Raw genomic sequence first — 57671 nt, 5'->3', positions numbered from 1 at the left:
GATGACCGCATCATTACATTTGATATGGCGACAACTGTTCAAGCATGGGGCAAAATCTTAGATGCAAGAAGTAAAAATGCGTCGATCCCAGATACATGGGCTGTCGATGCAACTGGTGCACCTACAACGAATGCAAGAGATGTTCATGCACTACTGCCAATAGCAGGTCCAAAAGGGTACGGCTTGATGATGATGGTAGATATTTTATCAGGTAGTCTTCTAGGAGTCCCACATGGTATACATGTGTCTTCTATGTATCAAGACTTAACTAAAGGACGCGATTTAGGTCAAATTCATATCGTGATTAACCCAGCCTATTTCACAAATCTAGATGCTTTTAAACAACAAATTTCAACGATGCTCAATGAATTAAAAGAGCAACCAGCGGCAGAGGGCTATGGAGAAATTTATTATCCAGGTGAACGCGGTATATTAAGAAGTAAGGAATACGATAAAGAAGGCATTGAAATCGTTGACGACATTTACAACTATCTTGTGTCAGACGACGTTCATTACGATCGTTACCACGGAAAAAATAGATTTGCAGAATAAAAAATTGGAGGATCATCATGTTATACACAATTATAAAAGAAAACACTTATAAAGACTCAATCGTGTTAATGCTTTTATCAAACAAACTATCTGCAATTGACGGTGTAAACAAAGTATCAATCATGATGGGAACACCAGCGAACAAAGATATTTTCAAATCTTCAGGCTTAGGCACGGTTGAATTAGAAAAAGCAAAGCCAAATGATATCGTCATCGTTGTTGATACAGATCAAGAAGAAAAAGTAGACGTAGTGAAAGAAGAAGTAGAGGTCGCTTTAAAAGGTGAGTCTGATTCACAAGACGCATCTAAAGGCCAAGAAGCACATAATTGGAAACGTGCAATGGAACTTGCTAACAATCCGAACTTAGCGTTAATTTCTATTCCTGGTCAATATGCAGCAATGGAAGCGGAAAACGCATTGAACGAAGGTTTACATGTATTCATGTTCAGTGACAATGTTTCGAAAGAAGACGAAGTGAAATTGAAACAAAAAGCGCATGAAAAAGGGTTATTAGTGATGGGTCCAGACTGTGGTACTGCACTTATTCACGGCGTACCTCTTGCCTTTACAAATAACGTCAACGAAGGTGATATCGGTATTGTTGGGGCATCAGGCACAGGGATCCAAGAAGTCACAACAATTATTGATCGTTATGGTAAAGGTGTTACGAATGCTCTTGGAACAGGTGGACGTGATTTATCGACGGAAGTTGGTGCCATCACGATGTTAGATAGCATCAAAGCATTAAATCAAGATCCGAAAGTAAAAGTAATTACAGTGATCTCCAAACCGCCTGCAGAGGAAGTACAACGCAAAGTATTAAACTTATTAAGAAATATTGATAAACCAGTTGTTACGCTATTTTTAGGTGACAAACCTTCCTATCAAGAAGAGAACATCTATCATGCTTATACACTTGAAGAAGCAGCAGTCGTAGCTGTTCAATTATCAAATGGGGACAAACCGAATTTTGAACCGACAACAGCTGAACATGTAAACGTTTTATTACAAGAATCACAAGTTGGTATAAAAGGTTATTATTCAGGCGGTACGTTAGCATCTGAAGCAGCGATGCTAGTGAGAGATGCTTTTAAAGATAAGATATCGGAAGAAAAGAACGATAGCTATGTTTTGAAAACAAAAAATCATGAAATTATCGATTTAGGTGATGATGTTTATACAAAAGGCAAACCACACCCGATGATTGATCCTGAAAAACGAATCGAAATGCTTGAAAAATCTGTTAACGATCCTGAAACAGCGGTCATTATGATTGATAACGTGATCGGTAACGGTGGTCATGAAGATATGGCCAGTGAACTAGCACCAGTAATCAAACGTATTTTAGACATCGCACGTCAAGATGGTCGTCAACTTGCAGTGCTTGCAACTGTTGTAGGTACAGCACAGGACATCCAAGGTTATGAGAAACAAAAGGAGATTTTAAAAGAGAGCGGTGCAATTATTTGTAAGACAAACGACCAAATGGTTCGCACAGCTATCCAACTTGTAGGCGGTAAAGTGGAACAACCAATTGTCGATGTACAAAAATTTGACTATACAAAAGAAAATTTAGCAGTAGATGAAAAAGTAATGTCGTTCATCAATATGAAACCAAGTGTTATCAATATCGGGCTAAAAAGCTTTACGGAAGCTGTTCAAAACAGTGGCTCGGAATGTGTTCAATTTAACTGGCGACCAATTGCTGGTGGCGACGAGAAGTTAATGAAAGTACTTCAATTCTTAAACTATTATGAAGGAGGTACAATCTAATGGGTTACAAAACAATAAATGAAGCGAACGAAGCCGTTATTCAAAAGATTATAGCAGCAGCACCATTTTTAACGGATGTTGTACCTGCTAAGTCTGTCATTCCAGAATTAAAAGAGTATGTGTTATTACATGCTGGACCTCCAATTAAATATGAAAACATGACAGATCCAATGCAAGGTTCCTGTGTTGGCGCAATCCTTTTTGAAGGGTGGGCTAAAGATCAGGAGGGTGCACGTGATTTACTTGAAAACGATAAAATTACGTTCATTCCTTGTCACCACGTGAATGCAGTTGGACCAATGGGCGGTATCACTTCACCTAACATGCCAGTCCTTGTCGTTATTAACAAAGAGACTGGTAACGAAGCGTACTGTCAAATGAACGAAGGGATTGGTGCAGTATTACGCTTCGGCGCTTATAATGAGCAAGTTATCAATCGTTTACACTGGATGAAAGATGTATTAGGTCCAGTATTAAGTAAAGCCTTAAAAACTTTTGATGGAGGCTTGAACGTCAACGTGTTGATTGCTAAAGCTATTGCAATGGGCGATGAGTTCCACCAGCGTAATATTGCAGCTTCACTTGCATTTTTAAAAGAACTATCTCCAGTAATTGCATCATTAGAAGACGTTGAAAAAGAACAACGTACAGAAGTTATCCAATTTTTAGCTGACACAGACCAATTTTTCTTAAATATTGCAATGGCGACTGGAAAAGCGATGATGGATGCAGCTCGTACAATCGAACACGGTACAGTTGTTACCGCAATGTGCCGAAATGGTGAAAACTTTGGTATCCGTATTGCGGGTATGGGAGACGAATGGTTTACTGGTCCTGTTAATACGCCGCAAGGGTTATATTTCACTGGTTATTCAGCAGAAGATGCAAACACTGATATCGGTGATTCAGCGATTACAGAAACAATCGGTGTCGGAGGTATGGCGATGATTGCAGCCCCTGCAGTAACACGCTTTGTTGGTACTGGTGGATTTAATGATGCGCTTGAAACAAGTAATCAAATGACTGAAATCTGTATTAGCGAAAATCCGAACTTTGTTATCCCAACTTGGGACTTTAAAGGCGCATGTTTAGGTATCGATGCACGGAAAGTTGTTGAAACAGGGATCACACCAGTTATCAACACTGGTATTGCCCATAAAATTGCGGGGTACGGACAAATTGGTGCCGGTACAGTACATCCACCAATCGAATGTTTTGAGAAAGCTATCACAGCATATGCTGAAAAGCTAGGTTTTAAAGGATGATTTTACAAGCAAGTGCGATTGGTTCAATCGCACTTCAATTGTTAAATGAAGGAAAAACTTTTACCGTGCATAGTATTTTTGAAAAAGGTTTAAATATTGTTGATCGAAATGGTGAATTGATATTTATTGGTACCAATGAAAATGGGACATTTCCGTTTGGGATCTTGCTGGATCCTCAAACGAAACAAACGTTAAAGAGCAATATTAAGGTAGGTGATACGTTAATATTTCGCAATAATCGTCTTTTTCATAACCGATTCGAAATGGTGTTTAATGTAAAAATACTACCGTTAAATATGGATTTTGAACATGCAAATCTAAATAAATTAAAAGAAAATTTTCAATATATTTCATTTACATCATATGACTCAACAGATTTTGAACGAGCACGTGTTTTGGCCTTGATCAATAGATTACATGATCCAACCCAAAATCTTGAGAAGACATTCCGTTATTTTATTGGACGTGGACAAGGTTTGACACCAACTGGTGACGATATACTGGTCGGCATATTGTACGGTCATTTTCTAAATAATTTTATCGAACATAAACATCTTGATACTTTAAAAGCATTAATCAAGGAACCTATAACGACCATTGTCAGTAAGCGCTTTTTAACATGTGCTCTAGATGGTGTATTTAGTTCGAAGATTACAACATTACATCATGATCCATCTTTAGAAAGCATGGAAAGTCTTATAGAAGTAGGCTCTTCATCTGGGATGGATACACTGTATGGCATTTACATGTCGTTAATTAAGGAGTGAAAGAAATGGGAAAGAGTGTAGTTATTGCTTTGGGCGGTAATGCCATTTTACAGCCAAAACAAGAAGCAACTTATGATAATCAATTTAAAAACGTAGTGTCGGCAACAGGCCATATGGTGGAAATTCGAGAAGCGGGGCATAATATTGTCATTACACACGGCAATGGTCCGCAAGTAGGTAATATAATTGCTCAGAACGAAGCTGCTAAAAATGTTGTTGAACCACTACCAATCCATGTTTGTAACGCAGAATCACAAGGTTTCATTGGTTATATGATGGAAACAGCTTTAAAAAACCATATGAAAGAACGAAATATTGCTACAAACGTGGTGACATTGCTAACGATGGTTGAAGTGGCCAAGGAAGATCAAGCGTTTAAAAATCCGACTAAACCTATTGGTGTATTTTTCTCAGCGGAAGAAGCGAAAGGTCTTGAAGCGCAAGGCTTTACGATGGTGGAAGATGCAGGACGGGGTTACAGACGAGTGGTCCCTTCACCAGAACCACAGGTCATTCATGGTATAGACGAAATTAAACGTTTAATCGATGATACGATCGTTATTTCATCTGGTGGTGGCGGTATACCTGTATATCGTGAAGACAGTGGTCAATTACATGGTATTGAAGCAGTCATTGACAAAGATCGTTCAGGATTAAAGCTTGCACAACAAGTGAATGCGGATGTTTTCATGATGTTAACAGATGTACCGAATGTCTATATTAATTTTGGGAAAGAAAATGAGCAAAAATTAAGCCATATTACAGTAGCAGAAGCTGAACAGTATGTTGCAGAAGGACAATTCCCGGCTGGTAGTATGTTACCAAAAATGCAAGCAGCTATAGAATTTGCGAAATTAGGGAAAGAGTCTATCATTTGTTCACTCGATCAAGCAGTAGCTGCATTAGACGGAAAAGCAGGTACACGCATAACAAAATAAGCTGAATTAGTTGTTTGCAACGTCCTAGAGCGTTCTCTAGACGTTGCAAACTTCTTGTCGTTTAAACTAGTTCGAAATTGTTGAATCTCTCTTAAAGAGGGTTCTACTAGCCTTTAAACTAATGAGTGGAAAGTAAATGTGAAAATTAAAAGTCCAAAACTATTTGTCTATAAATGGAGAAATAGTTTTGGACTTTTATATTTAGTAAAAAAGGAAAATAATGTATAATGAAGATTGATAATTTGTAAAATTGTTTAATAACTTCTAAGATTCACGGCTATTACAAATCATTATTCTGTGTTTTGAAACAATAAAATGTTTATTTAAAGGGGAGCAAACTAAAAGATGAGTGTAACTATCTATAACGAAGAACGTTCTGAAGAAAGTATTCAATTCGAAAAATGGATAATTGCTGAAAGTAATAAAGAGAGTTTTTCTAGTATTGCAAACACCGAACAGTTTGTTAAGGAAAGAGGAACTGAAAATACTAAACCATATGTTATTGGAGAGGATGTTACATTTTTAAGTGAAGTTAAGGAGCATGTATTCGAGGGAATGCAGGTTTTCACATTAAATGACGAAAAGTCTTTGAAGCAAAAAGCTATTTTATATCTACACGGTGGTGCTTGGACGGAGCAACCTTTAAGTTTCCATTGGTTGTTCTTGGATAAAATGGCACAATCTTTAAATGCGAAAATAATTGTTCCGATTTATCCTAAAGTGCCTCATTTTAACTATAAGGATGCTTACCCGAAAATTCTAAACCTGTATAAAGAAATGCTTGCAACTGCTGAAAATTCAAATCAATTTACCATCATGGGAGACTCGGCAGGCGGTAATATAGCACTGGGCCTTGCTCATCTTTTAAAAATGAACAATTTGCCTCAACCGAAAGACATTATTTTATTATCAGCAAGTGTTGATTTGACTTTTGAAAATCCTCTTATAGCTGAATATGAAGAAATCGATCCGATGTTAGCAAGTGAAGGAATGGTAGTCATTACTAAGTTATGGGCAGCTGATAAAGATTTAAAAGACCCATTGATTAGTCCAATAAACCTTGACTTTAAAGGACTTGGAAAGATAACTCATTTTATTGGAACGCACGAATGTTTATATCCAGATGCAATAAGACTTGATGAAGAAATAACAGAACAGGGAATTGAACTCAATACCTTTGTTTATCCGAAAATGAATCATGTGTTTGTTGTTATGCCAATCCCTGAAGCTCTAGATGCTCAACAGAAAATTATTACTATAATTAATAATTAAGTGCTGTTTTTTCATGTATAGAACACGTGTTCTTATGTAAATAAATCAGGTATCAATTGAATTATGCAAAAAAGGGTACGTATTTATAGTTAAACTAGTGAATATGGTGGTTTATCAGAAGTCTGTTTAACTGTAGCTGAAATAGCAGACTTTGTTCATTTCGCGTTTTAAAGGTCTTAGAAGTACGAACGCGTTATATTTAAAGGGGATTTTTGGTGACGTATGGACGTTTGGTTGGTAAAAGTAGTTCAAATATTTAGCCAGTAAATAATTTTGACAAAGTGGATTATGTATTAAGGGGATTAAACTGGAGGGAACAAACAATGGATGCAAAAACACTTTTGTTACAACAATGGGCAAGCTGCTTAGATGAAGAAGATTGGTTTCCAGCACTTGAAAAAGTGCTAGAGGAAATTACTTTTGAACAGGCAATTTGGAAACCAACTGAAGGAGCAATGAATTCCATTTGGGAATTAGTTTGTCATTTACTTTTCTATAAAAAGAGACTTCTGACTCGATTTCTTGGTGATACAGCGAATGAACCACAGGCAGATAATAATGAATCTACATTTCGATTACCAACTATGACGTTTGAAAATTGGAAGGAAACAAAACAAGAATATTATGAAGTTCATCGTGAACTTGAAAAAATACTAACAAAAGCAGAACAAGAAGATTTGTATCGACAGATTCTTGGTGAAAGATCATTAGTGCTTGAAATGAAAAGTTTAACATTACACGACGCATATCATATTGGGCAAATAGTATTCCTAAGTAAAATGCAAGGAGCTTAAACAGGTAAACTCAGATTTCATACTACGGGAACTTCCAAATCGGACGTTCCCGAATTTTATACTGAAATACAACAATGCTAATTAAATACACTTTTTTAGCTGTTTCGTCTCACTATTATTAGTATACTTTTCATTGATACATAACTTCCTATAATTTATATTATGTAAACTAAAATTATTTGGCGTGGACGGGGGCTTGAATACGTCAAATACCCATAATAAGCGTTTGCCGCTGTATATGGACAAGAATCTACATACATTTTGGACAAGAATGTCCGGACATAATATATTTCCCTACTTTTTGGACAAGAATGTCCAGACAACCCGCATTTTCAAAAAAATAAAAAGGACAAGAATGTCCAGACTTTTAATATTATACAAATAAAATACTATAGCCAAGTGATTTAATTAAGTTGATTCAATAAATTATTCACTTATATCTCTTTATGATGAATAAAATATGCATATACCTTATGTTCATATTAAAGAAGTTAAACCTACTCATTATGGTTCATTCTGAGTAGGTTTAAATATTAAAAAGTAAAATTAAATAACTATTGATTTAATTTCTTTTTTAAAAGCTTCATAATTAGATTCTTTTAATTCGAACAAATTAGTATTGTTCCAATCGCTTATATCAGATAAAAATTCGCTTATATTACCTGTAATATTTTTTACCCTTTTTAATTCTTGTAAAGGTTGTATTTTACTTATTTCCTGTGTTATTTTGCTAATCATATTTAAATAATCAGCTTCTTTATTTTCCCAATAAGTAATGTAGTTTATTTGTTCTTCCAAGGAGTAAATATTTGCAGCAAATTGAGCTGGCATATCTGATCCTGTTGGCAAAAATTCAACATCTGAATCTCTCAGTATTACTAATAGCATTTTATCTTTATATTCACGCAAACGCATTACTTCAGATATTTCATACATACAGTTTACTGACTTTAAATAATTGTCGCTGATAATACTAATTACAAAATCATGTTTACCAATCGATTCCATGAAGCTTTTTATACTATCTTTAAATTTAAGTCCACGAATATCTCTAGTTAAAGTGAAGCCCATATCTTTGAAGTCCTCATCGATCAAGTCAGCAAACAACTTGTCTTCCCAACAATATGAAATAAATATCTTAGATTGATCTTCTTCTACAATTTGTAAAGGGACAGATTCAATTCCTGTAATTACATCTTCAAGATATTCTCTAATATGATTAACTAAATGTACTGTAACTTGATGGTTAAAAGCGTCAATATGATCCTGAATTTTATTTCCACTACCATACCCCATACTTACGTGGATATATGCATTCCTAACTTCTATATATTTTAATAATTGGTAAATATATGATACTTCTTCTTTAGAATCTAATGGTAACTCTAATTTATCATTCCAACCTTTACCCCTTAATTTCTCCTCAAAATCAAGGGTATCCTGTATACATTCAGATACATATTCCTTTATCAAAGTATTATTTTCTATAAATAATAAAAACCTTGATAAATCTTGTTGCTCTGATCCAAGTTTTGTTGAAAGTAATCTAGAAGAATTTGCCCTAAAATCCCTGCATAATTTGTTAATTTGCTTTAAGTTCATATTTTATTTCCCTCCACAGTAAATACAATAAGGTATAAGCCATTTGTCTAACTCGGTCACTTTAAAATGTGAATCACAGCATATTTTTTTTACAATCACTAAGTGATTATCAGGTTCGTAAAGTTCAAGTTCATTAGTAGTTGGCTTCTTCCCTGCTTTGATTTTTACATATTTATTTCCTCTATTTTTTCTTTCTAAGTCTTTAAACATTTGATAAATAAGGTCTTCTGCATAATTTTTTGCAATAGAATGTGCTTTACTATTAACTTTATCTGTATAAAACGAATTAAATTCAGCTATTAAACCACAAACTGGACAATAAATATCAACTACTTCTGTTTCTTTAAATTCTTGACCTAGTATTTTGAAATCATTTTTACAATAAGGACAACGTAAATTAAAATAACCATCGAAATCAGTTGGTATATTTATAGAAAGTGAAATATTACTCATCATCGCAGCTCCTTTTTAAAATTTTTGAAATTCTATATTTAAAGAAATTTTCTGATAGGAAAAGCCAAAAATTTTTCTTTTTGTTCTGAATCTAAAGATTCGAAATTAGCTTGTGCTTCTGATTTATTATTCAATATTAGATTCGTACATAGTTCTAATAACGTGTCAGAAGCCTTTATTGCGTCTTTTTTTATTATAATAATTTTATTAAGTTCCTCTTCGCTCAACTTATCGCCTTTTCGTATTTTAGTTTGACACAAATTAATAAGCGCGATTGATCTTTTATCTTCAAATAATAAACTATTACTAAGTAAAGTTGATGCAATTTCGAGTAATCTTTCATCTCCTGTTACATCAAAGAGTTGTAAACAATCTAAAGCGTAGTTATTTATATATTCGAATGTAAAGTGGTTATAGCCCATTGTTGACAATGAACGGATTACTACAGTCTGATTATAGTTAATACAATTTATCAATTCCTGGATAGGAATTGATAAAAATAAACTCATTTTAGTGTCGTTTAATTTATCCTTTAGTCCCATTACAATTTTATTGGATATTTCAGCCGAAAAGATATTTGTAAGCTTTTCTTTTTGCATAGAATTATAGTAAAGATATAATTTGGAATTATCGAATACGGTTAAAGATATCAAACCACTACTTTTAATAATTTCAGGTGGGATTTGTAACAACTCATAACTTTCATTATTTATTACAAAAAGTAAAGTTAAAAATTTATCTACAAAAGCTTCATTCTTAAATTTATAATTAAATGGTATGCCTAATTTAGAAAATAGATTTTCTAATTGAGAAATGGTTTTTAGTTGGTTTTCTACACCCTCTTGTATCCTCTTACTCGGCTTTTCAAATAATTTTTCTCCTATGTAAAACGGTTGTTGCGTATCATTTAAAGACGCCAAAAATTGTCTAGAACGCTTAATTTCGTATAAGGTAGTTAGATCATTAATTTTAAAATCACTTCTTTTTCGATTATCTTTGCAGCTAATATGGATGAGATCCTCAATATTTATAATTGTTTCTGATGAATTTCTAGTGATTGAATACGCATAATTGATGCATTCATTGTCTATGTTTCTCTGCAAAACGCCCTCTTCTATAACACTTGAAACTGTTATAGAATTAATTGGATATACACGTCCCTTTTCTTCACCATATACAAAAGCAGAACTACCAATAATATTTTTGAAATTATTAAATCTTGTTATTTCTTCTACAGTTAAATCAGGAAAAGTTAGTTTGAAATCTTGGAATTCTTCAACAGTATATTTATGTTCAATTAATGCTAAAGATTGCTTTTTTGACTCTTCTAAAAAACTGTGACAAATTTTTGTTAGGTGGGCTAATGTATCTACAGAATTGAATTTGAAAGTTCTAGTTTTGTTGCGTGATTTTCTGTTGACTATTTCTTTTAATTCTAAAGGTAATAACATCTTATAAAATATGCGTCTTTTATCGCTTGGAGTTATCAGAACTACAAAATATAGTACTCCACCTTGAGCGTAATAAATATCTAAATCAACCATATCGATAGGATAACTACATTTGGAAAGTTGTTCTGTTTTTATAGTATCACCTTTAACTTGAACTGGTACTGAACCTTTAAAATTTGCTTTAACAATATTGGATGAATTATAAACATCTATTGCTCCATCAAAAGCTATTCCTTTATCACCTTTATTTATTTTTGGATCTAAATTTGTATACAATGATGTTGCTAATGCTATTACTGTTGTGACTGCGACACTCTCTATGTTTGGAGTAATATAATAATCATTCATTTTTAACCCTCGCTATTGTTGGTGTTGTTTTATATCATCTTAAAGCACATTTAAAGTCTTTCAAGTAGCTTTTGCCACTTCGGTAAGGTATTACATTTCCTTGTACAATTACACGACCATCAGTATAACTTCTTCGAAAACACATCAATATGTGTCTATAAATTTATACATTAAAACCAGCTGCGGTATCAAAATATTCAACTGCTAGTTTTGATTGTTTTCCTTTTCTTTACTTATTTTAAATTTTTATGATAAAAAGTTTGGAACATTATTTGTACCAAAGGGAAATTTTTAGAGATTAACTAATACTCTTTAAGTCTTATCTTATAATCGATAAATAACAAATATGATTTCCTCTTCAAACTCAACTACTTGTATATCCTTTAAGAGTTCAATATCCTCATCTTTTTCTAATGAAACCACCACATAATAATCAATGATTTTGTATGTGTTCCTTTTTTAAATGAGCTTTAAAAAAGTAAAATAACATCCTTAGATAACCATATCTTAGGATGTTATTTTTTACAATATATTCGAAATTTAATAGTGCAAATTCAATGACTTTCTAATGAGGTATTTTCTATGATGAAAATAGATGTTTTATATTACTCCTTCTTTCCATTATTATTGTATCATGCCATTCACCGTATAACTGAGCAATTTTTTCTCTCGTTCCAACAACTCTAAAGCCCATCTTTTTATGTAATTGAATACTTGATGTATTGATGGCGAAAACAGATGATTGAAGTGTCCAAAATCCGGCCTTTCCACTCTCTTCAATTAGTATTTTAAACAACTTAGTGGCAATGCCTTTCCCTTTACTATCACTTGATATATAAACACTAACTTCTCCAACTCCAGAATAAACAGCACGTGTAGAGACGGGTGTAATGGCAATCCACCCAACCACTTTATTGTGTTCTTCTGCTACAAAACGTAAGGTTGCATGATGTCTTTCATCCCATACCTGTGCACTTGGCACAATTGTTTCAAAGGTTGCCATCCCTGTTTCGATTCCCTCTTTTTAAATCTTTAATACCTCTTTTAAATCATTCTTTTCCATTTTACGAATAATTAGTGTGTCCATCCCATTTCCCCCCTTAGTATTTTAAAAGGACTGCTAGCTTTCGCTAACAGTCAAATTTTTAACAGCATGAATTTGATTGATTGGCAAGATTAATACCGCATACACCTGTTTCAGGTAACTCCAATTCCACACGTTTTGAAGCTTCTTCATCATTTGATAAATAAGCTGTTATTGAACGAACTTGTTCGTAGCCTGTTGCCATTAAAAATGTTGGTGCGCGACCATAACTTTTAGCTCCAACTATATAGAAGTCCTTTTCGGGTTGGCATAGTATTTCTTCTCCATGCGCTCTTACTGTGCCACAACTATGCACATTTGGATCAATTAGTGGCGCTAATGCATGCACACTTTCTGTTGCTGAATCAATGGAAAGACGTAGTTCGTTGTTAATCGTAAGGTCTGGTCGATTTCCTGTATTGACAATAAGCTCTTTAAATCCCGTTAATACTTTTTGTTCTCCGTTAATAGTACCAACAATATGGATGCCCTCATCTTTCTTCACCATTGAGATATAGAAAGGTGTTATTACTTCAACCTTACCTGTATCTACTAATTCGCGAATGCGAACACCAAGTGCGCCACGTGCTGCCAATGCATCTTTTTCTTCGCCACCATAGGCTTCTTCTACAGATTTTTTACGCATAATCCACACTAGCTTTGTTGTAGAATGCTCTTCTTGTAATTCCGCAAGTGCCAATAAGGTATTGATAGCTGAATGGCCACCACCAATAACTGCAATCTTTTTATTGGCATATCTCTTAGTATTCGTATTTATGTCTGGGATACCATACTCAATGTGAGCTGCTAATGCTTTTTCATTTTGTAGCCATACACCTGTAGAATTTGCTGGGTTTGGATTTCCCCATGTACCCGTCGCATCAATAACAGCTCTCGCCTCAATGATACGGATGTCATTCTCATGTTCAATAAAAATATTAAAAGACTGTTCTACTCGATTTTTTGTCTTCATCTTATCATTAAATTGTCGTGAAATTCCTACTACTTTTGCGTTCAATTGAATGTTAGGCTTTATTTGTATTAACTCAGACAAAGGTTTTAAATAAAGATCAATTAATTCATGTCCTGTTGGTAACGTATCTAAATTAGGTTCTACCCAACCGGAGCCATTTAATAAAGCTTTAGCAGCTTTATTGATGTTATATCGCCATGGTGAAAATAATGTAACATGCCCCCAGGTACGAATATTATGTGCTATTTCACGCCCAGATTCTAGTAAAATAAATGCTTGCTTTTGTTCCACTAAATGAGCAGCAGCAGCTAATCCAATTGGACCTGCACCAATTATTACAATCGGTAAATTCTTATTGGGATTGTTAACAGTCTCCTGTACTTCAGTATTCCTAGTAGTATTACAACAAGATCCATTTAGGTTGATTACTTTAAGTTTTTTCATCATTAACTTCTCCTCTTTTTTCGTTCTATAATATAAGGGAATGCTTATATAAAATGTATTTTTTACGTCTAGCAGTTAGCTAGACGTTTAAACATTGAATGTATATTTAACACATTTCAATTTCACACATTGTTTTACCAATTTCTTTTATAGCCTTTTCAAATTGCAACCATGTAGAAGTGCCGTAACGATCTATATCTCCTTTAAAGAAGAAATCAAAAGCAAACTCTTTAGCCTGTATCAATGTGTATTCTCTACTATTCATAATTAACTTTAAATAAGCGATAAAATAATCTTTAGTCAATACGCTAGCATGATTTACTGTCATTTTTAATCCTCCATTCAACGGATTGAATAACTACTATGACAGACAGTATATTCAATGTTTAAAATTAGCAAGATTTTGGTGAATATCCTACTAACACTAAACCTAGTTCACCATTCTCTTCTTCTGCATGAATCGTAACATCTGTTAATTGAGGTGCAATATCAGGATGAATGGCAACTTCGATACCTTCAATTGTCTGTACAGCATCATCTTCTGTCGGTGCTTCTATGCCTACACCTAAATTAACTCCGCAGCATCCTGCAATACCGAAGAAACGAAGTGTTTTCACCTCTGAATCAGCTAATACCTGCTCAATATAATTTTTACCTTCTGGACTCATTTTCATTTGATTGTCTCTCCTTTAAGTTCATGTAACCCTTTTGTTCCAACTGGTGGCGTTTTTACCCATGGGATTGCCACGAATTGATTGTTGCTGATTGATTTGATTTCTTCTAGCCATTTTGTTTCGGCTTGTTGTTTTTGTATTAATGTTGGACTTGTTGTTTTGATAGATGAAAATGTCTGATTGACAACCCACCAACCAACAGATAAACCAGCTCGCTGTAAATCTTCCTGTAAACGTGTTGCTTCAAAAACAGGTGTTGCTTCAGGCAGTGTTACGATTGCTACACTTGTATAACTTGCATCACGTAACCGTGGTAACAAGTTTGAAACAGCCGGAGGGATTTCACCTTGCGAACGGCTTATTTCACGATGATAAGCTTCTGTCGCATCTAGTAACAACAACGTATGGCCAGTTGGTGCTGTATCAATAATAATGACTTCATCTTGATGATTTTCTACAACATTGGCAAATGCTCTGAATACGGCAATTTCCTCAGTACAAGGGGAAGCCAAGTCTTCTTTCACAAATGCTAAGCCCTCATCATTCATCGTTTCACTTGCTTTTGCAAGCACTTCTGCTTCATAATTTGCAACTTCTACCTTCGGATCAATACGACTTACCGTTACATTTTTTACTTTGTCATCACCGAATGTCCAATTTAGATGAGCGGCTGGATCTGTCGTTGTTAAATGTACGTGCATATCCTCTTCTGCTAATCTAAGGGCAATATACGAAGCAACCGTTGTTTTACCAACGCCTCCTTTACCCATCGTAAAAATAATCTTTGGTTTCCGTTCTAAATATTCAGCAATTATTTTTTCTATTTTAAGTATCGTTATATCTTTTTCTGATTCGTTTTCATGTGTAATAACCTCATCTGCCATCCATGCTTGCATACGCTCGATATTTGATAATGAGTATGGTACAAACGGTAAGTAGTATTGTTTGAATTGCTTTAATTCTTTAGGAATCAACTTCAATGCTTCTGTTTGGCGTGAAATGAATGCATTCTCCATTTCATCATTAGAATTAAGATCTTGCATATAGCCATTTACTAGTAAGATCTGATTTTGAATACCGATTTCAAACAGTTCATGAGAAGCACGTGCTGCCTCTTTTAAAGGGTTTTCGTCTGGACGTGTCACAAGCATCAATGTAGTCTGTTCGGCGCTTTTTAAACGCTGAACAGCCTCTTTGTAAATCTCTCGTTGTGGCTCTAGTCCTTTTAATGGGCCTAAACAAGATGTACCAGTCGTGTTATCATCTAGAAATGTAGACCACGCAGAAGGTAGTTGTAATAGACGTAATGTGTGCCCTGTTGGTGCTGTATCAAACACGATTGTGTCGAAGTTTTCAATCACTGAACTATCTGTCAATAGTTTTGCAAATTCATTAAATGCAGCAATTTCAACAGTACATGCACCTGAAAGTTGTTCCTCCATGTTTTGAATAACTACATCAGGTAGTTTCCCGCGGTATGGGCCAACCATCTTCTCTTTGTAATGTTGAGCTGCCTGTTCAGGATCTAAATTTAATGCAAATAAATTGTCTATACCTTCAATTTTTGTAGGTGTATTAGGAAGCAATTGACCGAAAATATCTTGTAAGTTGGATGCTGGGTCAGTACTAATTAACAGCACCTTTTTCCCCTCACCTGCAATAGCTATTGATAAGCTACAAGCAACAGATGTTTTTCCAACGCCCCCTTTCCCAGTGAAAAAGAGGAAAGGGGTATCCGGAAACTGACTTCTTGTAAAGCGTTCCATTTTTACGCATCTCCTTTTAGTGATAAGCGTACTTTTGGTTTTTGTAATAGCTCTTCTTCTGAAAGTCCTGACCATTGTGAAAATTGTTCATTTGTAGGGTAATTCCCTTTACAAAGTAATTCTCCATCTACAAACGTTGCAGGCAGGGCATCCATTCCTTCTGACATTAGGAGCTGATTGATTGCTTCATGTTCCACAAAAGCATTGGGCTCGCTTGTAAGATTAAAACGTTCAGCTTTTATATCTGCTTTCTTTAAATTTTTCATTACAAATGACATACGTAATAACTCTGGGTCAATAGATGGTCCACATAAGCCCGTAGAACAGCACATTGCTGGCTCATAAATATGGATTTTTTTCATTTTATTTCAGCTCCTCTACTATAAATTGTTCAATACGTTTCCCAATAGCATCACGTACGGTTTGGAAAACTACCCACTTCTCTTCTTCAGAACCTGATGCCTTTGCTGGATCTTTAAATCCCCAATGCTCACGACGAACGTGAGGTGATGTCATCGGACATTTATCTGATGCATCACCGCAAAGCGTAACAACTAATGTTGCATTGTTTAATGTCTCAAAATCAATTAAATCAGATGTATGGTTTGAAATGTCGATTTCTACCTCTGCCATAGCTTTGATAGCACTCGGATTCACTCCATGTACCTCAATCCCAGCACTTTTAACTGTCCAATCTGTAGGTAATAATTTTCTTGCCCACCCCTCAGCCATTTGACTACGGCAAGAGTTCCCTGTACATAAGAAATAAAGTGTGTTTGTCATAAAAAGTACTCCTATAATTTAATGGTTTTAAAATATTTCTTCTGCCAACGCAAGGCAACCCAAACAAGTCCAATAAGTACCGGTACTTCGACAAGTGGACCAATAACAGCTGCAAAAGCTACGCCACTATGAAGTCCGAAAACGCCTACAGCTACAGCAATTGCCAACTCAAAGTTATTACTAGCCGCTGTAAAAGAAAGGGCTGCTGTGACTGGATAAGATGCACCTACTTTACGTGAAGAAAAGAATGAAACAGCAAACATTATTACAAAGTAAATAAATAATGGAATAGCAATTCGTACTACATCAAGTGGTAATTCTACTAATTTCTCGCCCTTTAATGCAAACATCATCACAATTGTGAACAGTAGTGCAATTAAAGTTAGTGGTGAAATCTTTGGTAAGAACCTTTCCTCATACCACTGTTTCCCTTTTGTTTTGATACCTATCAGTCGAGTTAGGAATCCGGCAGCAAACGGTATCCCTAAGTAAATAAGTACGCTTTTCGTAATTTCCCACATTGAAATGGACACATTAAAATTTTCTAAGCCAAACCAACCAGGTAAAACATTTAAGAAAAAGTAAGCAAAAATCGAATATGTTACGATTTGAAAAATAGAATTAAAGGCAACTAAACCAGCTACATATTCACGGTCTCCACGCGCTAAATCATTCCATACAATCACCATCGCAATACATCGAGCTAAACCAATCATAATGAGCCCAGCCATATACTCTGGATAGTCTCGCAAGAATAAAATGGCTAAGAAGAACATTAGAAACGGACCAAGTAACCAGTTTTGGAAAAGTGATAATAAAAGAACTTTCCAATCCTTGAACACACGCCACATTTCCTCATATTTTACTTTTGCCAAAGGTGGATACATCATGACTATCAATCCTATGGCAATAGGTATAGATGTCGTACCCACAGACATAGACTCTAATGCTTCACCAATATTAGGCATTGTAATACTTAATAAAACGCCAATCCCCATTGCAACAAAAATCCAAAGAGTGAGGTAGCGATCTAAAAACGAAAGCTGTTTTGTTAAAGAATCATTAACCATTAATTTCCCTCCCCTATGTGTGTACAGTCAGAACCGCAATTGCATCCATTTAATGGCTCAATTTGTTCTAAAATACCTTTCATAAGTGGTGTCTGTTCCTCAACTAAGCGATAATGTTTCCATGTACCAACCTTTCGTTCAGTAATAATACCAGCCTCCTTTAATTTTCGAAGATGCTGACTAACTGCTGGTTGTGAAATCTCCAGAACATCCACAAAATCACAAACACAAACCTCTCCATTTTTCATACATGCTAGTAATTTAATACGGTTCAAATCAGCTGCTGCTTTTAATTGTTTTTCTATTAGTGTGTTTTCCATATCTGCTCTCCTTATATAATCATTTGCTTATATATTATTTTGAATAAAATCACCCAACTAATTAAAGGTGATTAAATCGGTATATAACTATACACTTATATTATGCTTTTTAATTTATAATTGCAATAGACATTTACCCATTATGGAAAATTTTTTACTGCTACTTTCATTACATGAATCTTATGTAAGACTTAATTTTTGCAATCTCTTTCACTCTTCTATTTGTATTAGATTTAATGAGTGTTCCAATCTTTCATAACTCGAATCGAAAAAATGCAATTTATTTCAACTCATGAATTTTTCTACGAAAGTAGCACAACAAAAATTAGTTTATGTCATAGCTTTGTCCCTTCTTAATAATCAAAAATTTTACTTCCATTACACCCATCCCATACTTAGCAATAATGCTTCATCGGAAAAGCCCTCGATATTTATTGCTCTATTATAATTCACTAGTTTGGAGTACAATTCACAAATATACAAAAACCCCTTCGTATCAACGAAAGGGATAAAAATTATAATTATGTACATATAAATATTACTTTATTTATAACTGATTGAATTTTATAGTCATTTTACCTTATCGACATATTCAATTTCCCAACCCGCAGTCTTCAATTCTTCTTCGTGTCCATCTATAGTCTCTTCTCTAATTGCGACACAAAGTAAATGAGAAGGGCGTGTTATTCCGACGTATGTCATCTTCAGGTTTTGTAGTTTTCTTTTAGCGGTAGTTTTTGAGTGTTGCCCTTTCAAATACTCTATTATTCGTTTAATATCATAATCAAAGAAGAAGGTTTCTAAATAAAGTGTGGCTGTATGCGTCTCACCTTTGACACCATGAATAGAAGAAATCTCTATGTTGACATCTTTTTCATTCTCCGAATAAGTAAATACGTTCGTCTTTATCTGATGATCTTCCATTATATCTTCTGACTTTGCTTGGAAAAAGGTATTTAATTTAGAAATATCGCTCCAATTAAAAATTTCTTTAATTTCAACAGTGATGAAAGAAGTTACATCGCTCAATATTTCTTCATCGTTTTGGATTTTTAAGCACCATTTTGATAGGTTTAATAATAATTTATCATAAACTTCTTCATTGTTCTCTTGAAGATACCTTAAAATTGATTCTTCTGTGAAATATTTTCCGTCATTTTTTTCATTCATTTCTCTTAGTGCTTTTACAAGACCTCTAAGTATTCTTCTTCTATAGAAATTGCTGCCGTGATTTATACCTTCATCATTATTCCCTTTTAGCAAATAACTTTTTAAATGGTCAAAATCAATTTTCTTTTTATATTCTTTATTATACATATCCCAATAACTGGTTATCCCCAATTCACTTTCATGTTCTGCCACCCATCCTACGGCTTTGAAAACATTACTGTCACGGATATGCAGATTGTTTTCGATGATTAACCTTGAAAAGTGAACGAAAACATTTCTCTGGCTATCTACGTTAAATACCAGAATTCTAGGTTTTATTTCCTCAATTAACGAGTTTCCAACCAATTCTTGTGGGCTGATACATACATTTTGAACAACAGAGGCAATTTTACGGGAAAAACGCTTACTATCTGATATTTGAAGAATTGAGTCTTTGTTTATATCCCAATGTCCCGTAGCGTTGGGATCGTCGTATATTGCTTGATTTGGATCTCCAATTCTCTGAATGATAACAGTGTCATCGAAAATTGAATTAAGTAAAGTAATCTGATGTACCATCGTGTCTTGCATTTCATCAATAAAGACATAACGAAAACGTTTAGAAAATATCTCTTTAAGATTAGGATGTATCCTAAGGTATTTTAAAGATAAGTAATATGCATCATCATAACAAAGGATTCCAGCTTCCATAATACTCTCTTTTAATTTTTTTAGAGCAACATAGCTGTCACTCTCATGATTCTTATAAATGGGGTTCCCATGTAAGCTGTTTACCAAAGTAGCATCGTTTAAATTGAATCTAATTTTTGTAATATCTATGTGTTGTTTCTGTATACCATATCGTAATCTCCGAGGTATATGGTTAAAAAATTCTTTGCTGATAGCTTCATTGTATATTTCGTCATCTATCCTGAGTGGCCTTTTTCCATAGAAATATATATATGCCGGGATTGCTAAAAATTGATTGATAAAAGACTGTATTGTGCTACAGTTATTTGGATATCTAAAAAGATTATCTCCATACACACCTAATCTATTTTTCACTTCATCAATGGCAGTGTTGGTGTGAGTAAGAATACAAATCCCTTCATTATTCTCTAATGGTAGTTTCGCGTTTAATATTGCCAACTTTGCTAATAATGTAGTTGTCTTCCCACTTCCTGGGCTTGCTAATACGTCCACAGTTTCTAAGCTTTTGATTATCTCTCTTCGTTCATCATTAAATGACTCACCGTCTTTTAGTAATAGACCTTCTGCATATAAAATATCGTTATCTGTTATCTTCATAGTTACTCACCTCCGATTGTAGCGTGGTTAATAGCTCTCACAATATATTGTAATTGCGGATCACTTAGAAGTTTGGATTTTAAGACATCAGGATCCTTTTCTTTCAATTCTTCTAAAATTTCAGCAAGGCATTGAGCGATTATTGCTTTTGATATTTTTTTCTCCAGTACTAAATCATAATAAATATAAAAAGCCTTTTCTTCATTTGTAGTGTTTTTTTTGTCCCATTCTTTATACAGTTCATCTATTTCTTTTGAAATTTGTTGGTCCTTTTTAAGTGTTAAACCAATGGCATCACTGTTTCCTATTTTTTCTGCCCTAAGAACTGCTTTTAATAATTCTTTTTGTAATGTACCTAATGCGATATCGTATTCTAATGTCCAATCAGGGGATATAAACAATTTTACATTCTGACCATCTATATTATTGCTCTTATCTGCTCTTCTTTGTTCTATAGTTTTTACTTTTTCTAAATCGCTCTTTGTGTTAACATGTGGATCTTTTTCTTTGTAAAGATCAGGTTTAATGTCATTATCAGTTATTGCTGCTACAGGAATATTTAGCAATCCGTGTTCAGGTTGTTTCCTTTTAAAAATTCTTGAATATCTCAAGAAAGCCGTGTTACCGACATTAACTACAGTTACCCCGTACTTGGAGAAAGGTTTTTCTATTATGTCTGCGATTGTCGGTAATAATAAGTTCTCCGAATCACCTTCCACCATAATGACCCCTTGTGCAAAGAAAAGGTTTGCTTTAGTCGAGTCTAAAAAGCGTTCTAAAAATAAATAATCACCTTTATTTAAATTTGTGTAATTTTGTCCCATAGGAAAAGCTTTGTCATCTTTGCAGATTATTAAATTTTCTAATCGTACTTTTGATGCAAGATCAGTACTATGTGTAGTCATAATTAGTTGAACATCAGAACCCTTTACTTCCTCCTGAAGAAAATCAATTAGCCTAATTTGTGCTTGGACATGTAGATGAGCCTCAATCTCTTCTACCAATGCTAATTTTAAGCCTTGATATGAGTCCCTTTTTAAAAGTAGCAATTCCGTTGCGATGAATAATAAATTTTGAGAACCCAGCCCTGATTTATTCTCAGTCATTTCTAGGTTCAACCTTTCAAGTATATTCTTTAGATTTAATCTTGCTAAAGTAAAATTTGAGTGGAGTTTATTATTAATACCTCCAAACTCCTCCAAGTAGTCATTGATTTCTTCTAATAATTTCTTACCATCTTGGTCAGGTAATGGGGCTCCATCTTGATCTATACCTTTGAAGTACCTTTGAATCTTTTCATTTGCTTCCTTAATAGTTTCAAAAATATAATGTTCTTCTTCCTTTCCTTTGAATGCATCATGACTGGTTAAAATTTGTGCTAATCTAGAATTTCTTCTGGGTGACATTTCTTTTTCAGCATCTCGTAAAGGTTTAAGGTAAGTACTTCTTAATAGGTTTCTTGCTTCTCCACTAAGTTGTTTTCCTTCATGATCTGGCCCAGCTTTAATATCATAATAAATAGTGTTATTATTTCTTTTTGCAGTTAAAAATACTTTAAGATAATATTCGTATTTGTCCTGATCATTTTTCTCCATACCTAGCCATTCTAAAAAGTTTTTTGCTTCATCATCGCTAAATCCTTTGAAAACGCATTCGACACGTAATTCAGTAGCTCTGTTTGTTTCTTCGGTTTCTCCTACAGGTAGATGGAAATCCTCATTCTCAATTCTAATATTTTCATAGCTTTGAGTATGTATAGTGTATTTTATTGCATCTACAATTGCTGTTTTTCCCGAATTATTTTCACCAACTAAAAGGTTTAATCCAGGAGTAAAATTAAGGGCTAAGCCAGGCTCATTTTCATTAGAGGAAAATTTTCTGAAGTTCCATATCTTTAACTCTGCTAAATACATGATTCATTGCTCCTATTCTATTAGGTATTTTTATTCAATTGTATACCATATTTAGAAAATAAGCACATTTCATATGTAATCTTTGTTTATCAGATTTAAGAATAAAAATCAAATAACAGGGGGGAGTGATGTTTTCAAGAGCAACGATAATGGATTTTATTAACTCAAAATCACTGACTTTTTTGAATGATAAAAAATAAACCACTCGGATGAGTGGTAAACTTGATGATTCTTTATGGATTTTTTTATTAAAGGCCTTCATTTTTCAAAAGTATTAAATATTTCATTAGCAATATTTAATATTAAACGAACCTCTACTTCACTTCTATCCTCTATTAGATTTTGCAAGATCATAATCAATTCTTTTTTTTCAAAATACTTATTATCGAAATTGATAGTATCAAATTTAAAGATACTGCTTGGTGTTTCTTCCAAGCCTTCAGTAATCTTTTCTAAAGTTTGGATAGTAATATTCCTATCCCCTCGTTCAACCCCGGCCAAATACGAAGTTTGCAGACCGCATTTTTCAGCCAATTCTTCCTGAGTGAGTTTTTTCATTTTCCGTATTTCTTTGATATTGCTACCAACTAATTTGACTAAACTTTCCACAAAATCACCTCACATTTAGACTATGTGAGGTTTGTACTATCTTACAGTTACATATAGTATAAATTTGATTGAATTATGTACTTATAAGTACTATACTGTTTAAGAATTAAATTTTTGTTAAGGAGTTTTTATTATGAGTAATAACTTACCTTCAAATATAGCAATAGAAAATGTATTACAATCTAAAATGCGTGGTCGTGTTACGTATCAAGGCTTTGTTTCATCTCAAATTGCAGTCAATTTTTCATATTCCAAACTTTATAATGATCCTTCTGGTAAAGGTTATCAACGACCTATAGATAAAAAAAGGTGCAAAGATTTTGCAAGTTATTTATCACAAGGTGAAGATGCTCTTTACACGCCAATTTTATTAAATGCTTCAGGACATTGGGAATTTCACGCATATGATGGTCAAAGAAGAAATTTCGGGAGATTAATATGCACAAAAAAAGCTACATTAATGGATGGGCAGCATAGATTAGGTGGAATAAGTGAGTATATTAATGAAACAGACAGCACACTTAATGTTCCCTTCCTGGCTTTTCATTACTTAGATGAGGATGAAGAAATTAAATTATTTGATGTAATTAATTCAAAAGCCAAGGGTATTGGTACATCACTAAGTCGCTATTTAAATAGGGATAATGATGACATTAGCTGGGTAGCTACAAACTTAATTCTTAAGCCTGAGAGTCCTTTTTTTAGTAAAGGGACCTTAATCGGTAGAAGAACTAAAGAAAAAAACGTAACATTACAAAATCTGTACAACATCATAAAATTATTAACCAAAAAATCTGCTTTAGCAAATCTCTCAAAAGAACGTAAACTAAACCTAGCTTTACTTTACTTCAATTTAATAAAAGATTTGTTTCCAGATCAGTGGGATGATAATCAGTTGTATCGAATGACACATATAACATGTTTAAATGCACTTGCGATAGTAGGAAATAAAATAATTAATGAAAATTATTCAATGAAATCCCAACAACCGGATTCTGTTCAATTAACGAAGCTTTTAAGAAACTTGAAAGAGATTGATTGGTTATCAACTGGGAATTTGAAGTACATTAAGGGAGCTGCAGGCTCTAAAATGTTAGCAGAAGATATATTAAATTGCCTTAAAAATTAAGTGATAAAATGAAATCAAAAGCCTCCATTAAATTGGAGGCTTTTGATGTTAAAATACACAATATAGAAACCATTAAGGGAAGTACTTCTTTGTGGCTTGTATAATCTAACTATTCCTTTGAAAGCGTTTATCTTTTATCCATTTTTAATACTGCAATTTGCGCAGGGGTTAGATAGGATTCATATTTTTTATTCTTTTCAAAACCACAAACATTTTTTTCTTCTTGCATCTCCTGAATTAACTTTTTTAATTTTTTAAATATATTTTGATAGTATATGGTAGTTTTGTGTATATGTTTATCGAATACAATCAAATGCATTGGTATAATACTGGGTAAAACGTAATTGCTCGATTTATAATTCGAAGGATGTAATATCAACTCTAAATATTCACAGAACCTTTCAAGCAATAAATATGGTAGTAGACTACTTACTACCTTTTTTATTTGATTTAAATCGATTAAATCAAGATTTTTAGTGATTTTAAAACAATTATCCAATAAATCTTCAAGATAATAACAATAAACTCCCTTAGGATAAAGTGAAAATCTTTCTAAATAACACTCAAAGTTAAATATTTTTGATTCAACTGGTCCTTGCTTTATTCTTTGAGATAAATTTATATCTTCAAATTCTTCTCTCCAAAAAGTAAACGCCAAAGCGAATCCGCAGTAAGTGCCATTACTATTTAGTACATTATTTAATTGAATACAAGTCTTATGTTTTTTTAGGTAGTGATCCATCAGATATCTTTTTATTGTTTTATAGATTTCTCGGGATTGTATATATATTTCATAAAACACAGCATCTATTTTATCTCTTTGCATGAGTGAACGAATATTATAACGATAATTGAAAGTGTAATTGTAGTTACTTATTGTACTTCTTAAAACACTTTTTGAGGAAAGAAAATTCGGGGTATATACTTTTTTTAGAATTGTATTTTCTTTAAATTGTTCATCCAAATAGTAATTTTTCTGATAATCAATTAATAAACTTAAATTAGATTGGTCGAATTCATTATACTTCCGTAAAATACGTATTGGATGGATCAATAAAGGAATTTCTTTATGATGTTTATATAAGCTAAGAAGGTTTAATAATTCCTCATCTTTGATTGTAAATTTCTTTTTCCAACTATTAAAAATTGAAATTACATTATTATTATCTAAAAAACAAAAACCACATTCACAGTTAAATGGAGAATTTGATAAATTGGACAACAGATATTCACCTAAAACCTTTCCACACTCTTCACAGCTATCTACTAAGTTTTCAGTTGGATGAAAAACGCAAGTTTTAAAAAGGGACATTTGATGAAAAATACTGTGAAAACCAAATTTAATACAACTGGGGCAAAAGGTAATATGCTCTCTGATAGAATAAGCATATGTTAAACCTAGTATAGGTTTTATTTTTTTGTAAATCAGTGAATTTCTACTTTTTAGGTTTACCCCTAATATTTCAATGGATTTATCTTTATCTATACCAGATAAGCTTACAAGATTTCTTAGATAATCACCTACACTTGCGATACGCTTTACGGCTTTAACATTATTGTTTCCAAAAATACCGAGTAGATCATTATTGTTTAAAGCGTTAGAGAATTTAAAACGTTCGAATATACACCAATTGGATATATAACTATGGATCCAGTCCTTATTCCATACAAACTCCTTTTTATCCATATTACCCCCTCCCCTTTAATCAACATCTAATAAAACTAACTCGGATTGAATGTAACCAGAATTGATGATTGCTTTTTTAAAAAGGTTTTTATTTAGTAGTTGAACATTTTCACCAAAAAAACCATAGTTTTTCAAGATATATTCTATAGACAGTGTAACGTATTGCATTGGTATTTCTTTGTTGTTTTGTAAGCCTTTCTCTAATTGCAGTTCTAGATATACGTCATAAAACTCTTCTGCATAGTTAACTAACCTAAACCCTTTTTCAAAAAGGTCCCTGTAATAATACTGAGTAAAAGATACATCTGAATTAACAGGGAATTCAGTTCCTTCATCGTATTGCTCCAGTAATATCTTAAAATCTTCGGCATCTTTTAACCCATTAAACTGATAGCTATCACTCATAAATCTACCCACTATTTGAAAATCCTTATTTATAATAAATCTTTTTCTACGGTCAATTAATTCATCATGTCCTACTAAAATAGTAGTTAACACAATCCCATATTCATCTAATTCATTATAAATATCCATTAACCAGTCATATTGGATGGCAGATAGTTTTTGTGCATCATCAATAAAAATAACAATTTTATTTTGTTTTGATTTTTCAGCTGCATTTATAAAAAAATGCTTTAAACGAACTCTCTTTTCACTTGGTCTTCCTAAATCAGGTGCAGCATGTCCAACTCCATCTAATAAATCCTCAAAAAAATTACTTTCTCTAGCACTTTTATAGGTTCTACATCTAATATGGAACATAGGAATATTTTGATTTAATTCTTCAGGAAGTACTTTGATTAGGTATGAAATAGCACGTGTCTTACCTAAGCGAGGGCGACCATGAATAATAGCACCTGGAAATCTGTTATCAATCCAGTTACCAACTATATAACATAATTTATCAATTTCATTTGTGGCAATTAGATATTTTCCAGTATCTACAGGGTGTTTTCCAAAAGGAACATTAATATTAGATAAATTCACCAAAATATACACCACCTACAGATTGATTGATTTTCTTTTATTTTTATTTTTGTTTTTTTCTAGGTTTATTAAATGCTCAAAGTAGTTTGTTTCTGTGATTTCAGGATTGATGTTATTTAATCTAATATCATCTTTATCTGAATTAGTGTTAGCCACCGTAGAATTTTTTCCTTTTTGAATTGATTTTTGTTCTATGATTAGATCGTGAGTTGATTTGAATGCTTCATTTTGTTTATTGCTAGTGTTATCTCTAGAAATCTCTTCAACCTTAGCGACCTTTCTGACATCAATAACTTCTTGGTGTAGTATTTGTTGTTCTTTTTTTAACTTAACCTGTACTTTTTTCTTCTCTTTATTTTTTGAATCAATTTTATATCTTTTTTTATAGGATTTGAATTCAGCTAATAGATTCCTAAGTTTTCTATCGTTAATTGCATTTTCTTCTAAAAAAGCTTGAAAAGCATCCATAGGATCTTCATCTTCGGTATAGTGGAAATATCGTTCGCGCTTAAATTTATTTATTGCATCTCTTAATTTTAAGGAGTGCTGTACAGTTCCCCAATAACCACTACAAGTTAATACCCCATATTTTGATCCATCTTGTCTATAAACTACAACTGAACGAAGATCCTCAGTATTAATTAAGATAGTTACTTTTTCATTTACCATTGAAAAATCTCTACTGAGTTCAGGGCTAGAATAACGTTCATGTTTATAATGTATATATGGCCTCCTACCTTGATCTAAGTTACCTTTTACGATTCGCACACTAGTTATTGGAAATAAATTAACTAAGTCTCTGTTTTCCACAGGAATAGTAGCAATATGCATTCCTTGATTAATCCTACTTTCAAAGATCTCTAAGGGAGTAAAGCCATCATTACCATCATGAGGTGTTGCATTGTAATTTGCTATAATTACATCACATAATTCCTCAATCGCATCAGAGGTAATGGAAAATTTAATTGCATTCTTCTCAGCATCTTTTCTTCGGGGATCCATTACGTTACTACCTGTAGTTGAGGGAAGTCGATGAAAACTGTTCTCTTCAATACTTCTGAAAAGACGTTCAATAATTGGTCTGTTAACAGGAACTGCTACAGGTCCCATATTAATAGAACAACCTATTTGTTTTGTTAAAATTTCTTTTATTTCTTTAGAAAGGTGTGATTTTGCGTTGTCATAGCTAATTTCATCCCATACGCCGTACTCAGCTTCAAGAAATTTAGATGAGGGAAACCCAGCATTTTTAGAATAGCTTAATCCTGGTATAGTAAGGTCTTTAGGTTTCCAAGGTAAAATTGCCGATTGAAAACACTTTTTAACATCTTCTTGGTTATATTCTTTATTGAAAGATAAGTGGTAACCTATAACAGCTCTAGTTGCTACGTCAACAACAGTTAATAACCAAATACGATTAAGTATATCTATTATTTCTTCTCCCTTTGGCGTTTGATATACAATTGCGGTTATTACATCAAGTTTATGACCATCAAACTCTACTCTTTCTAATGGTCTAGTAATTGTTGAATTCGAGTTAATAGAATTGTTTACATTATCTAAGATCATGGAGGATTGCCCTCCGTTAAAATCAGCTACTTCACGGATATAATTATTTGAAATATCTTTAATAAATCTTTCAACGGACTTTCGGGCTAAACTTATCGTGTTAAAAGGATATTCATTAGGTTTAATACCTATCTTCCTACATTCATTAATGAATTTCCTATGCAGATTTTTATAACTAATTTTACGTTCTCTAGCGCTATTTTTTACTTTAGATTTATTAAAATACTCCTCTATTAAAAAGACTTTTAATTCAGGGTAATTTTTTAAAAGTAATTGGAATGCACCTGAATAATTAGTTGGATTAATATTACAAATCAATTTACGATTATATGGAACAACAGTTTGATAATGTATCAATCCTCTATAACCCAAAATTTTGTTAGAGTCATCATACATAATACAGCGGGAAGCAAAACGATATATTTCACTCCTTACTATTCCTGTTTCCTCAACTATATTATCTATGGGAAGTTCGGTAGTGAAAAAGAGATCAATTGCTTTCTTCCGCGAATTAAACGTTTGTAGTTCATTCAAAGTCATATCCCCAGTATAAATATTTTCCCAATTTGTAATATCTAAATCTTTAATTGGTACTTTATCTGTTAGATATCGTCGCATGTCTTCCAAACCTCCGTATTCTTCCCTAAATGTTTTGTATCTAAATCACACTTAATAAATCCGTTATATACAAGAATACAAACAATATTTATCAATTCACTAGTTTCAATTTCTGTTTCAAGTGCTATTTGTTGAATTGATTTTGGTTGCTCAAAAATATGCTTTTTTACAATGTCTATATTCTCTTGTTTAGCTTCTAGCGTATTTTTAACTTGTCGTATTAAAAGCTTTAAGTTCGATAATTTAATTGGGGTGAGTCCTATTTCATTTTCCGTCTTGATTAAATGACTTGCTTGATTTGCTTTACACCAAAGTTGTTGTACATTTATTTGTTTCTTTACAGAATCCTTCATTAAATCCTTTGAATATTTGATTTCAATAAAAAATTGCTTCCCATTTTTGTATCTTACCCACATATCTATAATAGAGAATTGTGTTTTATTATCTTCTATAATCTCCATTTTTATTGCTTGTTCACAAAAATCAATTATATTTGGATCGGTTTCTATTTGTAACCAATGCTGATATTCTAAATCGCTAAATAAATAAACATTTCGTTTTAATTTATTGCTAAAAGATTCCCATCTGTTGTTGCCATACCTTTTACTAGCAGAAGTTATCAATGGTTTATACAAAAATATCACCTACTTATTAAATTGAATTTTCTGAAAATATTTTATATGGATATTCTTGTCTTTATTATACAAAATCCGGACATTCTTGTCTCTAAATTTAGACAAGAATGTCCAGACATAATTTTAAAAAATGCTATTATGTCAATTATTATGTAGAATATTTATTGTCTGTAGATTCTTGTCCACATACAGCCGCTGTTATAGGTCCTCTTGTCATGGGTTGCCTTACGCTGGCAGATCGAGTTAGGAATCCGGCAGCAAACGGTATCCCTAAGTAAATAAGTACGTAAAATAATTTGATTTTAAAAATCACATCACGTCTAAGTTGTGTGTAGACATAAACTTCGGAGTGGACATGTATATGGACTTCTAACTGCACAATTCAGAAAAAATGTTACTCTTGTACGTCTTTATTTTCTATCTTCTCTTCTTGTGAATCCAATAAATAAAAAACTACTAAGGCTATGAAAATTGACAAACTGATAAACATAAAGAATGTATTAATATTAAAATATTGGTTGTTAACATGAATATCTAATACTGTTGTGATGCTTTGTACATATTGATCATCTACTTCCCCGTTCTTTTCAATTAATGCATCTTTAATAACATCTCGATAATTTGTTAGAGAGATTCTTTGATAGATAAAAGCAAGAATCAAGTGAACAAAAGTCAAAATTATTCCAACAATGTAAAAGCGTTTACTTATTGAATGAACTTTAAGAATTCTTACCCATAATATAACCATTAGAAAGAACATTGGGAGTAATATGGCAACTACTATCAATGCTGGATTCCCGTTGCCTGAAATAGTGACTGGGCTCACAGTCATTCGGTTACTCAAATAAAACAGTAATAGTACTACTAAACTAGTTATTAAAAGTGTAATCTTTGCAACTTTCAAATTAGCATCCCCTTTAAATAAATATCACAGTAAAAGCCCTTATAATCGAATAAGGGCTTTTATTTTGCTAATATTGCATACATGCAATATCAAAATCTACTACATAGTTATTCCATTCAATAGCTCGAAGTAATTAAAGCACTAGGGATTTAATGGCTCGACTACAGGCACATAAAATAATCTGTTTGCTTTATGAAAGATTATTACGTTCTTTCATGGGAGTTTAAGTATATTTCTTCACAAGGTGATTATATGCCATGCGTAAGGAACAATACTTTGTTCAATTCTCATTTTACTACCTCAGGATACTGATATGTACGCTGTAATTGATTAGCAGTTAGATTCATAATAATCCAGCGTTCATGTAGACAATCTTTTTTTCAAACAGTACGACTTTAATTCAAAGACACAACGATCTTACTACACGCTTTTTATTTATCCCACACTATCATCTGCTAGTACTACTATTTTTTATTACCAAATTAGCCGTTTCACTCGGATGGTTAAGAGGAAAATGATGACCATATGGAACAAAATCAACCTTGCCAAGATGCGAAGGAGCAGAATAGCCTCTGTCATAATCCCCCCAAATAATGCGAAGATTATACTTTGTTACTTCATTGAAATCACCTTGAACGTTTTTCAATAGTAAACTGTTAAGCTGAACCGTAGTATTTAAAATTCTAGGAGAAGTAAAACTGTTACTTATTTTTTCAATATAATGTTCAGGGATGCTCTCCGTACTTTCAAATAAACCATTACTTAATAAATAACGCTCTATCAAATTAGTAGTTGCCAATTTCAATGTCCATTTGTTCATAAATTGAGGAACATTTATCGATTTAGCATTTTTTTTAGCAACAGGTGGCTGAAGTAAAGTAATTGTATACTTCTTATCTATGTACTTTTGTACTAATGCTTCCAAAAGAATATACGCACCAAATGAATGGCCAATTAGATGGGCACCATTAGTAGCTTTCTCCAATAACTTTTTCAATACATTCAAATAGATATTTAAAAGATTTTTCTCTCGTTTAAAAGGAGAACGTCCCAAACCTGGAAGATCCATGATCCATACAGGTCGACCCGTTTTTTCATGAAGCTCTTTCCCTAAAGGAAATAAATCCTCTCCATCACTTAATAAACCATGTAATAAAATAAACGGTTTACCCTCTCCTTGTGATTGGTAAATGGTAGTATTATTACATAATGTTCGTTTAAATAAATGACTGTGCGGGCCATTTTGATACATCATGCGATAATCCAGATCAGCTATTACAGCTGGGAAAAATTTCATTACATTTGTCTCCTTAAACCAATCTTCTCCCATAATCTTTTTCGCTGAACCATTTGAAAATGTTCCATTCGTAATAAAGTTTAGCCCATCAGCAGGAATTTGGGTTATTTTGCTTACGCCACTATTCATAAGTGCTTTCATAAATGGCAATGGGACAGAAATTTTAGGTGCAGTCATATTCATACTTTCTGACATAGCATCTAATAATTCTGAAATATTCTGATCATGTTGTTTATCTTCAACAAGTGTATATGTTTGTATAGTTGGTTGCTCCAATCTGAAAACCTGCACAATAAACTTTGCTAGTTCATCGTTTGCAATAAGTGGTAATCTATATTCCTTACCTCCAGGAATCACTGGCATGAGCCCTTTTCGCATACTCTTCACAAGCAAGCCTAAGCCTCCTGTTTGCTCAGTACTCCCTGTTTTACTACTACCAACTACAGTTGGAGGATTAATTACTGAAAGCGGATAACCTACTGTTGATGCCTGCTGACGGATATAAAGATCTGCTAAAAACTTTGTTCTCTCATATGGGTTTTTTATTTTCAAAAAATTGTTTCCTTCTTTAAACACATCTATCGCAATCTTGCTATTTTTATCATCAAAGGGACTCATATAGCCTACAACATGAATAAATTGTTGCAATCCCTTCAATTGATGAATATTTTTAGCGAATTCACTAATATGTTGGGCACCATTCAAAAATACGGAAGCTGCCTCTTTGCTTGTCGCTTGAATATCCATGGGGCCTCCTGCGTGAATAATCACATCCGTTTTCAATACCCACTCCTTATCTTCAGCACTTAGACCTAAGTCTTTTTTCGTCAAATCACCTTCAATAAAGTGCATAACTGCCTCTTTTAAGATGCCTCTTTCTTGATAAATGCGTGTTGCTTTACTTTTCGATCTCACTAATAGAAGAATTGTAACATGCTCTTTGGCTAATTCCTTCACTAATTGCTTTCCAATAAAACCTGTTCCACCAGTTAAAAATACTGTTCTCATATAAATCCTCCTTTTAGTACTATTCAGTACTAATTTGATGTAAAAAAAATGCTTCTTTTATCGAAGCAAGTTAAAAAAATGATTTGCTGTTTTCATGATTACAGTTGCATCCTTCAGTGTTTCTGAAATAAATAGCGCTCCTTCAAGATTTGTAATAAAAAGAGATGCAACCTCGTCAATATTAATTGTCTTTCTAAATTCACCATTCTCTACCCCTTGTTTAAGTAAGAGAGAAACTTTCGTTTGTAATCCTATAAAAAAAAGACCTATTTTTTCTTTTACTTTTGTGGCATTTGTAGGGCTTTGAATATAAAGCGTTATAAATGGACAGCTCCCCTGATATTCTCTAGTCTGAACTCCTTGTGATAATTGCTTTAAAAACAGTTGGATACGATCTTCAACTAATAATTGGTTTTGAGATAGTAAGCCATCAATTGCAGATTGATACATTTCAATCCAATAATCAACGACCCCTTCCAACAATTCTTCCTTATTAGAGAAGTGATAATACACATTAGACTTTGAAACTTTGCTTACACGAACTAATTCATCCATGCTTGTATAAGCAAACCCTTTTTCTAAAAATAATGTTGCAGCTACTTCAATCACACGTTTTTGATTCATTAGTTTTACCTTCGTCATAATTAGTACTGTACAGTACTATGATAAGTGTTGCAAGTATTTTTGTTAGTTTAATAAAAAAATTAATCAAAAAAGCTATACTTTAATTGATTTTACTGCTAAAAATTAATTTCATTTTGAACAAAGTTGAACTGGTTTGGATGGCTTGCAATTTTTCACTTGTGTTTTAACGCTAGGTTCATATATTTTTGAAAAGAAAACAAATATGTTTTTTGGAAGATACATACGAATTTATTTTTGTAGTCACTAAATTGTTTAGAGGAGATACTTTTATGCCCATTTCAGTACAGCATATTCGACATGCTACATCAATTATCTCAATAAATGGAAAATGATAGCACCACCACTTGTTTCCATCTCTCATTGATTATCTACTTTAGGAGATTCTTTCTCAGCTATTTCCAAATCCTTAACAGGTTCTTAAACGAAAAATTTCTTTCTTAAAATCGTTCGCCAAATATTGTCTAAAGGAACACTACCTCGCTCTTTACGCACGGGATCGAATCACCAAAGACCGATGATAAACTCCCTGTTTATATGACCTTAACCGATCTACAACAGCTATTTGGCTATTTAGAACGCGACCAATCACGTTTTTTGATACAGAATGAGTTAATGTTTATATTGCTAGCAACAACAGGTCTAAGGCGTTCTGAACTTGTTTCATTAACATGGGAACAAATTGATTTGGTAAATGAAACAAGTCGAGATGATGGAAAAGAAAAAAAAGAACGGATATTGCCCTTTCACCCACACTTAATTCCGCTTCTGGCATCCTATAAAGCAACTTTAAGATTAAATCATAGAACCAGTTTTCTTTAATAAAAACTATAAAGCATTAGATTCACGCGGTTTACATGTCATCTTTAAGGATGGATTGAAAGAGGCAGGTCTTCCACCTACCGCATCACGCCCCATTTTTTGTTGAGTTTGAACACAAAGGCCTTCCCTTTTAACCCATAAAGTAATGAATCGTCTGGTACTTTCCTTGAGCATATTCACAAAGTACAGCCATAGCTTTTGGTGGGATTGGAAGCAATCCTTCTCTATTTTTCGATAATAATAGTGTATCCTCTTGTTTGGTATTATTTCCCTAAACAAGCGTGATTTTAATAGAACAATTTTCCCTTTCTAGCGATTTAACCTTTCATCTAATTAAATTCGTAGAACGTAATCCAGTCTATATATCCAACAGGATTGGTGCGAGAACGTTTACTCCATCTGCTTGTAATTCATGTGCTGCTTTATACACGATAATATTTAAGTCTTTTGAGAAATGTGTATCATTTGAATAATCTTCAATGGTTAGGTTCAAAAATGGATATTTTCTCATTGATTGTTATTATAAGCTTTTGTTTATTGTCTCATGTTCCTTGAACTTCCATTTAAATACATAACAACGCACAAATGATTCGAGAATCATTTAGACGGGTACTTGGTTACATGGATTACTCTCAGGTCAGTTTGAACTATATAAAAAAGCACTCGAACGTTCCTATTTTTTAGATGATTCCTCCTTTTTTGAATTGTTATTAATTTTTGAGTAGAAATTCCAACTTTGAAAACCAATCAAAATTTATTCGTCGGGGAGGAACACAGTTAGTAATGTGTAATTATAAAAAATGGTGGCATAAATTACTATTCCCTCCGTTTCATTGAGGTTATGGTCAGGTCATAAAAATTCCATTCGTGGAACCGTCTTTATTATTTATGTTTAAATAACTTTTAAATCTATTATTCGTGTTTTATTCAAAAGGTTAAGTGTTCAGCCGATGAACAAATAGCACTTACATAACTTAAACGCGAATGATACAAATGATTTTAACTAAAATAGTTCGTTAATTATTTTTATCAGGATTTTTAAAAAAATCGTCTCTAACTATATATCCCGCTTTAAGAGGATGAATTGAATTTAATAAAGTCATTATATTTCCAATTCACGAATTGCGCCCGATTATGGAACACTTTATTGTTACTCAAATATTATCAAATCGATCATTTGATTCTGATTTACTTTTCGTTTCATTATAAGAATACCCCTTTAGATAACCATATCCAAAGGGGCAAAGTATCGTTGAGTTCATATTATTTAAATTCTTCTATAACAAAGTCAATGAGTCGGGACTTTAATACGTCACCATCCTGCCCCATATGGTACATATCTGTTCCGTGATAACCACTCTCGTCCACAATTAGCTCTTTTTCAGTTGCTCCAGATTCTTGATATAATTGACGCACATGTTTTTCAATACTGCCTCCATAATCTCCAGGTGAAAAAACAAACAAGGATGGCGCTTTAATCTCTTTGACACTTGGAATTGCATCAAGGTTTGAACATTGTGCGGGAGAAGAAAGAATAATTAGTCCCTCAATAGGAAGCTCTTGACGAACGCCTGCAACGATTGCTGTTGTACCGCCACATGATGCTCCTGCCAAAAATACTTTTTTAGCACCCATTTGTTTGAGTTCGTTTAAGGCTGCATCTGCATCAAGCTCTATATGTTCATTAACTTGGATCTTCTGTGATGCACCGTGATTACGATATTCAGGTATAATAACTAAATATCCGTTGTCTGCTAGTTCAGTTCCTATGTCAAGAAAAGAGCAAATGGAATAACCTTGCTCGTGCCCAAGCAGGACTCCTTTATTTCCGCTACCAAGCACAAGTGCCGACAAATATACTCCGTCACTGGTTGTCAATGTAGTTGCTTTATCGCGTAGTTCATCTGGAACACAACTATTCACAAGATACCCTCTAGAAGACTTTACCGTTCGATCAGGCCAAGAAGGATCATACTCAACCGGTGGATTTGATGGTATGTTCCTCACTTCAGCAAGTGACGTTTCATTTATGGTCTCGGTTTTAGGAGCAGTACTTTGGTTTTGATTAGATAAAGATTGATCTTCATTGGAAGATACAGGCGTTTTTGTGGTGCAGCCTGTAATTGTTACTAACAAAATGAGCAATGCAAGTAACATTTTTGTTTTATTCAAAGGTATGTTCATAGATTTTCTATTCCTCCAACTTTTACTGAACTTAGAACTGAGAGTATTTCATACTGTCCATCAAATAGTTTACCGTATTGTGTAAAACGACTTCCTGTTGACGAAACAACTCTATAGAGACATTGGTTATATAAGGATCTATCTCTGCAATCGTGACAGGCGTCTTTTATTCTTCAATTGTATAAACATAAGCGCTGTGTTCATCATAATCAACTGCTTTATTTAGCGCAGTAATCCAATTAATTACCATTATAGTATCCAAGGTAGTAGGCGGAAGCAAGGCACAAGATCAAGAAGTCTTTGATTTTGTAAAAAAATATTTGTTGGATTTTATCAAATATGATAAACATGGTGGAATACCTATCAAACAAAATAAAGTAAAAAAATCAATCCAAAAAGACCTCAAAGTAAAGTAGTTAAATAACTTAAAAAAACCTAGTATTTCAACTAAGGCTGAAGATGCTCTTCTAGTGTTGCGTTGTTTAATGTCTCCAAATTTAGATCAGATGTATGATTCGAAATATCCACCCTTACCTCAGCAATATCTTGGAACTTTGCGGGGAAAATTGATTTATCAAAGGAAAATTACAAGCTTTCGGATTTACTCCATGTGCTTTAATACCAGCACTTTTAACTGTCCAATTACTAGGCAATAATTTTCTTCCATCAGCCATTTGACTACGACATGAGTTTCCTGTACATAAGAAATATTGTGTGTTTGTCATATTAAGTGCACCTTTTGATTCTTTTAATTTAATAGTTTTAAAATATTTCTTTTGCCATTGTAGAGCAACCCATACAAGTCCAATGAGTACTGGCACTTCGACAAGTGGACCAATAACAGCGGCAAAAGCTACGCCACTATGAATTCCGAAAACGCCTACAGCTACAGCGATTGCCAACTCAAAGTTGTTACTAGCCGCTGTAAAAGAAAGGGCTGCTGTGACTGGATAAGATGCACCTACTATACGTGAAGAAAAGAATGAAACAGCAAACATTATTACAAAATAAATAAATAATGGAATAGCAATCCGTACTACATCAAGTGGTAATAGTTAGATTTTTGATAAGCTAAAATATTTCTCCCTTAATTTTAATAATTAAATGTTGTCTTTATTAAAATGTAATTCACTAATTTTTACAATAATGATAACGCTATGAGACGTATCGAGATTCAGTAACATGTACCGTTGCCCATCTCGATTGCTCTCACAGCGCACAATTATTAAAAGAATAAACAGTCGTATTCACTTTTTGATAAGAAAGCTCTAAAAAGAAGAAACGAAGAACCATAAGGATCATTTCCTTTAGCGAACCCATTACCTCTGTAGGGTTCAAATACAGCTAAATAATAAAAAAGAGTTGCCTAAGCAATTCAACATTTTTCAATTAACGCACCCTGATAGATTAATAAGTCTTTAGTTTTGTCCCCATTTATTTTCGAAAATAAGATGTTCTAAAGAACGTCTTTTTTCCCAATTAGCTAACTCTAAAATGGGCTTTTCTGGGTAATTTTCAGTATAACCGATTGATATAAGAGCAATGGGATCGATGTGTGGTGGTATTTCTAAAATGTCTCTAATATCATTCTTTTTATAAAAACTTACCCACCCCATCGCAAGTCCTTCAGCACAAGCTGCTAACCACATATTTTGAATAGCACAAGCTGTTGATAATATATCTGTTTCAGGAATTGAATTTCGTCCTAATACATGGGAACCTCCTCTTGTAGGGTCACATGTAACACAAATAGTTATAGGAGCTTCTTTTAAACCCTCAATTTTTAAATCAAGGAATTTCATTTTTTTCCCCTCATCATAATGAACAGCTAATGCTCGGCTTTCTTTTTCTGCTGCCCAAGCCAATTTTTCTTTAATTTCGTCATTGGAAATTAAAATAAAGTTCCATGGTTGCATAAATCCTACTGAAGGTGCATGATGAGCTGCATTTAATATTCTATGTATAATGTTTTCAGGGATAGGAGTTGATAAAAAACTTCGAATATCTCTCCTATTATAAATAACTTTATAAATAGACTCTCTTTCTTCATTAGAAAACATAAATTTCTCCCCTTTTCTATTTTTAATAGTAACTAATTTTTTATTATTCTCCCACGTAAGTTGAAGTGAAAATGCACCAAAAAGCGTGGTTTGGGTATGTTTGTCCTTATCGTTGTATCCGCATAAATTTTGACGCCACCTCTTCTTACTTTGGATTAACATTCGTCAAATCGATTACCACAATTCCGTTCAGTTTCATACATGGATAATGGCACCATTAATAATAGACCGGTTTAAAGATACCTTCTGCAGATTTCAATTGCCTACTTATTTATAAATTTTCTTTATTATGGTTATTATTCAATGCAGCATGAGTTGTTTTCTAGTACGAGTTACAGATTGATAGAACACCTTCGTGCATTTCTACATGTATTGTGAAAGTTTTCTTTCTTAAAGGAGATTTCTTTTTTATTTCTCTAGTTTCTGATAACTTTCGATAAGGCATTTTTGATAAGTTTCTTCGTTAATTTACTGAGGGCACCTCTAGTCATATAATGGGATTCCGAAAGATTCGCCACATTGGGATTTGTATTTTTTTCAATGGATTCAATACAATGTACTTGAGAAAGTATGTGTCCCTCGAGACTCTTCCCCATTTTACTCTTATTAAGCCAAGCTATCTTGTTAAATAAGTCCCTGTCATTCATTATGAGCTCTTCTTTTTAGTCACGGTCTGACCTCCCACTTGTTGGTACATTAATAATATTATACCGTTATTTCCCTTCTCATTTGACAAAATTATTTGTATAAATGAACTAGATCCAATAGATATTTGCTCCGAAATTTTGAACAATAAATACAAAACAGTCCAAATCTAATTGATCTTTTACAAAGAACTTGCATACACTTTGGACATGAATGTACTGACAAATTTAAAAATGTCTAAAAGTTCTAATCTTTAATTGTGGACAAGAAATTTTAGACAAATTATTAAAAGATTGCTTATCTTCTGTACTTTTCGACTTGTAATTCTGAAGTTCCCTATAAATTTCATGTGAACGATTACTTTCCTCTTTTACAATCATAGGATATAACTACATGTAGCGATAAATTTATATTATATATCGAGATTGAAAAAATTCTCGATTAATACAATCACTTGTTATGAATAGGAATTAAAGCTCTCCTTACCCTTTTTTAGGCCAAGCCTGTAAAGAATTAAGCTTCTTTATCTAACTAAGTAGTTCGTTTTCACTTATAAATATATCACAACTCGATATTCTGTCATTTTTTCACCAGCTATCGTATTAAATTAATTCTTGATTCAGACCTAATTCATCAACTTTAACAGCTCTTTTTAACATGATTCCTCTATTAATAAAGACGCAATTTCTCGAACTTATTCTTTAAATGCTTCCATAGATCAATCAAAACCAATGCGTATCCAGTGACTAGAAATTCAGGCAATACTATAATGTTAAAAACAAAAAAATTAGATAAAAATAACAAATATCACTATTTTTAAACATAATAGAGGCTACCAATTAGTAGCCTCTTAAACAAGTTGAGAATAAACATGAACATACTATTGAGCCTCGTTGTTTATATACTAGTAATAACTTCATCTTTATTATATCTTTTTACTTTTTGAATAAGCCTGCTGCAACTGCAGCATTAAAACTTCTTCTTGCAAAATCTGTTGGATCCCCAACATTCTCCCAATGCATGTACATTAATCTTGGATTATCAAAAAGCCAATGGTTATGCACTGCTGTAACAATAAGTCCTCTCTTTTGAAGCTCTTTCATAAATGGATTAATTTCTTCCTGAAGTACAACAGATTCGCCGAGGTTCAGTGTGTTAGCCAAAATACCTTCAAAAGAAAGGGCAAATGGAAGTGCGAGAGGGGATCGAGTAGTTCGTCCAAGAATGGTAGCTTTAATATCGCGAAGGCGCTGTACAACACAAACAGGTGTTGAAGTAATAACTTCTCCACCGATGATATTAGCAAGTTGTTGACATTTTATTGCCCCTACGCAACTGCTTAATTTTTCTGACTGATTTTGTTCCTGGGAATGATTATCATGCTCCAATCTATTCACCTCCTTTTGTTTTATATAGTAATAATATATTCTCAAGGGCGTAATGTGACTGGGAAATATACCGGCAAGCTCCTTTTATTCTAGAATTTTTTCTATCTATTCCTATACCCCTCTGCCGAACCACTTTTTAACTTTAACAGTGCAATTAGCTTTACCTACCTTCTTCCCCTCAAGTTTACATAAGATAAATAAAAATAGAAAAGGAGCTAGGAAAATGAATTCGACACATTCAAATAAAATGTATGATTTTATTGTTGTCGGGACTGGACCAGCTGGAGCAGTTATAGCTAAAACACTAACAGACTATAAAAAAACCTCAGTCTTAGTCCTAGAGGCAGGAGAAAACAATGATAGAGATAAACCAATTCGAGATTCTAGATTCGCTCCTGAACTAGAAGAGCAATTTTTCGCAGAATATTTTTGGCAAGGTGAAGGAGTACCCCAACCTGAAGTAGATGACAGAACATTTGAATGGACTACGGGGCGGCTTTCTGGGGGCGGGTCTTCAATTAATGGTGAACAGTATGTCAGACCTACACCAGCTGTTTTAAAAGAATGGGAACGTCTTTTAGGTAACTTATGGTCCCCTGTACGAGCAAATCGTAGCTTTAAACAGTTAGAAAATTTTCATGGAGAAACAAGTAATCCTGAATTTCATGGCTTCAATGGTCGTATAGATATCAGGCAAGCCCCTAAAAATCCACCAATGATAACGAAAAAATTGGTTTCAGCGATCGAACAAGCAACAGGTTATAAACAAATACTTGACTATAATAACCCAAAAACCCCTATTGGTCCTTTTACTCAATGGCAACTATTTCAAAAGATTAATGGAGAACGTGAAAGCTCTTCTACCGCATTTTTATCTTCAGACATTATGACTCCTGGTGGATACGGGGTGAATGGACGTAAGTTAAGGGTTGTTTATAAATCAACCGGACTTCGTATTTTATTTAGGGAGAAAACAGCAATAGGTATTGAATATCTACAAGAAGGTAAAAAGGTCCAAGCTTTTGCCCGAAAAAAAGTAATTATTTCAGCAGGTATAAACAGTGCGCAACTGTTAATGTTATCTGGAATTGGCCCTTCAAATGACCTACGTCAGGCCGGTATCCCCGTTATTTTTAACAATCCGAATGTTGGGAAACATTTGACTAATCATACCTTAAATACTGCTACATTTAGTGTGAATTCAAAAGATATTCATCAGCTTCAAAACGATCCATTTTCTCTTTATACAGGGGGTGCCTTTTTACCAAATCCACTTAATAGCAGTAACAATCGCCACCGAGGTGTTCAACTCATTGGGATTGTTTCAGAAGAAAATTTAAATATTGCTATTATATTTTTACAACCAAAAAGTCAAGGATCCATTAAAATACAAAATAACGACCCTTTAAAAATTGTCCTTGCGGATGAAGGTTTCTTAGAAAATGAATATGACCTAGAAGCAATAAAGGCTATATACAGAGTTTATATTAAGGGCATTGCGGAGAAACTTTCAAAACTCGACCCAAATTATCAGCTTGTAAATCCAACATTTGAGACCATTGAAAATGACGATGAACTTGAAAACTTTATTAAAGAAAATTTTGGCCATAATCACCATCAACAAAGTTCTCTTCGAATGGCCCCTATTGGTAAAGGTGGCGTCGTGGATCGGTATGGAAATGTACATGGAGTCAATAATTTAATGATTGCTGATGCACAAATCATTCCTTTTACAGTAGATGGTAACACGTCTGCAGCTGCGTACCTAATTGGATATACCATTGCTAAACGTTTAATGGGTGGGAACGCTTTTGAATAATAAACTTATTAATATCACAGGTTTTATAATACACGGTTAATATGTATACACTGAGCGAATGTTAGAGCGGACGTTCTAAAAAGCAAGTCATTTATGTTTCTAGTAAATGTAAACCTAACTAGCACTGTTCGTTAAAGTTAAAAAAATCATAATGGTCGAATCTTAGTTAAATATTAAAATCCCCTCCTCCACAAATGGTTGAGGGGTTAATCAAAACTACTATTTGAATATTTGATACGAATCATACATATATTGATTTTAGTATTTCATTAAAACAGAAGACTATAATTTTCCTAATGAATATAAGCGGAAATTTTCTATAAAGATAGGATGATGACAATTATTGAAAAATCGGTTCTTGCTATGGTTATTTTACGTGTATTGTCTGGAAGTATCGAAGTAAGTGCTGGATTGTTGATGCTAAAGTTGAATAATTTAGAAAAAGCCTTCTATATTAATACAATGCTTGCATTGGTTGGTCCAACAGTTTTAATCGTCACGACAGCAATTGCATTATTTGGACTAGCTGATAAAGTTCCTGTGACGAGAATCATTTGCCTATTTACGGGAATAACACTTATTATTGTTAGCTCACATGTTAAGTAATAATAAAGTATTCCTAAAAAAATAATAAATTTCTTCAAAGAGTATGTTTTGTAATGGATGTTAATTACATTAGCATAAATCGACACACTCTAGTTAATAGTTTTGATAGAACACGAGAGACATCACATTTATTAGCCATAATTTTGCGTCCTTTCTGAACAATATCTTTTGATTATTTTTCCTAAGAATGTTCATTAGTTTGCTGTAGCGTGTAACGACGCTGCTTTTTTATGTATAAGTAACCACTACCTGGACAAATTAATATTGAGTGTATCGCACGCACTTATTCGGTTGTGGCGTTGGTTGACCGTCACATCCGCCCTCATTCAGGGTCACCTTAACGATGTTGTAGTGGAGATCGAATCTAATTGCCAATTCACTTTGACCTACACCTGGAACTATGTATTACGTTAAAGATGTCCATCCATTTTCTTTAAATTGATACAGCTTCGTAGCACATTCTAGCCCTTTAATAAGCATTTCTAACAATTGAAAAATAGAGTACGTAAGATATCAGTATAATTGCCCCGACGAGTAGGTACATGTAAATGCCAACGTCCAACTTATGTAAAATATCCCTAGTTTTATTGCCAGCCTTATTGTAACGCTTTTCTTACCATTTTCATCTCATACCTTTTTAAAAAGATCATATCACCCAGGCTAAATACAAATCCCTCAAATTTATTTGAGTTTAGTGAATTTAATACGTCTAGTCCAGATTTTAATCAACTTCTTTTATTACATAATGACTTGGTCGACAGATCAAAATATTGAAAAATATAACTTCAGTTTTTATCACAAAAAAGGAGCTGTCCAGAAAGTCGTACTTTCGACTTCTGGATTCCCCTTTTATGCTTACAAGCTAAAAATTAGAGCTATTCTCTAGAATACAGTTCACCATATAATTTTTGAATCAGGTCTTTAAATATTTTATTTGCCTCTTCTAATTCTTTAACTTACGTTTTCAGACTTATTACTTTTCTTGGGTTATGATATAGCCTTAGAAGTCTTTTGCTACAGATTCAGGCAATAATTACAGTATTTCAACAGGTGAAGTATAAATACGAAAAGGATGATGATTTAATTGCAAATCACCATCCTTTTTAGTGTATTAAATCTTAATCGGAAAAAATTATTCCTTATCAAAATCCATTTCAAAGGGTTTTTCTTCATATTTGGTAACATCATACTGCCCAATTACTTAATAATTACTAGACGCTTCATCGTCAGGCTTGAATTTATTGAAATCAGCTACATCTAATGCATCTGTCATCATCTTCAAAAAATATTTTGGTTCCGGAGCTTCTTCTACTGCGGCAAGAACTAGTGCATTTCGTAAATATCCTGCATTTTGTGAGAGCAATTGAGCATTGAAGTCTAGCTTATTTGCTTCAGCAAAAAGCTTCATGAAAATCGAAATCGCTCGTGTATTTCCTTCTCGGTAAGGATGAACACGCCAAAGTTTTGTCATAAATGTAGAAAAATCCTCTATAAGACGAAGATTAGAATATTTCCATTGCTTAGATTTAGACCAAGTGAAAACAGATTTTAAATCAGAAACAATGTGATTTTTATCGCTATAAGTAACAGATAATCCATTTAAAACGTGTTCACCTTTAAAAATATTGATTGTACGGAATTCCCCTGCCCATGAATATAGTTCATGAAAAAGAAAGTGATGAATCATTTGGAGACTTTCATATTTTTGAAAGTCAATCTCATGAGTGATAGAAGAAACATCTAAAATCCCCGCGATTAACAGCTGTGCTTCAACGTCAATTAATTGTTGTCTATCCCGAATATTTAATTAGTTGATTAAGATATTTGTATTAGGATAAATATATGGGTCCATAAATTACTGTGAAGCCCTTGTATATTTTTCAACAATTGCTTGTTTCAATTGGCTGGATGATATTTGACCATTTTCATATTGGTTTAAGAGGTTTTGTGTAAAAACACTCGGTTTTCCACCGTCTAAAGCAGCCACACCGACTGCGAATTGCACTTGCTTTTTACGTTCTAGGCGTGAATTGTCTTTCATAAATAACACCCCTCACTTTATTGGTATATCTATTATATCAGTTTTTACGCATCCAGAGATAGTTGAAAATGGCCTTCATGATAGAAAAAAGAACGAATATTGCCCCTTCATCCACATTTATCCTATAAAGCTACTTTAAGAATCCATTAGAATCTGATGTCCTAAATAAAAATCATGAAGCATTAGATCTGCAGGGTTTACATGTTGTCTTTAAAGATATGTTGAAAATGACATGTTTCCCACCTACCCGCTTCGCGCTACATCATTTAAGGCCTACATTTGCAAAATTGATGCTACAACAAAGTACACCCATAATACTAGATATTCTTTTTCGCCAACTTTAATGTCCCATTCTTTTCAATATCAATTAATTTAGGTTTTCTTTTTTAACTTCATTGTACCTTTGTTATTGTTTGAATATAAGTTAGACCATTATTACCTATCTTATTTTCCGGAGCTTCAGTTAGATATGTTTGCATTAGTAGTTGCGGTTAAGAAGTTGGTTTTAGAACCTTAGATTCACATGCGGATTGCTGGGAAGATGGTGCGCTTTAGTCAATCAGAATTATTTATTTTGGAAGGTAGTTTATATTCGATGACTTAAATACAAAATCCTGAATGCTCATCAATGTAGATGTCGCCTTCCTCAAAATCTAGTATTCCTACTACTGATTTGATCGTTGTACTTTTCCCTGCTCCATTATGACCTATAAATCCAAAAATATCGCCATTTTCAACAGATAAATTTATGTTATCGCCAGTTTTTTTTCACCCTTATACACTTTTGAAAAATTTTTGATATCTAGGATTCCCATTCTTTCATCTCCTTATCTTATAATTACCGATCCGTCACATACACCTGCATACAGGCAGGATCTCTAATTATTTCATCTGTCGGAACATTTAATGTTGCTCTATCAATTAGTCATTAATATTTCCCTTACAGTTAACCATCAAAACTGAAATTGATAAAAGTACCGATCTCTTCATAAATTCATCCCCTTAGAGATTGACCCACGCTATTTAATGGATATTGAGAATAAGGGACAACACCCTAGTATACGATTCTTTTTTATTGTATATGGAATCATTATTATTAAAATAAACGGTTATTAAATAACTTGAAAGTTGTGACTACAGTATTTATTTTATGTAAACTAAATACGTCCATCTTCATAATACCCTCTGTATTTGTATTGTATATGGACAAGAACTTTTAGACATAAATTTCTTCTTTATCACTTTCATCATAAACAGACAACTAATATATCTAAATTAAAATTTTACTCCGTCCTTTTAGTCGGTGTATTTTGAATTTATTTCACTAAACGGTTCAGTTAGCTCAATAAGTACATTATTTAAGCAACGTTTGAAGACTTATTAGCAAGGGTGCATACACGATTAGTGGAATAAGCAAAATTACTGCACCAATTTTTTTAATTTCCTTTTGTAATAGTAAAAGAGAAGTCATGAAAAATAATGGGTAAATAATAAAAGTAATTATTAATACACCATCAACTAATTGATATAATTTTCCTGTAAATGCACCGATGAATGGGATTGAAATCCATTCTAGTAAGCTAAATGCAATAACCAATATCCACAACCATTTAAGTGTCATCACTAATCACCTCATTATCCTTGATTCGTTAAAAGAAGTAGAAACATTTTCTTGAATTAACCTAATAAACGTAATTGCTGTTCAACTAAAGTGTTTTATCCCACTCGTTTCATTTAAGTTATGGTAAGTTCATATAAAGGTTTCATTCGTGACTTTTTCAAAAAGATAAAATTCGTGTTTTGTTCGATTGATATCGTATCCAGCTGATGAACGAATGGCATTTTCACTATTTAAACACGAACATTTTTGATGATTTTTTCTAAAAATATTCGTAAATTGTACCGGATATTTTTTCAAACAAATCGGCACTTACTTGTATTTTTGCAGTACAGAATTTACTTGAACTGTACTAATATCAGGGAGAGTAACTCCTTTCTGTGGTTTCAGCACAGGCTGCGCGATCCACCCCGAAAATCCGATACAACTTGATAGGATTTGCTGAAATATCTTCAAGTGGATTCGGGTCCTCACTAGCACATGTGTGGAGTTTATGGTAACACAAGGGATGTTGGTTGGTTTATGAAAAAAACTAGGTTCTACCATTGTAGAACCTAGTCTTTTCGTTTAATTTCAAACAGTATTTCCATCAAAAGCATTACTTAAAGAATTGTTTTCTTCCCAGTCGGGGTTCTTTTTTCAATGATACGTATCGTTATGCTTTCACTTTAGATCCAACGAATTGATTAAAAAATGAGAGGATTTTTTGATAAACAGCAATTTCATTTTCTTTTTTAGAGAACCCATGTCCTTCGTCTTCAAGAAGCATGTACTCGACATTACGACCTTTATCTTTTAAAGCTTGCACGATTTGATCAGATTCCTCTTTCACAACACGTGGATCATTCGCTCCTTGGATAACTAGCATTGGTTTCACCATAGTTTCTAAATACGTAATTGGTGAGAAATCAATGAGTTTTTGCTTGTCTTTTTCAGGGTTTCCTACCCATTGATCCATAATTGGCTTCCAATCTTCAGGAACCGAGTTGATAAATGAGAACAAATCAGATGGACCAAATATATCCACTACAGCTTTGAAATAATCAGCATGTCTACCGTGAAGCAATAAGGCCATATATCCTCCATAACTTCCGCCCATCAATAAAATATTACCTTTTTCTGCATAGTTATTAGCAATGAGCCAGTCGAGACCAGCTACATTATCAAGGCGCGGACCGTGTCCCCAATCCCCTTCTACCATTTTCGTGAAAGCCAATCCATAGCCAGTCGAACCACGGAAATTCGGAGCAAAAATGCTATACCCATTATTTAAAAAGAATTGGAAGGAAGCTCTAAAAAATTTACGCTCTGCAGCTTGCGGACCACCATGCGGCCAAAAGATGATTTCACCATTATCATTTTCCTTTTTAGCTTTGAAAAATAGGGACTCTATTTCAAGTCCGTCAAAGGAAGAATAAGTAATTACATCCGGCTCAACTAATTCGCTTTGATCTACACCTGGAACTGTGTATTCCGTTAAAGATGTCCATCCATTTTCCTTAAATTGATAAATATTATGCGGCTTTGTAGCACTTCTTCCTAATAAAAACAAATTACCGGATTTTGTTACTATAAGCTTTTCGATGACACTACATGGTGAATCTAGTTCTTCCCATTTGTTCGATTGCAAATCATGCTTGTATAAATGATCTTCTACACCTTTCTCACTAATTACATATAGGAATTGTTTTTCTTTGTTATATTTCAACGTAGTAAAGCTTTCATTCTCTAAATCTTTCACTTTTACAAACTCATTTGTTTCTAAATTATACGAAGCCAAATACGTAAAATCAGCTTCGTAATCCGTTAATAAATAGATGAGCTCATCGGATACAAAAACTGCGTCACTGACTGTATGTTGCTGATCTGTTGGCGGTGTCAGGAGAATATGTTCCTCTCCCCGTTTGGCGTAAAAGAGCGTATACGTATTCGCAAAATGTTTATAGTAGAGGGCTATCTCTTCATTCGGGCTAAAATCGATTAAAAATGTGGGTGCATCTTTTCCTTCAAGAACTGTTTCTTCCTCACCTGTCACCAAATCATAGACGTATGCATTTAAATACGATGGGTTTCCTTTCGAAGATGTATAATAAAGCTTGTTCCCATCTTCAGATAAAATTGGCCCAGCATTGCGAGTTCCTTCTTCATAAATAATTTTCTTCATTGTTCCACCTTGAAGTGGAAGTCCATAAAATTGCGTATTTTCGTCTCCATTTTGGTCAAAACCGGCAATGATGAACCGTCCTTGTTTATCATAGAGAAGGCCTTGACAGCTCTGGTCAATAAAAGTAAGCTGCGTTGGGAATGTATTTGGCAAATTCATGGCCCATAAATTATACTTGCCACTTAAATTAGTACTGAAAACTAGTTGTTTTTCATCTGGACTAACCGCAAAATCACCAATCGAAAATGTTCGTAAAAACTGTTCTACGTCTGGTTTAGAAAAAGATATCATAAAGAAAACTCCCCTTTTTTTTGAATTGGGCGAAAAATCTACCTATTCATACAATACCATTATTACGCTTGATTGTATAATTTTCGGGAATTAAATGTACTCCCACTTGTCTTCTATGAAAATTAGAATAAAAAAAACGAATTTCATCATTAGAAATTCGTTAATCAATACTACATTTTGTTTATCCATTATCCACTTATTACAGATTTATTGAAGTAGTTGAGATGGACTTACTTTTTGAATTTGAACAAGTATGTCAAATGATTTACCTAATGATATATCAACAGTTGTTGGTATATCGGGGCCTTCGGTAGTTATTCCGGGAAAAATTGGATGTTGTTCGTTTAACCAAGTTTTTGTCAATCCGTTTGCCTTACGTAAATCAATAAAAAATTGGTCTTCTTTAACTTGACCAAAGATGTAATTATAACTGTTTGGATCATTTGATTTTAATGTTCCATATGGGCCAAATTCATGGTTAGTATTATAAACATTATATTTTCCTTCATAAACAGATGTTCCAATAGATACATACCGTTTTCCATAATGTTCTGCTAAATGCTGCCCAGCTACTTTAGGGTATATAAAAGGTATCATATTTGTTTTCGAAACGTGTCCATTATGTCCCCATACAATGGTTTTTCCTAAATGTTCTTCTGTCCACTTCGCATTTTCATACATTGCAATATCATGTTTTAAAAAAAGATCAGATGGTTTATCAGGATATGAGGCTAACATTATTGTAAACTGTTCGATAATACGGGCGTTTTGTTTTATCCATGCGAATTCCTCAGATTTACCATTTAGATACCTTTTATTTTGTTCTAATAAAGCACTGATTTGTTTAGCGTCTGAAATATATTTTTCTTTATTTTCTTTCGTCAGGTCGCTAAAGGTATTAATATCCTTTGTTACAGGAATCAGACCATTTATTTTCTCTTCTATACTAGGCACAAGAGCTGGATTGTTTCTTTTTATATATTCTATTATATTATTATAAATATTTTTGTTTACTGATTGTATATCCATACCAATGACACGCACTTTAGATTTATGTTTTGGATCAGCATTATATTGTCGAATCCAGTTAATTAGATTTACTATTTCTTGCGTATTAAATTCAGGTGATAGATGTTGGCTAGGGTTCCCTTTACCAGTAAGAACATAACGATCAATTTCCAAAGCTCTGTCCCATCCCTCTTCGAAAACTAAGTTGGTAAAGCCCATTTCAGTTACTAAATAATTAACAATGCGGTGTTTCATTGTAAAAACTTCATGAGCCCCATGCGTAGCTTCACCTAAACCTACGATTGAAGCTGGTCCTACCATTTTCTTAAGTGGTTTTAAATCATTAAGAGATGCTGTTGGATTAGTTGTTTTTAAAGGATTTGCATGCACTTCTAACCATTCAGCTATTTGATTTGTATCATAGGGAGCTGAAACAGAAACTTCTGTTTTCGAATTTGCATAAGTGCTCTCTACAAAATTAGTCATTGTTATAGCAAAAGCACCAATTGCAATAATTATTTTCTTTTTCATAAAAACCTCCTAAATAGTTTTTTGACATGGTCTAAGAGCTTACGCTGTTAAGATAAATTTATTCTAGTTCTTAAAACTCACTTATTTCTTACTAGATTCTTAATAAATCCTTAATTTACTCCTATCAATATAAAAACAAAAATTCCTTCCAAAGGATTAGGTAATTTTGCTATTCATCCTTATACAGGGTTGCCTATACCCAACAAAATAGCACTACTTAAAAAAGCGTATCCGGAAAATTCCCGAATACGCTTCCCTTAATCTTCAACTGTTTCTAAATAGCCTTGTTCTAAACATGTATCCGTCAAAAACTTCTTAATCCCCGTAGCAAATGACAATTCAATCGTGCTACTCGTTACGGCTAATATTTCCCCTTTTCCATATAACACATGCTTTACTTTTGAGCCTACGATTAACGCTGACTCGGTAGTAATCGTCCGCTCATTACGGTATTGCTTAGGTGTTTTCTTTGGATTTTTCGGCACTTTCTTTGGCAATTCTTGCGGTGAGACGATTTGTTTTAATTCTTTCATGAAAATTGATGGCACCACATCTGTTTTAAAGCGTTTACTATACGAAATTAATTCCAAGTGGCGAATCGCACGTGTGATACCGACATAAAAGAGTCGCGTTTCTTCCTCGATCTCTTCTTCCACCTCACTCGGTAAAATCTCCTCAATTAAGTCAATCAAATACACATTGTCAAATTCCAAGCCTTTTGAACTGTGCAATGTTGTCAGTGTAATTGCATTCAATTCATTTTTTACATGAGAAGAACGTGCTAAATTTTCAAGCTGCTTCAAACGACTCGCAAATTCGGTCATCGTCGTCGTGTGACGGGCAATTAAACCGAGTACATCGACAATATCTAGTAAATTTTCATAATTAAAACCGAGATTCTCACTCATTTTTTGTAAGGCACGCTCATAGCCAAAGTCATAACGGATATGCTTTAACATAGCTGTTGGGGTCGTTTTATCAAATTGAATGCTATCATACGTTTTGCGAATGCGCTTAATATAGTCAGGCTGATAATCTTTTAATTCAACATGTTCTAACAACTGTGTGAATACACAGCTATCTTCCGGCACTCTCTGTAATGCCTTAAATTGGGTTGGTGTAATATAAGCATTCATTTTTCTGTAAATCTTTTCAAAGACCGCAATATTTTTTGTATTGTACGCTAGACGCATGAAGTTCATAATATCCTCCACGACCCAATGGGTGAAAAAGCGAATCGTGGAATCTTTCATATAAAAAGGCAAACCTGCTCTGTCAAACGCGTCTATAAGCGGAATAGCTGACGTATTATTTCGATATAAAATAGCCGTTGAGCCGCGATTAGACAGATTTTTCAACTGGTCCACTAAATACTTAGCCTGTAAATTGTAATTCTCCAGGATTTTAAACGAGATTGGTTCTGCTGCAGGATTTTCCGTAAACATTTGTTTGTTAAAACGCTTTTTATTGCGCTGAATAAATAGGTTAGCTGGCTCTACAATCGTTGCAGCTGAACGATAGTTTTGCGTCATAAGTAAAACATGCGCCTCCGGATATTTCTTTTGGAAATCTAACAAATAATCTGGTTCTGCTCCGCGCCAACTATAAATGGCCTGATCCTCATCGGCAACGACGCATAAATTTTGATGGACTGCGACAAGCTTCGCGATAATCGCATGTTGAACGGGCGATGTATCCTGACTTTCATCCGTTAAATAATAATCGTAGCGGCGTTGGTATTGCGCCAGCACCTCTCGATTTTTTGTGAAAATATCATTCGCCATTAATAGCATATCGTCAAAATCAATTAATAAACGATCACTACCTGTACGTTTATACTCCTCATAACGCTTTAAAATCTCGACCTTTTTTGGCACTTTTACTTCTGCAATGGCCCATTCCTGTTCTGGCAGCATTTTATTTTTGATAAACGTTATGTACGTGAGTAGCTCGTCTAACTGATCTTCTGTAATTTTCGAGCCATTTAATTGTTCAAAAATCTCGCGAAGCACTCGTTTTTTTGAAACAACACCAGGCTTGTCCGATTCTTCAATGATGCCGTACGAAATGCCCTGACGTTCAAGTGTCTGCCGCACAACTTGAAATGCTAAACTGTGAATCGTCGAAAAATCAACTGGTGGCAAATGTGGGAAAAAATTCGCAAAACGTGCCTTCATATCACCTGCCGATGCCTTACTAAATGTGACAGCCTTTATACGAGAAGGATTCACACCAAGCGCCTCAATCATATAGCCAATACGCATAATAATCGTCGTCGTTTTTCCTGAACCGGGCGATGCCAATAGTAAAAGCGGACCACTCGTCTGTAACACCGCCTGCGTCTGCACATCATTTAGGCGAACGCCAAGTGAACGCTCCTTTTCCTCAAAAAACGCTTTTTGCGCTACATTCATATCAATCGCTCCGTTCTAAAAAATCTATTTGTTATTATACCAAATGATGAGGATTCATCCGAGGAAAGCCGCACATTAATAAAAGCAACGAAAGAAAGGATAAATGTACGCGGCAACTAGCGCCCACATGTAGTATCACTTAAGACTGATCAATAGAGGACGTCTATGTAACCTAGACGCCTGTACATGTTCTTTATCAGAGCTATGTTTAGTATTTTAGTTACTTACACTTTTATTGAGTACCTTGGCTTTAAAAATATTCAAAACCTATTAAGCGCCACCTAGTGGTACAGTTACAATAGGAGTCAAAACTGCTTACTATTTGCCAGCTGGAGCTACAAATAAAAAGCTATGAGACGCATCGAGATTCAGTAACACGTACCGTCGCCCATCTCGATTGCTCTCACAGCTCATAAATAATACCTTAACGCCATATGGACAGGGAATGGAACCTATCCTGAACATGCTTTGTACTTGGGGCAAAAATCATGTTGAAGTATTACAGGATAAAGGCGAAGATGTAATTTTAGAACACCGTGATGATGATATAGCTATGCAGCAAACATCTTAATGAAGGAAAAAAAGATTATCAAACACAAGACAGTCTCTTTACTTTTTATTGCTTATAGAGCAAAATCGTATTCATCTGGATTTGGTCCACACGTTGTTCAAGATTCATTGCATCGATGATAGCCATTTCTTCGGTTGTTAAATTAAAGTCAAAAATATCGGCATTTTGCATCATGCGTTCTCTACGTACAGATTTTGGGATAGTGATGACTCCATTTTGTACATCCCAACGTAAAATAACTTGAGAATTTGATTTTCCATATTTTTTTGCGATTTTTGAAATGGTTTCATCTTCAAGAAGCCCACCTTGCATTAAAGGTGCCCATGCTTCAAGTTGAATTTGGTGCTTGTCACAGAATGAACGAAGCTCCATTTGTTGTAAGCGTGGGTGAAATTCCACTTGATTCACAACAGGTTTAATACGAGCAAATGATAAATGATTGACCATTTTACTCCTCCAATTGTGTATTTTCTTGATTACTTTTTCATTTTGATCCACTGATAGTATTTGAAACCCTCTTAAAAGACACTACGTACTAATCCTCCATCAATTCTCAACGCAGACCCATTAATAGCAGAAGAAAGAGGACTACTTAAAAATGTAACAAAATTAGCAATTTCCTCTGGGCGAATAAGTCGCTGTATAATAGAAGTTGGCCGATTTTCTTTCATAAATCGCACTTCAGCTTCTGCCATTGACAAATTTTCATTAGGATAAAGGGTATTTAGCATCGTTTTTACGCCTTCTGTTAAAGTAGAACCTGGCATAATTGTATTGACAGTAACATTTGTTTCTTTCGTCAGCTCCGCTAAACTACGAGAAAGAGAAAGCTGCATCGTCTTCGTCGCGCTATAATGAGCCATTTCTTGTGATGGCATAATGGCTGCTTCACTCGCAATAAATATAACTCTTCCTTCCTTTTTTTGAATCATTTGATTGAGGTACCATCGCGTAAGTCGAACTCCACTCATAATGTTGACCTCAAACATCTTCAACCATTCTTCATCAGAGATATTAAAATACTCTCTAGGCTCAAAAATACCTAGGTTGTTAATTAGAATATCTACTTCTTGGAATTCCTCTATAGCCTTTTGGCATCCTTGAGCTGTTCCTAAATCAGATACTAATGATTGAAGGATTGCTTCAGGATATTGTTCTTGAATTTCTTGCATTGTTTGATGAACTTTTTCTTCATGGCGTCCATTAATAATGACAGTAACACCCTCTGCTACTAATGACTTTGCAATGGCTTTACCAATGCCTGCTGCAGACCCCGTAACTAGTGCCGTTTTCCCTTTTAAATTCAGAAACACAATAAATCCCTCCCAATGTAGTTTTATATAAAAAATTAATTGCAATTTACGCTTAATAGTATGGGGTTTCCTCATTCTTTTAAACAGTTTATTAATAAAGAAGGAGTGGATAAGGAAATTTCTCCTAACACTCCACTCCGTTGTTCCATTCTTTACTTGATAGCTGGAAAATGAGGCAATACCTCTTGGCCGAGCTCATGAATAACCTCTTCAGCCGGTCGTTTACTGTCAAATAATGCAAAGAAAAGATGATTAACACCGATTTCCTTATAGATGTTTAGTAGTTCTATTAACCGATTTCGACCTACTCGGAAACCCAAACGAATTGGTGTAGGCATTTCATTAGGATCTTCTGACAAATCCAAATGCATAGGCTGAGTAAATGGCTTGAAAACTCCAGGGCAATGATGTTCTACAAGTTCTCTCCATTGTCGAATCGTCTCGGCTTGAAGATATGGACTTCTAGGATAATACATCCATCCGTCGCCATTTTTCGCGAACCATTCCATTGATTGCTGTGCGTATCCTGTAATCATCGTTGGGATTCGCTTCGTTGGTTTTGGTACTAAATTACTTCCTAGAATATCGCCTAATGATGAACGAATAGAAGGAAACTCTTCGTATAGGACTTGATTTAAATACTGAAAAGCTTCGATGAATCGTTGTCCTCGATCATCATGATTAATATTTAAACCATTGAAATCTGCTTTTCGATCGCCAGATGAAACGCCCATAATTAAGCGTTCTGGGAATAATTGATCAATCGTCGCTATTTCCTTAGCCACTCGTAAAGGATGACGTAAAGAAAGAACAATCGCAGACGTTCCTAAAGCAATTTCTTTTGTTTGGCTTGCTAAATAAGTTAAATAAATAAGCATATCGTAAATTTGACCTACTGCTGGGTCACCAAAGGAAGGATCCTCTAATAATACATCACGAAACCATAAACTGGTAAAACCGTAATTCTCGGCTAATTGCGATAATTCTACTTGCTTTTCCATTGTCGGCGTGTCAAACCGATAATTTTCTAATGGAATGTGAAGGCCTAGTGTCAGTTCACCTTCTTTATACATTCGATTATAGCTACGGTAATTAGAAAATTCACTCATAACTATTCTCCTTTCTACTTACTTAAAATTTTCGAATAGATTTTTTTAATATGTTCGACTTTTTGAAAGAAAGTCTTTATCTGCTCCCGTTATCCCGCTTTGTCCCCAGTTACCTGGAATCATTTCACGAATGACGATTAGTACCTTATCCATCGGGGCGTGGGTAAATTTAGATGTTATTTGTGTAAGCTGATTAACCCACTTATCCTTTATCACTTGATCAAATGTATCCCATATATCAATCGTGATTATAGCCATTCCATCTACATTACTTGCCTGTGTTTGATAAGTCTCTTTAGTTTCCCAATTGACAACTCTACTATTCTCAGCAAAGTTAGTATCATTTGCTACTGCCCCAGCTTTTCCCCAATTTTCTTTAGCAAGTTCATGTATTACTATTTGAATTTTGTCAGGGACAATCTTTAATAATTTTGTTGTAAGTTCAGTTACGGAAAAAATGTATTCCTTTTTTTCTTCATTTGACATAGTGGGCCAAGTTTTTAGTTCTATTAATGGCATAGTATCCTCCTCTAAAACTGTTTATTTAAAATAATTTTTAATTGCTTTTATCACCAATTCATGATCTTCTTCAGGTGTTAATCCTGATACCGTTATTACTCCGATGGCCCATACGTTTTTTATTTTGATGGGAAATGCTCCACCGAATGCTGCGTACTTTGAAGAATCTAAACGGTATTCTACATGATGCGGAATTCCACTTAATTCACTTTGTATCTGCATATAATAGGAGCTATGATTATGCAATGAAACGACCTGTTTTTTGCGCTCAATCCATTTAGTATTTTCCTCTGTCATCCCCGACATCTTGAAATAAAACAATTGCACACCATTTTTAGTGATATCAACAGCTATTAATTTCCCCTTTTGCTTCGCTGTTTCAACAATTAATAAACCTAATTGAAAGGCATCTTCATTTGTAAATGTAGAAAATTGAAGCGTTTCCTCTAATACATATATGAAAACTAAGTTTTAAAAGGGGAATAAACCAATATTTATAAATTACTCTTATCGCTAAAGCATAAAGACCATGGATCTTTCACCATTCTTTTGTCTTTTAAAAACACTGTCAGAAGACATCTACAAATGTATTATAAGAAGTATACTTTATAAAAGTAAGTACGCACTTTAAAGTTTTATAGGAATCAAAAAGTGATTTAGGCACTTTAAAGTACCTATCCAAAAACTTATTATTTTAAGGTAAAGAACAAGCCTAATCTTTTTATAAATGCTTATTCTTATTTGTTTTACTTACTTTTGCAAGCATACAATAACAACTTTTT

At 33.7% G+C, this 57671-nt stretch carries 49 protein-coding genes and 5 pseudogenes (1 of these 54 cut by a window edge); 12 read left to right on the top strand and 42 right to left on the bottom strand.

Going from position 1 to position 57671, the window contains the following annotated elements; all coding sequences use genetic code 11:
• The 7 genes from allD to ABE34_RS05095 all read left to right on the top strand — a co-directional run.
• A protein-coding gene (gene allD / locus ABE34_RS05125) for an ureidoglycolate dehydrogenase (protein ID WP_197140908.1) crosses the window boundary here: on the top strand, positions 1 to 552 show its 3' portion. The gene continues 498 nt to the left of window position 1, outside the view; 552 of the gene's 1050 nt are visible here — the last part of the coding sequence; its start codon lies off the left edge, out of view; the stop codon is at positions 550 to 552.
• Between the two features lie 17 nt (positions 553 to 569).
• Positions 570 to 2327 carry an acyl-CoA synthetase FdrA gene (locus tag ABE34_RS05120; RefSeq protein ID WP_197140907.1) on the top strand — a complete coding sequence of 586 codons (1758 nt, stop codon included), beginning with the start codon at positions 570 to 572 and terminating at the stop codon, positions 2325 to 2327.
• On the top strand, positions 2327 to 3592 hold the full coding sequence (locus ABE34_RS05115; protein ID WP_197140906.1) for a DUF1116 domain-containing protein: 1266 nt from the start codon (positions 2327 to 2329) through the stop codon (positions 3590 to 3592). Before ABE34_RS05120 ends, ABE34_RS05115 begins: the two co-directional genes overlap by 1 nt.
• Entirely contained in the window at positions 3589 to 4359 is a 771-nt protein-coding gene (locus ABE34_RS05110; RefSeq protein ID WP_197140904.1) for a DUF2877 domain-containing protein, read from the top strand. Before ABE34_RS05115 ends, ABE34_RS05110 begins: the two co-directional genes overlap by 4 nt.
• Positions 4360 to 4364: 5 nt before the next feature.
• Positions 4365 to 5297, top strand: coding sequence for a carbamate kinase (arcC, locus tag ABE34_RS05105; protein ID WP_197140902.1), 933 nt, complete (start codon positions 4365 to 4367; stop codon positions 5295 to 5297).
• Between the two features lie 345 nt (positions 5298 to 5642).
• Positions 5643 to 6569 (top strand): alpha/beta hydrolase fold domain-containing protein, encoded by a 927-nt coding sequence (locus ABE34_RS05100; RefSeq protein WP_197140901.1) that lies wholly within the window; start codon positions 5643 to 5645, stop codon positions 6567 to 6569.
• A 323-nt stretch (positions 6570 to 6892) separates the two neighbouring features.
• Complete coding sequence (locus tag ABE34_RS05095) at positions 6893 to 7363, top strand: DinB family protein (protein ID WP_197140899.1); 471 nt, start codon at positions 6893 to 6895, stop codon at positions 7361 to 7363.
• Positions 7364 to 7909: 546 nt separating this feature from the next.
• Here the strand turns inward: ABE34_RS05095 and ABE34_RS05090 are convergent.
• The 15 genes from ABE34_RS05090 to ABE34_RS05020 all read right to left on the bottom strand — a co-directional run bounded on the left by ABE34_RS05090 (position 7910) and on the right by ABE34_RS05020 (position 23310).
• Positions 7910 to 8965 carry a toll/interleukin-1 receptor domain-containing protein gene (locus ABE34_RS05090; protein ID WP_197140897.1) on the bottom strand — a complete coding sequence of 352 codons (1056 nt, stop codon included), beginning with the start codon at positions 8963 to 8965 and terminating at the stop codon, positions 7910 to 7912.
• Between the two features lie 3 nt (positions 8966 to 8968).
• Positions 8969 to 9418: a hypothetical protein gene (locus ABE34_RS05085; RefSeq protein WP_197229803.1), complete on the bottom strand. Its 450-nt coding sequence runs from the start codon at positions 9416 to 9418 to the stop codon at positions 8969 to 8971.
• A 38-nt stretch (positions 9419 to 9456) separates the two neighbouring features.
• Positions 9457 to 11217, bottom strand: a complete 1761-nt coding sequence (locus ABE34_RS05080) for a hypothetical protein (RefSeq protein WP_197140894.1) — start codon at positions 11215 to 11217, stop codon at positions 9457 to 9459.
• Positions 11218 to 11797: 580 nt separating this feature from the next.
• The gene (locus ABE34_RS05075; protein ID WP_346655525.1) at positions 11798 to 12220 is read right to left on the bottom strand and encodes a GNAT family N-acetyltransferase; all 423 of its coding nucleotides are present in this window, start codon (positions 12218 to 12220) and stop codon (positions 11798 to 11800) included.
• A 142-nt stretch (positions 12221 to 12362) separates the two neighbouring features.
• Entirely contained in the window at positions 12363 to 13718 is a 1356-nt protein-coding gene (locus ABE34_RS05070; protein WP_197141015.1) for an NAD(P)-binding domain-containing protein, read from the bottom strand.
• Between the two features lie 106 nt (positions 13719 to 13824).
• Complete coding sequence (locus tag ABE34_RS05065) at positions 13825 to 14046, bottom strand: hypothetical protein (RefSeq protein ID WP_197140893.1); 222 nt, start codon at positions 14044 to 14046, stop codon at positions 13825 to 13827.
• Between the two features lie 64 nt (positions 14047 to 14110).
• Complete coding sequence (locus tag ABE34_RS05060; RefSeq protein WP_036116964.1) at positions 14111 to 14392, bottom strand: Fe-S cluster assembly protein HesB; 282 nt, start codon at positions 14390 to 14392, stop codon at positions 14111 to 14113.
• A complete protein-coding gene (gene arsA / locus ABE34_RS05055; RefSeq protein ID WP_197140892.1) occupies positions 14389 to 16158 on the bottom strand; it encodes an arsenical pump-driving ATPase in 1770 nt (589 codons plus the stop codon). The genes ABE34_RS05060 and arsA overlap by 4 nt, the downstream gene beginning before the upstream one ends.
• Positions 16159 to 16160: 2 nt before the next feature.
• Positions 16161 to 16520 (bottom strand): arsenite efflux transporter metallochaperone ArsD, encoded by a 360-nt coding sequence (gene arsD / locus ABE34_RS05050; RefSeq protein ID WP_197140890.1) that lies wholly within the window; start codon positions 16518 to 16520, stop codon positions 16161 to 16163.
• A gap of 1 nt (position 16521) precedes the next feature.
• Positions 16522 to 16941, bottom strand: a complete 420-nt coding sequence (gene arsC / locus ABE34_RS05045) for an arsenate reductase (thioredoxin) (protein ID WP_197140889.1) — start codon at positions 16939 to 16941, stop codon at positions 16522 to 16524.
• Positions 16942 to 16952: 11 nt separating this feature from the next.
• Entirely contained in the window at positions 16953 to 18011 is a 1059-nt protein-coding gene (gene arsB / locus ABE34_RS05040) for an ACR3 family arsenite efflux transporter (protein WP_197140888.1), read from the bottom strand.
• Positions 18011 to 18331 (bottom strand): ArsR/SmtB family transcription factor, encoded by a 321-nt coding sequence (locus ABE34_RS05035; RefSeq protein WP_197140886.1) that lies wholly within the window; start codon positions 18329 to 18331, stop codon positions 18011 to 18013. Before ABE34_RS05035 ends, arsB begins: the two co-directional genes overlap by 1 nt.
• A 570-nt stretch (positions 18332 to 18901) precedes the next feature.
• The gene (locus ABE34_RS05030) at positions 18902 to 20788 is read right to left on the bottom strand and encodes a UvrD-helicase domain-containing protein (protein ID WP_197140885.1); all 1887 of its coding nucleotides are present in this window, start codon (positions 20786 to 20788) and stop codon (positions 18902 to 18904) included.
• A gap of 2 nt (positions 20789 to 20790) precedes the next feature.
• The gene (locus ABE34_RS05025) at positions 20791 to 22701 is read right to left on the bottom strand and encodes an ATP-dependent nuclease (protein ID WP_197140884.1); all 1911 of its coding nucleotides are present in this window, start codon (positions 22699 to 22701) and stop codon (positions 20791 to 20793) included.
• Between the two features lie 258 nt (positions 22702 to 22959).
• Entirely contained in the window at positions 22960 to 23310 is a 351-nt protein-coding gene (locus ABE34_RS05020; RefSeq protein WP_155591265.1) for a helix-turn-helix domain-containing protein, read from the bottom strand.
• Positions 23311 to 23443: 133 nt separating this feature from the next.
• Here ABE34_RS05020 and ABE34_RS05015 point away from each other — a divergent pair, with 133 nt between their 5' ends.
• Entirely contained in the window at positions 23444 to 24439 is a 996-nt protein-coding gene (locus tag ABE34_RS05015) for a DGQHR domain-containing protein (RefSeq protein ID WP_197140882.1), read from the top strand.
• A gap of 127 nt (positions 24440 to 24566) precedes the next feature.
• On the opposite strand, the gene ABE34_RS05010 is transcribed toward ABE34_RS05015, so the two are convergent.
• From ABE34_RS05010 to ABE34_RS04980, 7 genes are all read right to left on the bottom strand, one after another.
• The gene (locus ABE34_RS05010; protein WP_197140881.1) at positions 24567 to 26126 is read right to left on the bottom strand and encodes a hypothetical protein; all 1560 of its coding nucleotides are present in this window, start codon (positions 26124 to 26126) and stop codon (positions 24567 to 24569) included.
• 15 nt (positions 26127 to 26141) lie between these two features.
• Positions 26142 to 27113 (bottom strand): ATP-binding protein, encoded by a 972-nt coding sequence (locus tag ABE34_RS05005; protein WP_346655528.1) that lies wholly within the window; start codon positions 27111 to 27113, stop codon positions 26142 to 26144.
• Positions 27114 to 27128: 15 nt separating this feature from the next.
• The gene (locus tag ABE34_RS05000) at positions 27129 to 29300 is read right to left on the bottom strand and encodes a hypothetical protein (RefSeq protein ID WP_197140879.1); all 2172 of its coding nucleotides are present in this window, start codon (positions 29298 to 29300) and stop codon (positions 27129 to 27131) included.
• Positions 29285 to 29935, bottom strand: a complete 651-nt coding sequence (locus ABE34_RS04995) for a TnsA endonuclease N-terminal domain-containing protein (protein ID WP_197140878.1) — start codon at positions 29933 to 29935, stop codon at positions 29285 to 29287. The genes ABE34_RS05000 and ABE34_RS04995 overlap by 16 nt, the downstream gene beginning before the upstream one ends.
• Before the next feature lie 394 nt (positions 29936 to 30329).
• Positions 30330 to 30767 carry a hypothetical protein gene (locus tag ABE34_RS04990; protein WP_197140877.1) on the bottom strand — a complete coding sequence of 146 codons (438 nt, stop codon included), beginning with the start codon at positions 30765 to 30767 and terminating at the stop codon, positions 30330 to 30332.
• Between the two features lie 520 nt (positions 30768 to 31287).
• A complete protein-coding gene (locus ABE34_RS04985) occupies positions 31288 to 33144 on the bottom strand; it encodes an alpha/beta fold hydrolase (protein ID WP_197140876.1) in 1857 nt (618 codons plus the stop codon).
• A gap of 57 nt (positions 33145 to 33201) precedes the next feature.
• Entirely contained in the window at positions 33202 to 33768 is a 567-nt protein-coding gene (locus tag ABE34_RS04980; RefSeq protein WP_197140875.1) for a TetR/AcrR family transcriptional regulator, read from the bottom strand.
• Between the two features lie 555 nt (positions 33769 to 34323).
• Between ABE34_RS04980 and ABE34_RS25795 the strand changes: the two genes are divergently transcribed.
• A complete protein-coding gene (locus ABE34_RS25795; protein WP_197140873.1) occupies positions 34324 to 34608 on the top strand; it encodes a site-specific integrase in 285 nt (94 codons plus the stop codon).
• 358 nt (positions 34609 to 34966) lie between these two features.
• On the opposite strand, the gene ABE34_RS25380 is transcribed toward ABE34_RS25795, so the two are convergent.
• From ABE34_RS25380 to ABE34_RS04945, 8 genes and pseudogenes are all read right to left on the bottom strand, one after another.
• A complete protein-coding gene (locus ABE34_RS25380) occupies positions 34967 to 35101 on the bottom strand; it encodes a hypothetical protein (RefSeq protein ID WP_276569480.1) in 135 nt (44 codons plus the stop codon).
• Positions 35102 to 35871: 770 nt separating this feature from the next.
• Positions 35872 to 36792, bottom strand: coding sequence for an alpha/beta hydrolase (locus ABE34_RS04965; RefSeq protein ID WP_197140871.1), 921 nt, complete (start codon positions 36790 to 36792; stop codon positions 35872 to 35874).
• Positions 36793 to 37322: 530 nt separating this feature from the next.
• The gene (locus ABE34_RS24975; protein WP_241747014.1) at positions 37323 to 37466 is read right to left on the bottom strand and encodes a hypothetical protein; all 144 of its coding nucleotides are present in this window, start codon (positions 37464 to 37466) and stop codon (positions 37323 to 37325) included.
• Positions 37467 to 37550: 84 nt separating this feature from the next.
• Positions 37551 to 37844, bottom strand: a pseudogene (locus ABE34_RS04960) (arsenic resistance protein); the annotation flags it as partial.
• 169 nt (positions 37845 to 38013) lie between these two features.
• A pseudogene (locus ABE34_RS04955) lies at positions 38014 to 38155 on the bottom strand (GNAT family N-acetyltransferase); the annotation flags it as partial.
• A gap of 55 nt (positions 38156 to 38210) precedes the next feature.
• Positions 38211 to 38852 (bottom strand): 5,6-dimethylbenzimidazole synthase, encoded by a 642-nt coding sequence (gene bluB, locus ABE34_RS04950; protein WP_197141014.1) that lies wholly within the window; start codon positions 38850 to 38852, stop codon positions 38211 to 38213.
• A gap of 389 nt (positions 38853 to 39241) precedes the next feature.
• Positions 39242 to 39499, bottom strand: a pseudogene (locus tag ABE34_RS25790) (MarR family transcriptional regulator); the annotation flags it as partial.
• Positions 39500 to 40432: 933 nt separating this feature from the next.
• Positions 40433 to 40885, bottom strand: a complete 453-nt coding sequence (locus ABE34_RS04945) for a DUF1259 domain-containing protein (RefSeq protein WP_206700582.1) — start codon at positions 40883 to 40885, stop codon at positions 40433 to 40435.
• Between the two features lie 223 nt (positions 40886 to 41108).
• Between ABE34_RS04945 and ABE34_RS04940 the strand changes: the two genes are divergently transcribed.
• Positions 41109 to 42704 (top strand): GMC family oxidoreductase, encoded by a 1596-nt coding sequence (locus ABE34_RS04940; protein WP_197140870.1) that lies wholly within the window; start codon positions 41109 to 41111, stop codon positions 42702 to 42704.
• Between the two features lie 330 nt (positions 42705 to 43034).
• Positions 43035 to 43310, top strand: coding sequence for a YqhV family protein (locus tag ABE34_RS04935; RefSeq protein ID WP_197140869.1), 276 nt, complete (start codon positions 43035 to 43037; stop codon positions 43308 to 43310).
• A gap of 1201 nt (positions 43311 to 44511) precedes the next feature.
• Here ABE34_RS04935 and ABE34_RS04930 read toward each other — a convergent pair.
• From ABE34_RS04930 to ABE34_RS04900, 7 genes and pseudogenes are all read right to left on the bottom strand, one after another.
• Positions 44512 to 45027, bottom strand: a complete 516-nt coding sequence (locus ABE34_RS04930; protein ID WP_346655527.1) for a Fic family protein — start codon at positions 45025 to 45027, stop codon at positions 44512 to 44514.
• A 138-nt stretch (positions 45028 to 45165) separates the two neighbouring features.
• Entirely contained in the window at positions 45166 to 45351 is a 186-nt protein-coding gene (locus tag ABE34_RS04925; protein ID WP_197140868.1) for an antitoxin VbhA family protein, read from the bottom strand.
• A gap of 615 nt (positions 45352 to 45966) precedes the next feature.
• Positions 45967 to 46160, bottom strand: a pseudogene (locus ABE34_RS04920) (ATP-binding cassette domain-containing protein); the annotation flags it as partial.
• 545 nt (positions 46161 to 46705) lie between these two features.
• Complete coding sequence (locus ABE34_RS04915; protein ID WP_197140867.1) at positions 46706 to 46972, bottom strand: hypothetical protein; 267 nt, start codon at positions 46970 to 46972, stop codon at positions 46706 to 46708.
• Between the two features lie 652 nt (positions 46973 to 47624).
• A complete protein-coding gene (locus tag ABE34_RS04910) occupies positions 47625 to 49424 on the bottom strand; it encodes a S9 family peptidase (protein WP_197140866.1) in 1800 nt (599 codons plus the stop codon).
• Between the two features lie 207 nt (positions 49425 to 49631).
• Positions 49632 to 50963: an erythromycin esterase family protein gene (locus ABE34_RS04905; RefSeq protein ID WP_197140865.1), complete on the bottom strand. Its 1332-nt coding sequence runs from the start codon at positions 50961 to 50963 to the stop codon at positions 49632 to 49634.
• Positions 50964 to 51220: 257 nt separating this feature from the next.
• Positions 51221 to 53377 carry an ATP-dependent helicase gene (locus ABE34_RS04900; RefSeq protein ID WP_197140864.1) on the bottom strand — a complete coding sequence of 719 codons (2157 nt, stop codon included), beginning with the start codon at positions 53375 to 53377 and terminating at the stop codon, positions 51221 to 51223.
• A 445-nt stretch (positions 53378 to 53822) separates the two neighbouring features.
• Between ABE34_RS04900 and ABE34_RS25375 the strand changes: the two genes are divergently transcribed.
• Positions 53823 to 53948, top strand: a complete 126-nt coding sequence (locus ABE34_RS25375; protein WP_276569479.1) for a hypothetical protein — start codon at positions 53823 to 53825, stop codon at positions 53946 to 53948.
• Between the two features lie 52 nt (positions 53949 to 54000).
• Here the strand turns inward: ABE34_RS25375 and ABE34_RS04890 are convergent.
• The 5 genes and pseudogenes from ABE34_RS04890 to ABE34_RS04870 all read right to left on the bottom strand — a co-directional run.
• Positions 54001 to 54389 (bottom strand): annotated as a pseudogene (locus ABE34_RS04890) (aldo/keto reductase); the annotation flags it as partial.
• Between the two features lie 77 nt (positions 54390 to 54466).
• A complete protein-coding gene (locus ABE34_RS04885) occupies positions 54467 to 55261 on the bottom strand; it encodes an SDR family NAD(P)-dependent oxidoreductase (protein ID WP_197140861.1) in 795 nt (264 codons plus the stop codon).
• A 152-nt stretch (positions 55262 to 55413) separates the two neighbouring features.
• Positions 55414 to 56370 carry an LLM class oxidoreductase gene (locus ABE34_RS04880; protein ID WP_197140860.1) on the bottom strand — a complete coding sequence of 319 codons (957 nt, stop codon included), beginning with the start codon at positions 56368 to 56370 and terminating at the stop codon, positions 55414 to 55416.
• 45 nt (positions 56371 to 56415) lie between these two features.
• Positions 56416 to 56889 (bottom strand): tautomerase family protein, encoded by a 474-nt coding sequence (locus tag ABE34_RS04875; protein ID WP_197140859.1) that lies wholly within the window; start codon positions 56887 to 56889, stop codon positions 56416 to 56418.
• A 21-nt stretch (positions 56890 to 56910) separates the two neighbouring features.
• Positions 56911 to 57348 (bottom strand): heme-degrading domain-containing protein, encoded by a 438-nt coding sequence (locus ABE34_RS04870; protein ID WP_197141011.1) that lies wholly within the window; start codon positions 57346 to 57348, stop codon positions 56911 to 56913.
• Positions 57349 to 57671 lie beyond the last annotated feature (323 nt).

The sequence above is a fragment of the Lysinibacillus sphaericus genome, assembly GCF_015844675.1.
Lineage (GTDB): Bacteria > Bacillota > Bacilli > Bacillales_A > Planococcaceae > Lysinibacillus > Lysinibacillus sphaericus_E.
Note: the sequence above shows the minus strand (reverse complement) of the source record. Positions and strands in the feature narration are given on the sequence as shown.

Bases quoted from the DNA above. Each gene is read 5' to 3' on its own strand.
- ABE34_RS05120 (WP_197140907.1), top strand. From the start codon at position 570: ATGTTATACACAATTATAAAAGAAAACACTTATAAAGACTCAATCGTG.
- ABE34_RS05115 (WP_197140906.1), top strand. From the start codon at position 2,327: ATGGGTTACAAAACAATAAATGAAGCGAACGAAGCCGTTATTCAAAAG.
- ABE34_RS05110 (WP_197140904.1), top strand. From the start codon at position 3,589: ATGATTTTACAAGCAAGTGCGATTGGTTCAATCGCACTTCAATTGTTA.
- arcC (WP_197140902.1), top strand. From the start codon at position 4,365: ATGGGAAAGAGTGTAGTTATTGCTTTGGGCGGTAATGCCATTTTACAG.
- ABE34_RS05100 (WP_197140901.1), top strand. From the start codon at position 5,643: ATGAGTGTAACTATCTATAACGAAGAACGTTCTGAAGAAAGTATTCAA.
- ABE34_RS05095 (WP_197140899.1), top strand. From the start codon at position 6,893: ATGGATGCAAAAACACTTTTGTTACAACAATGGGCAAGCTGCTTAGAT.
- ABE34_RS05090 (WP_197140897.1), bottom strand. From the start codon at position 8,965: ATGAACTTAAAGCAAATTAACAAATTATGCAGGGATTTTAGGGCAAAT.
- ABE34_RS05085 (WP_197229803.1), bottom strand. From the start codon at position 9,418: ATGAGTAATATTTCACTTTCTATAAATATACCAACTGATTTCGATGGT.
- ABE34_RS05080 (WP_197140894.1), bottom strand. From the start codon at position 11,217: ATGAATGATTATTATATTACTCCAAACATAGAGAGTGTCGCAGTCACA.
- ABE34_RS05075 (WP_346655525.1), bottom strand. From the start codon at position 12,220: ATGGCAACCTTTGAAACAATTGTGCCAAGTGCACAGGTATGGGATGAA.
- ABE34_RS05070 (WP_197141015.1), bottom strand. From the start codon at position 13,718: ATGAAAAAACTTAAAGTAATCAACCTAAATGGATCTTGTTGTAATACT.
- ABE34_RS05065 (WP_197140893.1), bottom strand. From the start codon at position 14,046: ATGACAGTAAATCATGCTAGCGTATTGACTAAAGATTATTTTATCGCT.
- ABE34_RS05060 (WP_036116964.1), bottom strand. From the start codon at position 14,392: ATGAAAATGAGTCCAGAAGGTAAAAATTATATTGAGCAGGTATTAGCT.
- arsA (WP_197140892.1), bottom strand. From the start codon at position 16,158: ATGGAACGCTTTACAAGAAGTCAGTTTCCGGATACCCCTTTCCTCTTT.
- arsD (WP_197140890.1), bottom strand. From the start codon at position 16,520: ATGAAAAAAATCCATATTTATGAGCCAGCAATGTGCTGTTCTACGGGC.
- arsC (WP_197140889.1), bottom strand. From the start codon at position 16,941: ATGACAAACACACTTTATTTCTTATGTACAGGGAACTCTTGCCGTAGT.
- arsB (WP_197140888.1), bottom strand. From the start codon at position 18,011: ATGGTTAATGATTCTTTAACAAAACAGCTTTCGTTTTTAGATCGCTAC.
- ABE34_RS05035 (WP_197140886.1), bottom strand. From the start codon at position 18,331: ATGGAAAACACACTAATAGAAAAACAATTAAAAGCAGCAGCTGATTTG.
- ABE34_RS05030 (WP_197140885.1), bottom strand. From the start codon at position 20,788: ATGAAGATAACAGATAACGATATTTTATATGCAGAAGGTCTATTACTA.
- ABE34_RS05025 (WP_197140884.1), bottom strand. From the start codon at position 22,701: ATGTATTTAGCAGAGTTAAAGATATGGAACTTCAGAAAATTTTCCTCT.
- ABE34_RS05015 (WP_197140882.1), top strand. From the start codon at position 23,444: ATGAGTAATAACTTACCTTCAAATATAGCAATAGAAAATGTATTACAA.
- ABE34_RS05010 (WP_197140881.1), bottom strand. From the start codon at position 26,126: ATGGATAAAAAGGAGTTTGTATGGAATAAGGACTGGATCCATAGTTAT.
- ABE34_RS05000 (WP_197140879.1), bottom strand. From the start codon at position 29,300: ATGCGACGATATCTAACAGATAAAGTACCAATTAAAGATTTAGATATT.
- ABE34_RS04990 (WP_197140877.1), bottom strand. From the start codon at position 30,767: ATGACTGTGAGCCCAGTCACTATTTCAGGCAACGGGAATCCAGCATTG.
- ABE34_RS04985 (WP_197140876.1), bottom strand. From the start codon at position 33,144: ATGAGAACAGTATTTTTAACTGGTGGAACAGGTTTTATTGGAAAGCAA.
- ABE34_RS04980 (WP_197140875.1), bottom strand. From the start codon at position 33,768: ATGAATCAAAAACGTGTGATTGAAGTAGCTGCAACATTATTTTTAGAA.
- ABE34_RS25795 (WP_197140873.1), top strand. From the start codon at position 34,324: ATGACCTTAACCGATCTACAACAGCTATTTGGCTATTTAGAACGCGAC.
- ABE34_RS04965 (WP_197140871.1), bottom strand. From the start codon at position 36,792: ATGAACATACCTTTGAATAAAACAAAAATGTTACTTGCATTGCTCATT.
- ABE34_RS24975 (WP_241747014.1), bottom strand. From the start codon at position 37,466: ATGGCTGATGGAAGAAAATTATTGCCTAGTAATTGGACAGTTAAAAGT.
- bluB (WP_197141014.1), bottom strand. From the start codon at position 38,852: ATGTTTTCTAATGAAGAAAGAGAGTCTATTTATAAAGTTATTTATAAT.
- ABE34_RS04940 (WP_197140870.1), top strand. From the start codon at position 41,109: ATGAATTCGACACATTCAAATAAAATGTATGATTTTATTGTTGTCGGG.
- ABE34_RS04935 (WP_197140869.1), top strand. From the start codon at position 43,035: ATGATGACAATTATTGAAAAATCGGTTCTTGCTATGGTTATTTTACGT.
- ABE34_RS04925 (WP_197140868.1), bottom strand. From the start codon at position 45,351: ATGAAAGACAATTCACGCCTAGAACGTAAAAAGCAAGTGCAATTCGCA.
- ABE34_RS04915 (WP_197140867.1), bottom strand. From the start codon at position 46,972: ATGACACTTAAATGGTTGTGGATATTGGTTATTGCATTTAGCTTACTA.
- ABE34_RS04910 (WP_197140866.1), bottom strand. From the start codon at position 49,424: ATGATATCTTTTTCTAAACCAGACGTAGAACAGTTTTTACGAACATTT.
- ABE34_RS04905 (WP_197140865.1), bottom strand. From the start codon at position 50,963: ATGAAAAAGAAAATAATTATTGCAATTGGTGCTTTTGCTATAACAATG.
- ABE34_RS04900 (WP_197140864.1), bottom strand. From the start codon at position 53,377: ATGAATGTAGCGCAAAAAGCGTTTTTTGAGGAAAAGGAGCGTTCACTT.
- ABE34_RS25375 (WP_276569479.1), top strand. From the start codon at position 53,823: ATGGAACCTATCCTGAACATGCTTTGTACTTGGGGCAAAAATCATGTT.
- ABE34_RS04880 (WP_197140860.1), bottom strand. From the start codon at position 56,370: ATGAGTGAATTTTCTAATTACCGTAGCTATAATCGAATGTATAAAGAA.
- ABE34_RS04875 (WP_197140859.1), bottom strand. From the start codon at position 56,889: ATGCCATTAATAGAACTAAAAACTTGGCCCACTATGTCAAATGAAGAA.